Here is a 57,671-nt window from a genome sequence, read left to right on the forward strand (position 1 = left end):
AAAGTGGCGTAAGTCCAAATGAAATCGCTGTTTTATACCGTATCAACGCATTGAGTCGTTCACTGGAAGAGGGGCTAAATAAAGAGAAAATTCCTTACAATATGGTCGGCGGTGTGAAGTTCTACGAACGTGCTGAGGTCAAAGATGTCATCAGTTACCTTCGTGTCATTGCCAATCCTCATGATGACTTTTCCATCAAACGCATTATTAACCGCCCAAAACGGGGGCTTGGCAAAGTGACGATTGAGCGTATTATTAAATCAGCATATGACAATCGCCAGTCCATTTATGAGTATATTACGTGTAATGAAAGTGCCATCGAAAAAGAAGCGACCAAAAAAGCTTCGTTGGCGCTTAAAGAGTTTGTTCAAAACATTGCGCATATGCAAAGCATTCAAGAAAATTCAACCTATGATATGATCGATGCAATCGAAGAGTCGTTTTCGATTAAAGAGTATTATAACAATCAACCCGATTCTCTGGATCGGCTCTCTAACATTGATGAGTTTTACGGACTTTTCCGTGACTATGTGAAACAAAACCCTCAAATGGGTGTGGATGATTTTTTAAATGAGCTGGCATTGCAGAGCGATCAAGATCAAATTGACAGCGAGAATATCTCGATTATGAGTATTCATGCGAGTAAAGGTTTGGAGTTTGAGTATCTGTTTGTTATTGGGTTGGAAGAGGGATTTTTCCCACTCATAGGAGACGGTAGCGACATCGAAGAGGAACGACGGCTTGGGTATGTTGCCATTACGCGTGCAAAAAAAGAGTTGACGCTCAGTTTCTCAGGAAGTCGTTTTTACAAAGGTCGCAGAACTGAGCTTACCAAAAGTCGTTTTCTTAAGGAAGCTGGCGTATGTGAAGGCAGTCTCATTTTGGAAAAAACAACGTCATTCAAAAAAGGTGATCTTGTCAAACATAAAATTTTTGGTATGGGGCGTGTTACAGAAGTGAGCAAAGTAGGGCGTGAGTTTAAATTGCAGATCAACTTTAGCGGAACACGAAGGGATATTTTAGCTTCATTTGTGGAGAAGATATAGTGGATAACCGCCTTTTTGTTGCCTACAAACCTGCCAGTATGGTTTCAAACCATTTTTTAAGTCGTATTAAGAGACGTTACAATGTTAAAAAAGCGGGCTTTTCCGGTACGCTTGACCCTTTCGCACAGGGCGTTTTAATTATCGCTTTTGGACAGTTTACAAAATTGTTTCGTTTTTTGAAAAAAGCACCCAAAACATATCGAGCAACGCTTTGGATGGGTGCATCAAGCCCTACATTGGACATCGAAAAAATTGAACATGTTGAGCAGATGATGCCGTTTCATCCTGATTCTGTCAACTTTGTATTGCAAAGTATGGTGGGTGAAAAGACCTATTTACCGCCAAAATATTCGGCTAAAAAGATCGAAGGACAACGTGCGTATGATCTTGCTCGTGCTGATCAAGCGTTTGAGCTTAAAGCTATCACCAGTACGATTTATGACTGCCATTTAGTTCACTATGCGCATCCTTTTTTAACCTTTGAAATTACCATTTCTGAGGGCGGCTATGTGCGAAGTATCGGGGCACTCATCGCTGAGCAATTGGGGTTTAGTGGGTGTTTGAGTGCTTTAGAACGCCTAAATGAAGGCGATTTTTTCTATGAGCATGAAAAAGCATTGAACCCACTTGAGTACCTTGACCTGCCGTGTAATCGTTATCTGAGTGAACCGCAAGATATACTTTTGGGTCGAAAGCTCAGTGCTCAAAATTTTGAAAATAAAGAAGAAGGCATTTATCAAATTCTCATTGATGAGATGCTTAGCGTTGTAGAAATCAGCGCAAATGGAGTAGAATACCTCCTAAATTCACTATCGCTAAAGGCGTAACATGTTAATTCTCACACGAAAAATCGGAGAAGGTGTTGTTTTAAATGAAAATATTACGGTTCGTGTCATTGAAATTTCAAAAGGCGTGGTCAAACTCGGTTTTGATGCTCCTAAAGATATGCTAATTCTTCGTGAAGAGTTAGAAAAAGCGATTAAAGAATCCAATATTGAAGCAAGTAAAAATACGAATCATAGTGCGCTTGCAAGCCTAAGTGCGAAGTTGAAATAATGGAGTATCGAGCATACGCAAAGGTTAATATTTTTCTTAAAATTATCGGTAAGCGTGGCAATTACCATGAATTGCTTTCACGTTTTATGCTTGTGCCTTCTTTATTTGATACGCTTGCCTTTGTGCCGAAAAAAAGTACGAAATCTTTTGAATTGATAGGTGATTTTAATTGTGAATTAGAACACAATACGCTTTATCGTACGTTTACGGTACTGAAACAAAACGGCTTTTCTAAAGAGATAGAGCAGGTAATGCGCGATTTTGCTTTAGATGTCAAAAAAGTGATTCCCACAGGTTCTGGTCTGGGTGGTGGAAGCAGTGATAGTGCCACGTTTTTAAAAATGCTCAATGAAATCGCTGGTTTGGGGTTGAGCCTGGATGATTTGATGCGTCTTGGAAGTGAAGTCGGTGCAGATGTCCCTTTTTTTGCTTCGCAGTATGCGAGTGCTAATGTCAGTGGCATAGGTGAGATCGTCGAAAAATTCGATGAAAAAGCACTCGGTATCGAGGTCTTTACCCCACCACTTGCATGTAATACAGCGCTGGTATATAAAACCTACAGGGAATATTTCTTGCAATCTATGGATCAAGCTTTGTCTTTGAAAATGATTGCACTAAAGAGCCCTGAATTGTTGAGTAGGTTTAGTAAAGAAGAGCTCAACGATCTTTTCCCTGCATGTTTAAAAGCATACCCTGAACTTGGCGCTTATGCCAAAGAAGGATGGTTTTTTAGTGGTAGCGGAAGCAGTTTTTTTAGACTCAAAGAGGTGTTTTAATGGGTGAAGCTGTCGCACGCAATAAAAAAGCGTTCCATGACTATGAAATTTTAGAAAAACTTGAAGCGGGTATTGTGCTTCAAGGTAGTGAAGTTAAGGCTATACGTCAAGGTCGAGTCAACTTAAAAGACTCATTTGTAAAGATTATCAAAGGGGAAGCATTTTTGCTCAATGCACATATTTCGCATTTATCAACGGCAAATTTGAACTATGCACCCAACGAGAGGGCTCCTCGAAAATTGCTTTTACATATGAAACAGTTACGCAAATGGGATATGAAAGTAGCCAAAGATGGGCTCACCATCGTGCCACTTGCGATCTATTTTAATGCCAAAAATCTTGCTAAAGTTGAGATAGCATTAGCACGTGGGAAGAACGAGCATGACAAACGTGAGAGCTTAAAAGAAAAAGATGCTCAAAGAGAAGCTAAAACAGCTATGAAAAATCATGCTTACAAAGAGTAGTTTACATATTATTTATTTTAACAAAGTAGAATAAACCAAAAGTTAGTATGAGGTAAACATGAAAAAATTAATCAGTTTAATCGCGGTTATGACAGCACTTCTGTTTTTGGGATGTGGTTCGGAAACATCAACGGTTTCTACAGCCAAAGAGACCTACAAAGAGGGCGATAAAGTTGAGCTTAAAAGTGTTTCGGGAGCAAAGTTAACACTGCTTCGTAAAAATGGTGGTTTTGTGATTGAAGATGATGAAAGTAAGATTGTCTTGATCGATATTTTTGGCACGTTTTGTGTCCCTTGCCAAGAAGAGGCTCCTTCTTTGATGGACTTTCAACTTCAAAACAGCGATGATGTTATGCTCATCGGTCTTAATTATTTTGAAGAAGTCAGCGATGAGTATGTGGTCGAGAATTTTGCAGCAAAATACAATGCGTACTATTTCATTACCAACTCACCCAAAAATAAAAAAATCGTTGAGACTATTGTTCAAGACATAGCGTATAAGGGAACATTGCAAGTACCGTTTAAAATTGTTCTTAAAGAGGGTAAGTATCAAAAATTAACCGATATTTACAACCCTTCAAATCTTGAAAATAAGTTTTATATTGGAAAAGTTGGTTTAGATATTATCCAACAAGATATTGACAAACTTACAGCAAAATAGAGGCAATAAATGCACCATTTAGAAGGGGACTTTCAAAACGAAACGATTGAAGCTATAGAGATCAAAGAGCCAAAAATGTACAAAGTTTTATTGCTCAATGACGATTATAGTAGCATGGAGTTTGTCATTAAAGTACTGATGCAGATTTTCCATCATAGTTTTGAAAAAGCAACCGAAATTACGCTCAGCGTGCATGAACAGGGTAAAGGGCTTTGTGGCGTTTATACCTACGAAATCGCTGAGACAAAAGTGGCACATGTCCGAAAGATGGCAAAAGAGGAACAATTTCCACTTCGTGCTATCATGGAAGAAGAGTAACTCTTTTTCTAAAGTTATAACGTAAAAAAGGAGAAGATTATGGTTAGTCAAGAACTCAATTTCGTTTTCAACGATGCCATTGCATTTGTAAGGAAGCATCGTTACGAATACATTACCGTTGATCACCTCTTTTTTGCTCTCTTAAGCAATGAACATGTGGCTGAGCTTCTCATTAATTGTGGGCTGAGCATTACTTTCTTACAGCGCTCTATGGAAAAATACTTTGTTGCCAATCCTCAGGTTGTTCCCAATGAAGAAAATTATGAGCCTTTAGAGACGGTTGCGCTTTCACGTGTGGTTGAGTCAATGATGTTGCATGTCAAGAGTGCGGGCAAGTCTGAAGCGAGCGTGTTTGATCTTTTAATTGCAATGATGGATGAGAGTAATGCCTTTTGTGTTTCGCTCTTATTCCAACAAGGCGTTGATAAACTTCTCATTGTTGAAGAAGTAACCGCAATCAGTGCTCCGCAAAATAAAGAGCAAAGCTTCACAGAACAAAAAGAGAGCGCTCTGGCAAAATATACCCTTGATTTAATTTCCCTCGCAAAACAAAAACAGATCGATCCTCTCATCGGGCGTGCTGATGAAGTGAAACGTGTCATGCAAGTGTTGTGTCGAAGAAAGAAAAATAATCCTCTGCTTGTGGGCGAACCGGGCGTGGGCAAAACAGCTATTGTTGAAGGCTTAGCGGAGAAAATCAGTGAGGGAGTTGTTCCTGAAATTTTAAAAGACACCCCTGTATATGCCCTAGATATGGGTGCTCTTCTTTCTGGAACGAAATACCGTGGTGATTTTGAGAAGCGTCTTAAAGAAATTTTAACCGAACTTGAAGCGAAAAAAGGTGCAATTTTATTTATCGATGAAATTCATACCATAGTCGGTGCAGGTGCCACGAGTGGTGGTTCAATGGATCTTTCCAACTTGCTCAAACCCGCTCTTGCTTCGGGAAAAATTCGTTGTATTGGTGCTACAACATACGGGGAATTTCGCAATTTTTTTGATAAAGACAAAGCTCTCAGCCGTCGTTTTGCCAAAATTGATGTTTTAGAGCCAAGCATTGAAGACTCGTTCTTAATTCTTAAAGGTCTTAAAGGTAGTTACGAAAAACATCATGGTGTCAAGTACCCTAATGAAGTCATAAGAGCCTCTGTGGAACTGGCTAAAAAATACATCAGCGATAAATTTTTACCCGATTCTGCGATTGATTTGATTGATGAAGTGGGTGCGTCGTTTCACCTTGCTAAAAAGCGCAAGAAAGTGGTTGAGATGAGTGACCTTGAAGTGGTTCTTGCAAAAATTGCCAATATCCCAAGTCGCAATGTAACCAAAGACGAGGGCGAAGTGATGCAACATTTAGAAGCACACCTCAAATCGAAGATTTTTGGACAAGATGCAGCTATTGATGCTTTGGTTAGAGCGATCAAACGTAGCCGTGCGGGGCTTGGAAATCCAACTTCACCGATTGGATCTTTCTTATTTGCAGGACCAACAGGTGTGGGTAAAACTGAAGTGGCAAAACAGCTCGCATTTGAGCTTGGTGTCCATTTTGAACGCTACGATATGAGCGAATATATGGAAAAACATACCGTCAGTCGTCTCATTGGAGCACCTCCTGGTTATGTGGGTTTTGATGAGGGTGGACAACTGAGCGAAGCAATTAAAAAACATCCTTATACCGTATTGCTTTTAGACGAGATTGAAAAAGCGCATCCTGATATGCTGAACATCTTGCTTCAAATTTTTGATAGTGCAACCTTGACCGACAACAATGGCACAAAGATTGATTTTCGCAATGTTATCATCATCATGACGTCCAATCTTGGTACAAAAGAAGCCCCAACCATGGGCTTTACAAAAAGTGAAAATAGCCGAACTGATCATGCCATTAAAGATTTCTTCTCTCCTGAGTTTAGAAACCGTTTGGATGAAGTGATCCATTTTGCTGCACTCAGTGAAGCTGTGATGATTAATGTTGTAGATAAACTTTTAGGTGAACTTACCGATCAGCTTAAAGATAAAAATGTCGAAATTGTTGCAAGCCTTGCTGCTAAAAAACAGCTTGCAGCAGAGGGATATAGCAAAGAGATGGGTGCACGTGTGATGCGTCGTGTCATTCAAGAAAAAATAAAAACACCACTCTCTGAAGAGGTTCTCTTTGGAAAACTCAAAAATGGTGGTGTATGTAAAATAGACTACAAATCTAAAAAAATGGTCTTTGAATACAGCGGTGCAAACTAAGATTCTTATTCCTCAGTTACATCCAAGGGATTTCACCTTTCCTGATCCTTTGGCGGCAAGTGACGAGGGGCTTTTAGCATGGGGAGGTGACTTGAAACCTGAGCGTTTACTTCGAGGCTACGTTCAAGGTATCTTCCCATGGTTTAATGAGGGTGATCCCATCCTTTGGTGGTCTCCCGATCCAAGGCTTGTTCTTTTTCCCTCAAACATCAAAATTTCCAAAAGTTTAGTCAAAAGCATGAAAAATTATGAGATACGCTATGACACTGCTTTTGAAAAAGTGATGCGTTTATGTTTACAGACACGAGTTGAAAAAGGGCAAAAAAGTTGGATTAGCGAAGAGTTGATTGCGGCTTTTTGTGCTTTGTATGAAAAAGGTTTTGCTCATTCTGTTGAATGTTATTTTGAGGAAAATTTGGTTGGAGGTTTGTATGGACTTTACCTAGGCGGTGTTTTTTGTGGAGAGTCGATGTTTTCAACAAAAAGAGATGCCTCTAAGGCTGCTTTAGTGGGATTGTGTGAAAAAGTAAAAACGTTAGGTGGCGATTTTATAGATTGCCAATTACCAACCGATCACCTCCAATCGTTAGGTGCGTGCGTCATTTCACGCGAGAAATTTTTAGGTATGTTAGAAAACGCTTTAGAAAATTGTACTACGAAACCGTGGTGATTTTGCGCCTTTTTTGCCTTTATATGTAAAAGAAGTTTATGATGATTGAACAAGTAGCTCCCGTTTTTATCTTTGTTGCCTTAGGGTATGTTTTTAAAAAAATCAAACATGACATTTCAGAGGCTTTGACCGAGTTTGTGATCTATTTTTCACTTCCTGCTTTAGCCCTTTCCAAAATACGCCATATGACGTTTAGCCATGAGGTTTTTTTAATTATTTTGATTGCTTACATTACGATGGCACTCTCTTTAGCTCTGGGTTATTTGGCAGGGCGTTATTTGAAAATGGATAGAAATAACCTCGTGACTATGATGGTTATTGTAGGTTTTGGAAATACAGGCTTTGTCGGGTTTTCGTACATCGAATCATTTTATTCATTGCATGCAGTAAGCTATGCTCTTGTTTACGATCAAATTGGTACGTTTATTGCCTTGATGACGTTTGGAATACCACTTATTGCATGGGGTGGGGGAAAGGAGCAGCGTGTACGAGACGTGGCAAAACAGGTGGTTTTTTCACCGCCACTTTTAGCTATTGTTATTGCGATTGGCTTTCAAGGTGCAGAATTCTCTCCACTTGTTGAAACAATACTCGACAAATTTCAAGCCACATTGATTCCTTTAGTAACAGCTATTGTAGGTATGAAGCTAGAGTTTCGCACCTTATCACTCTACTTTAAAGAGAATATGATTGCCCTGAGTCTTAAGATGGTTATTGCTCCACTTTTGATGCTCATTGGATTCTACTTTTTTGCCGATATTAGAGCTGATTGGGTCAAAGTAACTTTTTTAGAAACAGCGATGCCTCCGATGACAATGGCAGTGGTATTTGGTATAAGGGGAGGACTGAACCGAGAGCTTCTTATCAATGCTTTAGCTCTTGGAATCATGTTCTCTTTTGTAAGTATTGGATTATGGAATCTAATCATTTCATAATAATATCGGTATCAAAGAAATTTTTATATGAAAGAGAGTATTATACTCTTGTTACTAAGCGGTGGGCTCATAGGAGCTCTTATTCAAACTTTTAATTTTATTTTATGTTTCGTCTCTTCTTGAAACCATAAACGGAAAACAAAAGGATGGAAAACAATGCAGAGGTTTAGGCTTTTGCTGGAAAACAAAGAAATGGAAAACAAAAATGGAACACACAAAACACTACCTCTTCACTTCTGAAGTTGTAAGCCCAGGACATCCTGATAAATGTGCAGATATTATTGCTGATAGTATTGTTGATGCACTCATCATTGCCGATAAAAACTCACGCGTAGCCAGTGAAGTTTTTGTTGCAGGTAAACATGTTATCATCGGTGGAGAAGTGAATACTAAGAGTATTCTCTCTTTTGCAGATTACGAAAAAATCGTCAAAGATGCACTGATTAAAATCGGTTACGATGGAAAGTCCGCTTTTACCAAAGAGCAATGCCTTTTCCCTGATGAAGTGAAGGTGCAAGTACTTCTCAATCAGCAAAGTAGCGACATTAATCAAGGTGTTGACCAAGAAAGTGGCGAAATTGGTGCTGGAGATCAAGGCATTATGTTTGGATTTGCTTCATCTGAAACGGCTGATTTTATGCCAGCAGCAATTACGTATGCACGTATGTTATGTGATAAAGTGTATAACTATGCACTGAAACATAACCATAAGCTTGGCGTTGATATTAAAACACAAGTGACCGTTGATTACGGTACCAAACAAAATTTTGAAGAGTGCAAACCTCAAAAAATTCATACCATTGTTGTCTCCGCTCCATCTACTGAAACGATGCCAATTGAGGAAGTCAGGGCTTTGATTAAAGGTCTTATTGATGATACAGGTCTTCCAACAGAACTTTACGATCCAAATGACACGATTATTCATATTAACCCAACAGGTCGTTATGTTAACCACAGTTCACTTCACGATTCAGGATTAACAGGTCGTAAACTCATCGTTGATAGTTTTGGCGGTTATTCACCTATTGGTGGTGGTGCACAATCCAGTAAAGATTATACCAAAGTGGATCGTAGTGGTTTGTATGCAGCACGTTGGATTGCAAAACATATTGTCGCAGCAGGTCTTGCTAAAAAATGCTCTGTTCAACTCTCGTATGCGATTGGTGTAGCAAAACCAGTTTCTGTTGCTGTTGATACCTCTGGTACGTACACTAGCCTGAGCGATGATGAGCTCTCAAGCTTTGTGCTTGAAACATTTAGCTTAACACCACGTTGGATTACTGAGAAATTTGGTTTAGATAAACCAAGCAGTGAAACGTTCTTGTATGCAGACGTTGCAGCACGTGGACAAGTAGGTCAGAGTGACTATCCTTGGGAAAAATTAGATAGTCTAGAGCTCTTTAAAGCACTTAAAAAATAATTTATATCTAAAGCTTTTAAAGGCACTGAAAAGAGTGCCTTTAAGGCAATATTATGCCGCTTTTGCCACTATTGGCACTATGATAAATCACTGTTTGATATTTTTTAGCATACAATCGTAAAAGTAAATATTGCAGTGTTTGCTCAGATGATGGGCTAAACCAAGCGTTATTGCTGATGACAATCATCTGCTTAGGGCTTCCTTCAAATAACTTCTCATTCGTTCCTTCATAGCAAATAGCACTTCTAAAGGGGATGTTGTTAATGACAAAATCTTGCGGTACTTTGGCTTTTTGATAATCTTTTGCACCATCAAAGAAAAGCTTGTTGATGATTTCGACAAGAAATTCAGGAAAAGGAATCTCTTCACCAAAGGGGACAAGAACGATTTTATGGGCTATTTGCATTTCACCTTTTTCAAAGAGATATGAAGAATTGAAAAATCCTTGGTCTTCTTCGTAGGTTAAAGAACCTGTTACGATAGTAATTTTATGCGAATACTTTTTGAGTGCATCCACCAAAGCAGGCGCACGATTGAGATAGAGTGGAAAAGCACTCTCTGGAAAAATAATTAATTCTTTATTTTGCATGATGGCTTGTTCAATTAATGCAAAATTGAGATCAATGGCTTGCTTCTGATATGCCGCATCCCAACGTTGTGATTGTGGGATATGCATGGTAGGTATGGCAACATCGATTTGTGGTGGTAGAACATTCGGTGTCGTAAACGAGAGTGATGCAATAAGTGGAATAATCGCAAGACTTTTACGCCAGTTAGGAAGTGCTTTAAAAAGTGCAATGGCACTCAAAAAAAGTCCAAAAGAAAAAGGCGTTATTGAAAAATAGGTATCAATGAGTATCACTTCTAGTTTAAGCCAGTTAAACCCAAATGGATCAACAAAACTGACGCCAAAAAGTAACGGTAGTTGTATATAAATTGTTTTGCCCAATCGCCCAATAATCCAAAATAAAAGAGCGTAAACAATCGCTATACCAAATATGACAAAGGGAATAAGAAAGCTTAAGTCGTAATAAACAAAACTAAAGCTAATCCAGTAAAACCACAGAATACCAATAAAAAGCCCACTCCAAAACCAAACCACTCTATTTTCACCCAATAGAAGGTAGAAGCCTGCTATAGCTAAGAGTGAATTGAGGAGTCGAAAGGTAATTTCAAAATAACTGAGGTAAATAAACGCAGAAAGGAGTAGTGCGATAACAAAGGCTTTTATTATGTAAATGCGGGTAAAATAAATGTCTAAATTTTTTTTCACAAAGGATTTCCATGCAAGGTTCTGCAAGTTTACTCTCTTCTTTACTTCCACTCGTTGTTCTTTTCGCGATTTTTTATTTTTTAGTGATCAGACCACAACAAAAACAGGTAAAGAAACACAAAGAAATGATTGATGCTCTTCAAAAAGGCGACAAAGTCATTACAAGTGGTGGTTTAATCTGTGAGGTTGTAAAATCTGAAGAGGATTCTATCAAAGTTAAGCTTAATGATGAAGGTATCATGGTAAAGGTATCAAGAGATTATATTGCAAAGAAAATCGATGCCTAGTGGTAAATTCAATTATCGTTTAGTCATTTTTCTCATTGCAATTATATTTGGAGTGGGCATGTCAATGCCTACTTTTTTGCAAACTGAAAAAGGGTCTAAAGTTGCTTTAGGTCTTGATCTTCAAGGCGGTCTTCACATGCTCTTAGGTGTTCAAACCGAAGAAGCTATTAAATCTAAAGTAAAATCTATTGCTTCCAGTATCAAATATTTTGCACAAAGCGGTGACATCATTATTGATGACTTTCGTCTTGATGAAGAGGTGCTCTCTTTTACACTTCTTGACAAAGATGAAGAGAAAAAAATTGATGAGATGCTAAAAACGATTAGTGGTTTGCAAGTTTCAAAAGAAGCACTTCATTACACACTCTCTTTGAATGATAAAGAAAAAGAGCTTATTAAAGAATATGCGCTTTCTCAAGCAGTAGAAACAATCCGTAATCGTTTAGATCAATTTGGTTTATCAGAGCCAAATGTTGCAAAACAAGGTAACGATAAAATTCTTGTAGAACTTCCTGGCATTAAAACAGCAGAAGATGAACAACGTGCACGTGAGTTGATCGCAAAAGCGGCACACTTGCAACTTATGGCAGTGGATGAGAAAAAGCGTGATCGTGCCAACACCATGAGTCCTTCTGAAGCATCTCAATACGGTGATGTGATTTTAAGTGATGCACGTGGTGATAATATTCGTCATATTCTTAAAGAAATTCCTATCATTGATGGTAGTATGTTAACCGATGCAAAAGTAGCATTTAGCGATATGCATCAACCGGTCATTAACTTTACACTTAACTCTGAGGGTGCAAAAATCTTTGGTGATTTTACGACCAATAATATTGGCAACCGTTTAGCGATTGTTTTAGATAATAAAGTCTATTCTGATCCTGTTATTCGCGAACGTATTGGTGGGGGAAGTGGTCAAATCAGTGGTGGCTTTAGTGTTAAAGAGGCTCATGACGTAGCCATCGCACTTAGAAGTGGTGCACTTTTAGCGCCTGTTACATTGCTTGAAAAGCGAAGTATTGGACCTTCTTTGGGTGCTGATAGTATTCAAGCGAGTTTGATTGCCCTAATATCAGGCTTTGTGTTGGTTTCAGGATTTATGCTCTTTTATTACCGTTTAGCTGGCGTTGTTGCCAACATCGCATTGATTGTGAATCTTTTTTTATTGATCTCTATTATGGCTCTTTTTGGGGCGACGTTAACTCTTCCAGGTATGGCTGGTATCGTTTTAACCATTGGTATGGCGGTGGATGCAAACGTTATTATTAATGAGCGTATACGGGAACTGTTACGGCAAGGAGTTCCTATGGGACAGGCAATTGAACATGGTTATGAAAATGCGATGAGTGCTATTTTAGATAGTAACATTACGTCGATCATTACGTCAGTACTTTTGTATGTTTATGGAACAGGACCGATTAAAGGATTTGCAATTACGACAGCCGTTGGTATTAGTGTTTCTATGCTAACAGCTATTTTAGGAACACATGGCATTTATCAATTTTTGATGCCTCGTATTGAAAAAAGTAAAAACCTATCTTTGTGGTTTGGTATGAAGAGGAGTCATTAATGGAGTTTTTTTCACAAAATAGAACTTATGATTTTATGAAAGTTAGTCGTTTTTTTATTGTAACGACACTTTCCTTAGCACTTTTTTCAGCTATTTTATTTTTTACAAAAGGACTTGAATACGGTATTGATTTTTCAGGCGGTACCATTGTTCAACTCAAATATGAACAAAAAGCACCTATTGACAAAATCAGAGAAGATCTTTCCAAAGATAAGATTTTTGCAGGAGCACTCATTACAGAGTTTGGATCTCCTGAAGAGATTCAAATTCGTTTTGCCTCAACAACGGGTGGTGTAAGCGAAGATGTAGGTGACAAAGTTAGAGCAACTTTGAGTGACACTGGTAAATTTGATGTCCGTAAAGTGGATATCGTAGGACCAAAAGTTGGTGGAGAACTCAGACAAAAAGGCATTATGGCGGCAGTATTGAGTATGTTAGGCATTATGATCTATGTCGCGATTCGTTTTGAATGGACGTTTGCTGTTGCTTCAATTATTACGTTATTACACGATGTTGCCATTACCATTGGTGTTCTGATTCTTTTCCATGTTGAAATGAGTTTGGACGTTTTGGCGGCCATTTTAACGCTTATTGGTTATTCGATTAACGATACCATTATTATTTATGATCGTATTCGTGAAGAGCTAAAAAGTACCAAAGACATGGATTTAATGCATGTCATTAACACCTCTGTTTCTAAAACACTTTCACGAACGGTCTTAACAGTCTTAACCGTATTTTTTGTGGTTGTTATGCTTTATGTCTTTGGTGGAGAGATTATCCATGGATTTAGCTTCACGATGCTTATTGGCCTTATTATCGGAAGTTACAGCTCGATCTTTATTTCAGCTCCTTTCTTAAAGGTTCTTGGTTTTAGTGTTGAAGAATATAAAAACAGAATTGCACTCAAAGAAAAAAATAAGATCGAAAGAGTGAAAATGCGCTCACAGTATGAAAAAGGTACCGTTTAATTTGATGGAGAGACGATGCAATACAATCCTTTAGAACTTGAAACAAAATGGCAACAAACGTGGGATCAAACCAATGCGTTTGAACCTCTTGTTGATATGAGTAAAAAGAAAAAATATATTTTAAGTATGTTTCCGTATCCTAGTGGGCGTATCCACATGGGACATGTTCGTAACTACACTATTGGCGATGCAATTGCACGTCATTACCGTAAAAATGGGTTTAATGTTCTTCACCCAATCGGTTGGGATAGTTTTGGTATGCCCGCAGAAAATGCTGCGATTAAACATGGTGTTCATCCGAAGAAATGGACGTATGAAAATATTGACTATATGCGCAAAGAGCTTGCCTCTTTAGGTCTCTCTTTCTCTAAAAAAAGAGAGTTTGCCGCAAGCGATGTGCTTTATACCAAGCATGAGCAACGTATTTTTATTGAGATGTTTAATAAAGGATTGGTGTATCAAAAAAGTGCCACACTTAACTGGTGTAATACCTGTCAAACTGTTCTTGCAAATGAGCAGGTTGAAGAGGGCTGCTGTTGGAGATGTGACAATCCCGTAGAACAACGACTACTGCCAGGTTATTACCTTAAAATTACACAGTATGCACAAGAACTTCTTGATGATTGCGAAAAGCTAAGAGAGGGATGGCCAAGTCAAGTTTTGACAATGCAAGAAAACTGGATCGGTCGCAGTGAAGGTTTGGAATTTAACTTCACCCTTAGTGATGCTTCAAAAGCAAAACTTGGTAATCAATTTACAAGCTATAAAGTTTTTACCACTCGCCCTGATACTATTTATGGTGTAAGCTATTCAGCGCTTGCTCCTGAACATGCCATTGTTAAATATTTGATTGAGCATAAGCTATTGAGTGAAGATAAAATTGCTCAAATTAAAAAGATGCAAAGTGTGGGTGCTCGTGATCGTGCGCAAGCCCCAAAAGAGGGTGTAAGCTTAGAACTCGATGTCATTCATCCTTTAACAGGAAAAAATGTACCTGTATGGGTGGCTAACTTTGTCTTAGTCGAGTATGGTGGGGGTGCAGTTATGGCTGTTCCTGCACATGATGAGAGAGATTTTGAATTTGCGACAAAGTATGATTTAGCGATTACTCAAAGTATTGAAACGTCAACTTCTTTTGATGGAAGAGCTGCAACAACTGACTATGGTACACTTGTTAATTCAGGTGAATTTACAGGGCTTGACTCTAAAAGCGCACAAAAAGCAATTATCGCTCATTTTGAAGCTCAAAAAATTGGTACAAAAGTTATTAATTACAAACTTCGTGACTGGGGTATTAGCCGTCAACGCTACTGGGGTGCTCCAATCCCGATGATTCATTGTCCTAAATGTGGACTTGTTCCTGAAAAAATTGAAAATTTGCCTGTTGCGCTTCCTGATGACGTAGAAATCAAAGGTGAGGGTAATCCACTCGATAAACACCCAACATGGAAATTTACAAAATGCCCTTGTTGTGGTGAAGATGCAATCCGTGAAACCGATACTATGGATACATTCTTTCAATCCAGCTGGTATTTTTTACGTTATACCACAGATCCATCATTATGGAATGATGCACCGTTTGATAAAGAAAGTGCTAATTACTGGATGAATGTCGATCAGTATGTTGGTGGTATTGAACATGCCATTTTGCACCTTCTTTATTCACGTTTCTTCACAAAAGTATTGCGTGATCTAGGTTATGTAAGTTGTGACGAGCCATTTGCAAATCTTTTGACACAAGGTATGGTGCTTAAAGATGGCTCTAAGATGAGCAAATCTAAAGGCAATACGGTTGATCCGGATGCTATCATTAAAACGTATGGTGCCGATACTGCACGACTTTTTATTCTTTTTGCAGCACCTCCTCAAAAAGAGCTTGAATGGAATGACAGTGCTGTTGAAGGAGCTTTTAGATTTTTAAAACGTTTTGCACAAAAGAGTGAAAATGCTCTAAGCTGTAAAACGCTTCCTATTATTGATCATAATACACTCTCTAAAGAGTCTAAGTATGCACGTAAAAAAGTGTACGAAGCACTCAAAAAATCCAATGAGATTTATGAAGGCACATATACCTTTAATACGCTGATTGCCGCATCAATGGAAGCATTGAATGCACTCAGTGATCAAAATGATTCCGCTGTTTGGTCAGAAGGTTATTTTGTATTGCTTAATATCTTAGAGCCAATCGTTCCGCATATATGTTGGGAAATGAGTGAATCACTTTTTGGATGCGCTAATCTAGCTCCAATTGCAATGAAAGAAGAAGTTTTTGTAGAAGATAGTATGATACTAGCTGTTACTGTTAATGGTAAAAAGCGTGCTGAAATTGAAGTTGAAACATCTATTTCTAAAGAAGATGCTCTTGTCCTTGGTAAAGAGAGTGTCTCAAAATGGATAGAAGGAAGTGAACTCATTAAAGAGATTTATGTTCCTAATAAATTGATTAATTTGGTGGTAAAATAAGATGAAACAACTTTTTCTTGGACTCTTGATCGCAGTTTTAATTAGTGGATGCAGTTATAAACCATCATCCTATTATGCAAAAAAAGCATTGGGACAAAACATTTATGCAGAAGTTACGATCTCAAGGCAAGATCCAAGGAACAGTGTTTTAATTAAAGATGCTGTTAATGAAGCGGTTGTTAGCCGATTTGGTGCGAAATTGGTAAGCAAAGAAAAAGCGGATACTGTTTTAAAAATAAGCATAGGTTCAATCTCTTTTTCACCTATCGTTTATGATAAATACGGCTATGTTATTTCTTATAAAACAACGGTTGTTTTGGCAATGCAGTATGAAGATGAAAATAAAAAAGTTCAGAAATTGACAGCAACTGGAGAGTATGACTTCTCGATTGAATCTAACAGTGTTGTCTCTGATAATAACCGTTTTGATGCCATTCGTTACGCGGCATCAGATGCTTTAGATGAGTTTGTTTCCAAGATTTCTATCAAAGGACTCCGAAATGGCAACAACAATTAATGAAATCATAAGAGACTCTTTAGAACTCATCAAGGCTGAACATCTTAATTTAACACCTGATAATTATGCCAAAGTCTTTTGCAAAGTCGCAAAGCAAAAAGGTGTTATTGTTGAAGATTGTCAAAAGGTTGATAAATATACAAAAAAGCTTGATCCAAATATTGTAACGGATATGAAGCGTTTTAATATTAGCACGGTTGATGAACTTCTCTCTTTTTTAGTTGCAAAACTTAATCGAGCCAATGAAGGAGATGCCCTTAAAATGGTCAATACTTTGGCTATTTTAACCAAACGTATACTTCAAGCTATTACGCTTTTACATGACACTAAAGCGACCAACCTTGCAAATGCTTCGTTAGAACGACTTGATTTCCACCAAAATCTTCAATCTATTGATCTTGTTAAAGAGAAGTGGTTTGATTTTATTTCAAATTATGATGATAGCTATTTGAAAAAGTTAGATGCCTTTGGTCATGTGACTAAAGATGATCTCGAAGTGATGGTTCGAGATTTAATTAAGATTTTAAGTAAAGATAACAGCACTGAACTTTACAAAACATTGGTTCCCCTTATTATTGCATCACTATCGCCTTCTATCGCTTCTGGTATGAATGATGAATTAGCTTCAATTAGCAATGAATTACGCAATTCTCCTGATGCTTTAGGTACACCTGCCCTTCAGCAAGAGATCAAACATTTGATTGGAAAACGCATCGATCTTGATAAAGCAGAAGTACAAAAAAAAGTTGCAGCACTCGATAAAATTCTTGATGAGATTAATAAAAAGATTCTTGAACTTATTCAAAGCAGTAACTTTAGCCATGAACAGGTTAAAGTTATTAAAAAAGATTTGCAAAGTATAAACTTTCAACAAGACAGTTTTGAGACGGTACAAGTTAAGCTTCTCAATATCGCTTCTTCTTTAGAGAGTGAAACCAGATCTCTTAGTGAAAAAATGATCAGCAATCAAGAGACTATCACTAAGCTTCAAAACCGTATCTCTAAACTTGAATCAGCCCTTTTAGTTGCTAAGCAAGAGGTAAAAGAAGATTATCTGACTCATGTGGCAACCAAACGTGCACTTGCGAATGAAATGAGTCGTGTCGAAGATGCCTTTATGCGTTATAAAATTGACTATACACTCTGTTTTATTGATATTGATCACTTTAAAATGGTGAACGATACCTATGGCCATGAAGCAGGGGATGTTATTCTCTCAACAGTAGGAAAAATCTTACGTAAATACATTCGTCAAGTTGATTTTGTAGGACGTTATGGTGGCGAAGAGTTTTTAGTCATTCTTCCAAGTACGGATCTTCCTCAAGCGATTCACTTTGCAGACAAAATTAGAGCGATTGTTGAGCAGTTTAAATTTCTCTATAAAAATGAACGTATCAATGTGACGGTGAGTTGTGGTGTTTCGCAGCGCTCACAGCAAAAATCAAGCGATGAAACGCTTAGTGCAGCGGATGGCTTTTTATATAAAGCAAAAGAAGCTGGCCGTAATCAAGTGATGCCTGTGCTTTAATGCGACTGCAACCTTTTTTAGAGACTAAACCACTTTTTTATGATGAGATTGATTATGCTCGTATGCCAAAAGCTTACCAAAGTATAGCGTCTTATTTTAATCTTCCTAAAATTATTCATCTTGTAGGCACCAATGGCAAGGGGACTACGGGACGTTTTTTAGCCCAGATGCTTCTTTCAAATGGCCTACATGTAGGACATTACACCTCGCCTCATATTCTTAAGTTTAATGAGCGCATTTGGTTTGATGGTTCGGATGTCGAAGATGCAGTATTGGAAAAAGTGCATGAAAAACTACTCACTTTACTGGATCCTTCTTTTGCACAAGCACTTTCTTATTTTGAGTATACCACGCTTTTAGCAATGCTTTTTTTCTCTGAAACATGCGATTATGTGGTTCTTGAAGCAGGACTTGGTGGGGAATACGATGCGACCAATGTTTTTCCTAAATGCCTCTCTGTTATTACCCCTATTGGGCTAGATCATCAAGCTTTTTTAGGGGAAAGTCTTGAGGAGATTGCTCAAACAAAAATTAACAGTGCAACAACCGATATGATTATAGCCAAGCAGTATGATTTAAAGGTCTATCCTATTGCACTTCTCAAATCACAAGAATTACGAAGTGAAATTTATTGTGTTGAACTATTTTTTAATGAAGCAAAAAATAAAGCGTTAAATGCCTATGCTAGCAAACATCATTTACCACTTTATTTACAAGAAAATTTTCAAACCGCACTTTGTGCATTAAATGTCATGGGTTATAATATTGATCTTGAAACCTTTTACCCTCAGGTTTTGCAAGGACGTTTTCAAAAATTGATGCCTAATGTTACGATTGATGTGGGGCATAATGTGATGGCGGCAGAGGCATTGGTTGCCAGTTTAGGCAAAAAAAAGGTTATGTTGGTCTATAATAGTTACAAAGATAAAGATTTTAAAACGATTTTATCGATTTTAAAACCAATTATCGAAGCGATTTTAGTGATAGAGATTGATAGCCCAAGAGCTGTAGAGAAGTCTGCATTGTATGACGTCGCTTACACGTTAGAGCTTCCTATCTCTTCTTTTATAGGCATTCAGAACGATAAAGAGTATTTGGTATTTGGCTCTTTTTCAGTGACGGAAGCATTTTTAAAGGCTGTATGTGAAAAATAAATTTACCGTTACGATCTCAGATGTGCATGGTTCACGACACTTTTTATTGCATCAGATCATTAAAAAGTTTTTGCTCTACTTTACGTTGTTTGTTGCTTTGGTGATTTTAGTAGGTAGTTTTGTGATTTTATTTTTAATGCATGAAGTTTCATCTCTTGAGGCAAAAAAAGAGAGTGCCTTCCAAGAACGTAATGTTTTGTTAGCCCAAAATGAGTCTCTGCAAGAAGAGATCTCCGAAAAATCAAAAGAGTATGAAGCGATTCGCGATAAAATCAGTAATGTTGAAGAGCTCATTGGTCTTAGAGTCAATGATGAAGATAACCTTGATACAAGACTTGAAGAGATTGACTTAGCGGCACTACAGCAAAAGACTTTTTTTGATAACATCCCAAGTGGTGATGTTATGGCGTACAGTGAGTTTTCATCGCGTTTTGGTTGGAGAGAAAACCCTATTTTAAAACGTAAAGAATTTCATGCGGGTACGGATTTGAGAGCCCCTATTGGAACACCTGTTTTAGCGCCAGCAGATGGTGTTGTCAAATTTGTTCAGTATAATCAAAACAGTGGTTATGGTAATGTTGTCTCTCTCAGCCATAATTATGGATTTGAAAGTTATTATGCACATTTACTCAATAAACCTATTGTTAAAGAGGGGCAGTTTGTTAAAAAAGGCGATGTGATTGCTTATTCTGGAAACAGTGGAATGTCTACAGGTCCGCATTTACATTATGAAATTAAGTTTATAGGACGTCTTTTAGACCCAGAATCTTTTTTAAGATGGAAGGGTGCTAACTTTAAAGAAATCTTTCAAAAGGAGAAGAGAGTCACATGGGAATCTTTAATAAAGTTGATCAGTTCACAACAACAGTACCCGCTTCCGAAACAACCATAGTAGCGAGTGGAGCTAAAATTGAGGGTATCTTTAACTGTCAGACACGTTTACATGTAGACGGTGAAATTATTGGTAAAGTTCTCTCTGATAGCATTGTTATCATCGGAAAACAAGGTAAAATCAGTGGTGAAATTAATGCCAGTCGTTTGATTATCAACGGTCTTTTTGAAGGTAATGCCAATTGCGACAATGTCGAAGTATTGGAAGGTGGCAAATTTCTAGGAAAAGTCATTGCTAAAGAACTTGTCATTGAAGCAAAAGCTATTTTTGAAGGTGAAAGTAAAATTAAAACGGAGAGTGCAGAAGCCCCTTCGTATGAAGAACAAAGGGATTGATTGTTACAAGCTGCGTTTTACGAATTTTTACAAACAAAAAATGACTTCCAACTTTTAGGTGTTAAAGGCGAAAAAGAGGCTTTTTTAGCCTCTGAGATCGCTCTTTTCCTTGGTAAAAAAAGCTATGTTTTACCCGATCTTAGAGCTAACAGTGGCGATGATCTACTCTCCTTTCATGAAGAAATGGTGGAACTTTTACGGGTTTTACATGCTTTTTATCAAGATCAATCTACGAAAAAGATTTTAATTTCTCCTCTACGTACGCTGTTAACTCCACTACCAAAAGCAGACCTTTTTGATACCTTTGTTTTAGAGTTTGGAATGCGTTTACATCTTGAACGTTTTCGTGAACAGATGTATTATTGGGGCTATCTTGCCGTCGATGTTGTCCAAGGAAAAGGCGAAATTTCTATCCGTGGCGACATCATCGACATCTTCCCACCCGATAGTGAAAAAGCCCTTCGTTTAAGCCTTTTTGATGATGAAGTAGAAAGCATTCGTCTTTTTGACTGTGAAAGTCAAAAAAGTACCAAAGAAGAATTGGAGAGCTATACACTTTTCCCTGCACTGTTTGCGCTGGATGAAGAACGCCATACTCTGATGCAAAAGCGTATAGATTCGCTTAAAAGTGACAGTTTTACTAAAGATATTCACTCCCTAGGTCTATGGGTTTTAGGCGAGAGTGGCGCGGTTTACACCGATACATTTAAAACCTATTTGAGTATGGACGCGGTAGAAGAGCTTGCAGAAATCGCTTTGTTTGATGAAGAGGGGGCTAAAAGCCTTCAAAATCTTCCTTGTATACCCGAAGCTAAAAGTTACCGAGAAATTGCACCATCAAATATTAAAACATTTATAGAACTCCACCAAAAAAAGAAGATTACGCTCTTAGCTAAAAACGAAGTGTTGCTCCGTATGGTTGATGTGGATTCTACGCATATCAAATGGGTTCAGAGTGAGCGCATTGTCAATATCATGAATGCCGAAGAGATTATTCTCTCCCTCAACAAACCTACCACTAAGCTCAAACGCAAACGTGCCAATATTGTTTTGGATGAGCTTAAAAATGGCGATTATGTAGTGCATGAAAATTACGGCATTGGTATTTTCAAAGGGCTTACACAAGCGACTGTTTTAGGGGCAACGAAAGATTTTGTTCTTATTGAGTATTTGGGTGATGATAAGCTTTTACTTCCAGTTGAAAACTTGCATGTCATAGACCGTTACATTGGCGAGAGTGGTGGATTGGTTAGTGTTGATCGTCTTGGCAAGGGAACATTCCAGAAACTCAAAGCGAAAACCAGAGAACGCCTTTTAGAGATAGCGAGTGAAATCGTCGCCATTGCCGCTAAGCGCGAAATGGTTGATGGACTCAGCATCAAAGTAGAAGAGGGCGAAATGGCACAGTTTGAGGCTGATGCAGGTTTTGCTTATACGGAAGATCAAAAACGTGTCATCACTGAGATCCTAACCGATTTTAGCGGCGGTAAAATGATGGACAGACTCTTAAGCGGTGATGTCGGCTTTGGTAAAACGGAAGTAGCTATGAATGCCATTTTTGCAACCGTTCACAAAGGTTTTCAAGCCCTTCTTATCGCTCCTACAACACTTTTATGTTCGCAACATTTTAAAAGCCTCTCATCTCGTTTTGCAAAATACAATATTAAAGTAGCACAATTAGATCGTTTTACGACAGCGGCTCAAAAGCAGGTAATTTTAAAAGAACTCAAAAGCGGCGCATTGCAAGTGTGTGTGGGAACGCATTCACTTTTTGAAGTGGAACTGTTCAATCCAGCTCTTGTGGTAGTTGATGAAGAGCATAAATTTGGTGTGAAGCAAAAAGAGAAGCTCAAAAATTTTAGAGAAAATGTGCATATTCTCTCCATGAGTGCAACCCCGATTCCTCGAAGTCTCAATATGGCACTGAGTTCCATTAAGCAGTATTCCCAACTTCTTACCCCTCCAAATGATAGAGAAGATGTGCGAACCTTTGTCAAAGAGTACGATGAAAAGGTCATCAAAGAGGCGATTATTCGTGAGATGCGACGAGGAGGGCAGGTCTTCTTTGTTCACAATCGCATCGCGACCATTGAAGCCAAACGCAAAGAGTTGCTCGGCATGATGCCCAATCTTCGCATCTTAACGCTTCACTCAGAAATTAGTGCGACGGTGACCGAAAAAGAGATGTTGCATTTTGAAGAGAAGTCATACGATGTGCTTTTAAGCACCTCCATCATCGAATCAGGCATCCACATTCCTAATGTGAATACGATCATCATTGATTCTGCCGATCACTTTGGTATGGCTGATCTTCACCAACTTCGTGGTCGTGTAGGACGAAGTAAGCGCCAAGGGTTTTGTTACTTTTTGGTGAAAGATAAAGAAGAACTCTCGGAATCTGCTAAAAAACGTCTTATTGCCCTTGAGTCAAATTCTTATCTTGGCAGTGGTTCAATTTTGGCGTACCATGACCTTGAGATCAGAGGTGGTGGTAACTTAGTCGGTGAAGCACAAAGTGGACATCTTAAAAACATTGGGTATTCACTTTATCTGCGAATGCTTGAAGACGCCATCAATGCACTTTTGGGTAAAACACCGATTGCTTCACGTGAAGTGGACATCAAGCTTTCTATCAGTGCGTTTATCAGCGATACCTATATTACCGAAGATCGCGTACGATTAGAGCTTTACCGACGTCTGAGCAAATGCAGAAGTATTCATGATGTTTTAGAGATTGAAGAAGAGATGCTAGATCGCTTTGGAAAGCTTGATATCCCAACCAAGCAGTTCTTGCAACTCATTGAGATCAAAATTTTAGCGACAGGGCAAAATATTACCCTTATTTCCAATTACGGACAGAATATCACCATCAAATACGAAGATGAGAAAAAAATTACACTGCAATCACGCAGTCGCGATAATGACGATGTCATTGCAACCGTGTTAACACATTTAAGGATTAAAGCGTGAGAGTAGGGTTTATTGGCGATATTGTAGGAAAACCTGGGCGAAGTATGCTTGAAGCTCACCTTCGTAAACTACGTAAAGAGTATGAGCTAGATTTCGTCATCGCCAATGGTGAAAATGCGAGCCATGGCTTTGGTTTAGGCTCCTTACATGCCAAAGAGCTTTTTTCGTATGGAGCCGATATTCTTACCGGTGGAAATCACTCGTGGGACAAAAAAGAGATCATTCCTTTATTAGATGTTATGCCCATTCTTAGGCCTCTTAATTATCCTGAAGGTGTCCCCGGACGAGGCGTGAGTGTTTTACAGGTCAAAGATGAGAAGATTGCTATCATCAATGTCATGGGGCATTATGGTATGCCGATGGTTGAAAATCCTTTCTTGCGTGCTCAAAAAGCGGTAGATGAACTTCGTGCCGAAGGGGTGCAGACAATTATCATCGACTTCCATGCCGAAGTCACTTCCGAAAAACGTGCCATGCACATGCTTTTAAAAGGAAAGGTGAGTGCCATTTTAGGTACCCACACGCACGTAGGAACAGACGACCTTCAAATCGTTGAGGGAACATGCTATGTAACCGATGTTGGGCTTAGCGGGGCACGTGATGGCGTTATAGGCATGGACAAAGATGCTCCTCTCAAACGTTTTCTCACGGGACTCCCCGCTTCGCTTGAAATTCCTAAGAAATGCAAGAAAATTTTGCAGATGGTCATTATGGATATACAAGATGGCAAATGTGTTGATGCTTTTAAACTGCGTGTTTTTGATGACCAAGAGCGTATTCTTGCAAAGGCTGTACTTGAATAGTTTTGATGTGTTGGTTGCGCTACAAAAACAAGGCTATATTAAAAGCACACGTGACCCTCTTTGGTGGCCAAGGTCTGGCACATTTTGGGTTGTTGTGGGTGCAATTTTAACGCAGCAAACCAAATGGGAAAAAGTTGAAAAGAGCATTGAAAATTTAGAACATGCGGGCATTGATAGCTTGGAAAAACTCGCCACATTTAATCTTGATCTTCTTGCATTGTCTATTCAACCTTCAGGTTTCTACAATACCAAAGCAAAAAATCTTCATCTATTAGCCAATGCTATCCTTGAAACATTTGGTTCCTATGCGTCTTTTTGCGAAAATGTCGATCGTGAGTGGCTCTTAGCTCAAAAAGGTATTGGAGAGGAGAGTGCAGATTCGATTTTATGTTATGCTTGTCTCAAAGAAGCGATGGTTGTTGATGCTTATACGACAAGACTTTTAGCCGCCTATGGATACGAGTTTGAAACGTATGCCGCATTGCAAGAATGGATCGTTGATGGACTTTTGAGTAATCTTTCAAATGTTAACAAGCTTTATGGTAAAGAAATAACGATTAATGCGCTTTTTGCAAGGTTTCATGGAAAGATTGTGGAGTTTTGTAAAGAGAATTCTCGTGGAAAAATAGTCAATGTGGAGAGTTTAGGGCTTTAAGCCCAATAAAGCCCTTACAAATTAGATTTGTAAGGGCTTAGCTTTTTAGAGGTTATGCTCTTTTTTGTATGCAACGATGAGTGCATACGCTTCATCTTTAAGTCTAAGTTTTTCTTTTTTCATTGTCTCAAGCTCTGCATCACTGATATGTGCTCTGCCTTCATCTGCATCTGTAATTTTTTGATCAAGTTCATTGTGTTTTTCAAAAATTTTTGCAAAGTGTGCATTATCAACTTTAAGTTTTGAGATAACTTCTCTGTATTCGTGTAGCATTGGTTCTCCTTTTGTATTTGTTCTTTATTTTATCAAAAAGTGCTTAATTTTACGACTATATAGAAATATTTATACATGTAAGAAACAAGAATAACATATCTTGGGAGCGTTAACAATAAAAATTCAATATATTATTTTTTCAAAATTGTATCAAGCATCATCAGATACTCAGATAAATATTTTTTTAAATCATAGTCATCTTTTATCATGGCATGAAAATACATACCGTCTGCTGTTGCAATGAGACTTCTGATCCACTGTTTCGAATCTTCCTTTAGATAACCACTTTGTATCATCTCTTCAAAAATATTTTCAATATATTCATAGGTCAGATTATAAAAATCAAGGTTCATTTGTTTAATATATTCATTTTCAACGTTAATATACATAAAAAACGTATCTCTCATAATTTTATCTAACTCAGAATAAGCAGGATCAGAGTTATCCATATAGCATGAGAAAAAAGCCATTAATTTTTCAAGAAATGTTTTTTTTGCTTGAATGTCATCTGTAACATGTTCAAGCATTTCATTACCTTTACGTTTAATGACTTCATAGATGAGTGCTTCTTTTGTTTTAAAGTAATAATAAAATTGTCCTTTTGACATATTCACAGATTCGATAAATTTATTGAGGGAAAAATTGTGAACTCCATTTTTAACAAACTCGTCGTAAGCCTGTTCGCAAATAAAATGGGATTTATCTTCTAATTTAACTTTTTGAGCCATAATAATCCTTTTAACTACACCTATAATTTTAACATGAATTGAATTTTTTAACGATGGGTATAGAGTTTTCTAAGTTTATCATCTAATGGTGCAAGCATTTTATAAAAAGCTGGAACAACAAAAAGACTTAAAATTGTAGAAATCAGTAATCCAAAGATAACACTCACACCCATTGGTGCTTTGATGCCAGAGCCTTCACCTACAGAAATAGCCAAAGGTAACATTCCAAAACACATAGCAACGGTTGTCATTAAGATAGGACGTAAGCGTGATACTCCCGCATGAATAATAGCTTCATCTAAGCTCATGGCATCCATTCTATTTTTATTGGCTGCATCCACAACCAAGGTAGAGTTTTTGCCAACAAGCCCTAGTAATAGAAAAAGTCCCATCATACTAAAAAGACTCATAGGCATATTGGCAAGATAGAGGCCTAAAAATGCACCTGTAAAGCTTAATGGCATTGCACTCATAATAATGATGGGTTGCAATGGTGATTCATATAAAGATGCGAGAATAAGATAGATCATAATAACAGCAGCTCCAATCGCTACTCCAAATGCTTCATTTGTTTCAGCCATACTTTTTGCATCTCCATCTAATTGGTAACTAACACCATCAACGAGCCATTTGTCTTTATTGGCTGTTACCGTGTCAATTAATACGTCCAATGTAAGACCATTGCTCATATCTGCTCCCACTAAAACATATTTTTGACGATCCCATCGTTTAATAGTTGTTGGTGCTTCATTTTCACTCATACGAACTAAACTGGAAACCAAAATCATTTGTCCTTTATCATTCTTGATAAGTAAATTACCAATAGCTTCGGGGCTCATGCGTTTATCATCCGAGAGTCGCATGACAATGTCATACTCTTTTCCATTCTCACGGTAATAACTCACTGCCATTTCTCCTGAGTAGGCTAAGGCAATGACATTGGCAATATCACTACTTTTAACACCGTATTTAGCGGCATTTTCACTGATAATTTTTAAAGAGAGTTGAGGCGTGTTTTGTTGCATATTGCTTTGAATACTGGCAGTGCCTTGAATCGTTTGTAGATAGTCCATTAATTTTACGGCAGATTCATTGACCAATGCCTCATTTTGAGCTCGTAAAATCATCTGAAAAGGTGTAATCATCTCACTGTATCCTGCATCATCTGCTTCATTGATGTTAATCTTCATCTCTTTAAAATCAGCAGCTTTTTCACGTACACTATTCATAATCTCTTGTTGACTTCGATGGCGCTTATCCATAGGAACCAATTTCACAAAGATAGCGCCTTGATGGATAGAACTATTAAGTCCAACACTCAATGAAGAGTATTCTACCTCTGGTAGTGACAACAATGTTTTTTGAATTTCAAGTGATCTGTTTTTCATCTCATTCATCGAAATACCTGCATGTGCGGTAAGAGAGATTTTGAACTGACTTTTATCTTCTTTTGGCATAAAGACCATTCCTAAATTTCCTGATAACATCATAGAAATAATAAAAATACCTAAAGCGCTTAAAAGGGTGGTTTTTTTATAGTGTAATGCTGTTGTTAAAAGTTTTTTATAGAATTGCTCAATTGAGATAAAAATATGTTCTGTTTTGAGATAAAAAGCTGAATGAATCGGTTTAGCAACCAAAGAACTAATCATCGGTATGAGCGTAATGGCAATAATATACGAAATACAAACAGCTGCAACAATCGTAATACCGAAGCTTGTAAAAAATCGTCCTATAAGACCATCCATACTGGCAATTGGGATAAATACTGCTAAAAGCATCGCTGAAATGGCAAGAATAGAAAATGAGATCTCACTAACGCCTTCGCGCGCCGCTTGTAATTTTGGCAATCCTTCTTCTAGTTTTTTATAGATATTTTCAATGACAACAATAGCATCATCAATGATAATACCAATAGCAAGCGTAAGTGCTGTGAGGGTTAAAAGATTGATCGTTTGTCCACTCCATCCCATCAATGCCCATACTCCAAAAACAGATACAGGTAACGCAATAGCTGCAACAAGGGTGAGTGTCACATTGCGTAAAAAAATCAAAACAACTAATGAGGCTAAAATACATCCTAAAAAAAGATCAAATTGAACGCTTTCCAAAGTTGACTTAATAAAGGTTGTTGAGTCCAATAAAATATCAATCTTAAATTCATTGGAAAGTTTTTGCAATGTGGGAAGTTGCGCTTTAACCCCATCGGCAATTTCAATTTCATTTGCACCAGAGACTTTTTTTACCTCTATCAAAACGCCATTATTGGCATTAAAATTGGCATAGGTTCGCTCATCAGAAATATCACTGATTACATCTGCAACATCGGATAATCTAACACCATCTTTGATTTTAATATTTTTTAAATCCTCAACATTCAAAGCATCAGCATCAATAGAAATACTCCACTCTTTTTCGTTCTGAACAACACGTCCACCATCGCGCTTGATGTTCTCTTCATTAATTTTTGTAGCAAGATCATTAAGGTCAATTCCATATTCACCAAGTTTGGAAATATTAGGCGTAATTTTTAAAAGTTTATTACGCATTCCTACAACACGTACTTCACCTACGCCTCGTAAATTTTGAAGTTTTGGCTTAATTTTTTCATTTGCAAATGTCATGAGATTTTCAACATGGTCCGATGTAGTTGATACAAAGAGCATTATAATGGGGGATGCATTCATAGAGTATTTTTCAACAATAGGCTTGTCAACGCCACTTGGAAAATCTACGGAAGAGACTTTATCTCTCACATCATTGGTTGCCTCTTCAATGGATTTATTGAGTTTAAACTGCGCAACAACGGTAGAAATACCCCGAGAGGTATTGGAGCTAATGCTGTCTAGCCCTGATAAACTACTAATGGCTTCTTCAATTTTATCGGTAATCTTACTTTCAATGATTTCAGAGGATCCATTTTTATACGTTGTGGTAATGGTAACAACTGGAACATCAACATTGGGTAAGAATGTTTCAGGCATCTTTTGTCTTTGGGTATATCCAAAAAATAGAATTCCTAATACAAACATAATGGTGGTGATAGGTTTGGCAATAGCGAATTTATGCATTTTTAGCCTCTACTTTGTTTTGATAGTGCCATCGCCAAAAGTGCCGATTTTTAAATCAACACCATCCGCTTCTGCATAAAGTTTTTTAGTCTCAGTATTGATGACAGGATAGACTTTAGATATTTTTGTACACACACTTTGACTCTCTGTCGCATCTTTTTTAAAACAAAAGTCGTTGCCTACATTAATCTGATTTGCAAATTGTGAATCAAATGCCAATAAGAGCTTTTTTTCATGAGAAACCAATTTAAAAAGAGGTTTGGTGCTAGAGCCTGTCATATCGCCTAATTCAATGTTTTTCTCAGCAATAATGCCAGCAAATGGGGCAACTAGCTTCATCTTTGCCACTTTCTCTTCACTTAAGAGCATTGAACTTTTAGCTTTGTCCAATTCTGCTCGTAACTTGTCCAGTGTATTTTTATCAAATACTTCTGAGCTATTTTCATAACGTTTATACTGGGCAACTAAAAATTGATATTCACTTTTTGCCATCTCTAATGCTGCTTTTTCTTCTTTATCATTCAGCACTAAAAGAACCGTACCTTTTTCTACTTTCGTGCCGACATTGGCATTGATTGTTGCAACAATGCCTTGTGACACAACATTGAGTGATGCTTCTTTTTGTGCTTTAATTTCATAGGTTGCATAGACATCTGCAAACAATGCTGTGTAAAATACCATACTTATCAATAAAAACTTTTTCATTATAATGCTCCTACTAGTGTCATTAAATCTGTACCTACGGTAAAGGCATATTCAGCTTTTTTGAGCTCAATCTCATTTTTTGCTGCAATACAACGATAAGAGGCTTCCTCTTTCTTTGTTAACTCACTTAAATATTCAGTATGACTAATTAGATTGGTAGAAAAGCGTTTCTTAGCATATTCGTAGGCCATACTGGTTGCTTCGAAAGCAGCATTAGCAGCATTTAATTTTGTACGAGCGGCCTCAAGTGAACGCTCAGAAATCTCTTTTTCTGTTTTAACGGTTTTTTCTTTATAGGCTATCTCTTGGGAGAGCGCTAAGACACCCAGACGTGCTGCTTCTTGATCTTTAGATATTTTTCCAAAATCAAATAATGGAAAGCTAAATTGTAAACTCAGATCATTACTATGTTTTGAGAGTGTTTGACTTCCAGCCATATCATCATAAGATGAATAAGCATTATTTTTAAGATCGTATTGAAGTGAAATCGTAGGCATATAGGTATATTGTGATACTGAATATTCCAAACTTTTTACGGTATGTTTATCAGCTTCTATGTCTGCTCTTGCAATACTTTTCTCTTTTGAAGCTTCATTTAAATACTCCTGATCTTGATCCATCGAAATAGCAAGACCCGTTAACTGTAAAAGCTTCAAACGTGAACTTTCTAACTGTAACTTCATGGATTCCAGATCATATTCCGCCTCTTTTTGAGACGCAACAATCGCTTGAAGTTTGTCTTTGGTGGTAAGATCATTAGTGACTAAAACAGTAATGTTTTTAATATTTTCATTAAGCTCTTTGATCTTATAATTTAAAACAGATATACCTGACTTTGCACTTTGCAATGTGTAATATTCACGAATGACATCTAACATTAATTGCTGTTTTGTAAATTCACTTTTATAAGTTTGCGCATCGTAAGCACTCTTTTGTGATGAGATTTTTCCCTCTCGTTTAAACCCGTCAAACAGAATATAAGAGGTTCTCAAGCCTACATAATCACTGTTTTTAGGCTCATAGGAGGCTCGCTCAAATTTACTATCTCGCCCTGCTATCATATCAACCGTTGGCAAATACGTTTTTTGTGAGGATTCATGTTCTTTTTTGGCTTTATCTTGATAGGTTAATTGTGATTGATACGATTCATTGGTTCCGATAGCTGATAAAAGCTCCTTCAGTCCGACATCAGCATATACTTGTTGCAATGATAAAACAATCAATGCAAGAAAAAATTTCATTTTCATTTTTTACCTTTTATGGGAGCTTTTTAACGTGATTAAAGTAAAACTTCAATCACAGATGATCCATCTTTTTTTGCAAATCCACGGCTTTCTGCTAACGTAAATAATTTGAGCATTTCCTCTAAAACTTCTGTTGGCATTCCAACAGATCTTGCTGTCTTAATAGCTATGGTAAAACCCGCTGTATAACTATCAAGTGCTGCAAATATATTCTCGTGATTATGTGTTACCATATTAGCGAGTTGGTATTCCGCACCGGGAACAAGCATAGAGACCAATGGCTCGTAAATTTCTTGTTTGACATTAAGTTTTTGAGCAATAGCCGTTGAGTATGCAAGGGTTACCATATTCATTACTGCACCAAAAACAGATGCAGCTTCTGCTTTGGTGGCATCCCCTATATCACCTACACGAATCACTTCTTTTCCAAAGCTTAGAAGAAGGTCAGTCCAAAACTTTTCATCTGCATCCTTACAACCAATGGCAAAAGAGGCTTCTCCTGATCGTAACATTGTATTGTCTGCATTGATTGTCATTTCGGCTAAGACACCACCATGTTTGGTAATTTGATCAGCCACGTCCATGATTTCATCAAGCATTGTTGTTGAAGCATTGATGAACTTTTTACCTTTAAAGGCTAATGTGAGTGCGTCATCTAATAAGAGCTCTTTGACACCTTTGCCATCTAATAGCACGATGATTGTTGCATCTGCTTCTAAAATTGCTTCTGCTGGGCTTAGAACAGCTTTGGCACCTAGTTCAACCAGTGGTGCTGTTTTAGCAGCTGTTCGATTGTAAACAATCACTTCATGTCCCGCTTTCATCACTGCCTCAGCCATGGCTGTACCCATCAGCCCTGTTCCTAATATTGCTACTTTCATCTTTATATCTCCCATCATTAATTCTAAAATTTTATAAATTTCTAGCATTGCTTGATTAACTATGCTAGGTAAGTTATAAAATAAACCAGTGGTCTAATTATAAAGCAACTATGCTTTGAATAAAATTAAACCACAAGTCTAAAATTTATTTATTTGAATATTTGACTTGAAGTTATATAAAAATGCTATTAAGATACCATCTGTTTGGTTGAGAGTAAATCTACTTTTAGAAGCGTTTATTTTGCCTAATATGTTCATTATTGTTGGTATAGATATGTCAACTCTGTGCTTGTATTTCATCATTTCAGGAATAATGAGTTACGAGAAGTATCTATTGGGTTTTATATTTTTGAAAATAGCTTTGTAGTCGTTGGGGTGTTCTTTGATGTTAATGTCGGTAAATATGACACATTCAAAAGATTAATGAGAAAATTTTGAGAAAACTTGGAGGATTGATGAATGGTTTTCTGCCAATTTCTAATCCTCCAGTAATATTTATTCTTGTTGCGTAACTTTTGTTCTTGTAAATGACACCTAAGTCCGATAGTCGGCATTGATTTCAACATATTTATGTCCTAAATCACAGCCATATGCTGTAAACCCAGCTTCTCCAATTCCCAGTTCACAATGAATACGAAAGGAATCTTTCTTCATAACTGCTGCAGCTTTTTTTTCTGCTTCTGCATCTAGCGAGCGTTGTTCGTTACTGTAAATTAAGACATCATCATAGTGAATGACAAGACTCTCTTCATTACACGTAATACCACTTGCCCCAATTGTAGAAGCGATACGTCCCCAATTTGGGTCTTCTCCAAAAAGCGCTGTTTTTACCAGTAATGAATTACTGAGTGCTTTAGCTGCACGTTCTGCTTCTGCAACACTTTTTGCACCGCTCACTTCAAATGCTACAACTTTCGTAGAACCTTCACCATCGCGTACCAGCATTAAACTAAGCTCTTTTGTAATGAGACGAAGCGCTTCATTGAAGGCTTCTTTATGGTATGCACTGCTTTGTTTTGAGCTAAGAAGTAGCACAGTATCATTGGTTGAAGTATCGCCATCAACGCTTACGGCATTAAATGAATGTTGGGTCGCAGGCAATAAAAGTTCATCCATATCTGCTTTTGGAATGTTGGCATCAGTGAGAATAAAGCAAAGCATGGTTGCCATGGCCGGGTTAATCATACCTGCACCTTTACAAATAGCCGCGATATGGAAGAAACTACCATCTTCTAGGATGACTTTAAAACAGAGCTCTTTTTTAAAGCTGTCAGTTGTCATAATGGCTGATGCTGTTGCATGTGAATCTTTGGCATTAAAGTCAAATATATCAAAAGCAGTTGAGAGCTTTTCAACATTGAGACGGTATCCAATGACACCGGTTGAGCTCATAATGGGGTTGTGTAAGCTTGGAAATTTTGTTTTCAGTTTGCTAAAGAGGGTATCAATATCTTCAATACCTTTTTCACCCGTCATTGCATTAGCATTTTTTGCATTCATCAAAATGAAATTGGTTTGAAATCCTTTTGGATAGCGCAAAAAATGTTTAATAGGTGCAGCCTGAAAGACATTGGATGTAAACACTGCTGAAATATCGCATGGTTCGTTGGTACGAATAAAAGCGACATCGTTATTGCCATTAGGTTTAAAGCCAGCGTGAACGCCTTGGCAGAAAAAACCAGCTACATTATCAAGTCCGTTTTTAAGTGGAAGAATGGTAAACATGGGTAAACCCTTTAGGATTTTAGTGTGAAAGTATGAGGTATGAGTAAAAACAATTAAACAACAAAAATTTCCCCGTAAAAGGAGAAATTTTAGCCGTTTTTCTTCATTGTACGAAGTGTCGAAGCAGCAATTCTAATTTTCTTAGTCGTTCCATCTTCAAGTGTCACACGGACAGTTCTAAGGTTTGGAAGGAATCTTCTTTTAGTTTTGTTGTTCGCATGGCTTACGTTGTTACCAACCATAGGGCCTTTTCCAGTAAGAGCACATTTTCTTGCCATATCGATATCCTTAAAATTTTTCGTGAATTGTACATGAAATAAGCAAAAGAAACGCTTAATTCAACGCAGCCTGAGATTATAGCGAAAAGAATATAAATTTTGATACAATTTGGTTAAAAATTTTAAAAAGGTACGTAATGTTAGTGGCTCCAAGTATTCTTTCTGCTGATTTTGGAATGTTAAAAGAAGAAATAGTATCAATTTGTGAGGCAGGATGTGATCTTGTACATGTGGATGTCATGGATGGGCATTTTGTACCCAATCTGACCATTGGACCCGTTGTCGTTAGTGCTGTAGCAAAAGCTGCCACAAAGCCTCTTGATATTCATTTGATGGTTGAAAACAATACATTTTTTGTTGATCTTTTTGCTCCCTTAAAACCTAAATATATCTCTTTTCATATTGAAGAGGAAAAACACCCGCATCGTTTAATTCAAAAAATTAGGCATTTGGGTATTTCTCCAGCGATTGTACTCAACCCTCATACACCACCTTCCCATATTGAGTATCTCCTAGAAGATTTGGATATGGTGCTTTTAATGAGCGTTAATCCTGGTTTTGGTGGACAAAAATTTATTCCCAGTGTTTTAGAAAAAGCACCACTTTTAAAAGAGATGATTTTAAGACGAAATGCTAAAACACTGATTGAAGTGGATGGGGGCGTCAATAATCAAAACATTCACGCTTTAGCCAATGCAGGTGTAGATATCGTCGTTGCAGGTAATTATGTTTTTGGCTCAAACGACTATAAACATGCTATTGATTCTTTAAAAGTATAATGAATGTGGGTTAAAATCTGTGGGATTACGAATCTTGAAGATGCTCTGTGTGCTATAGACTCTGGAGCTGACGCGCTTGGTTTTGTCTTTTACCCAAGGTCTCCTCGTTACATTTCTCCTCAGAATGCTAAAGCTATTGCTGAGCAATTACCTTTACATATCAAAAAAATAGGGCTTTTTGTAGATGTTACGCCTGAAGAGATTAGTCTGATATGTAAAGAAGCTCAGATGGATATGGCACAGATTCACTTTGAGGTGGATAAAGCCTTTTGGAATGCTTTGAAAGTGCCTTATTTACGTGTTGTTCGTGCGCGTGAAGCCTCTGAAATTCAACACTTTCACGGGTTAATTAGACTGGTGGATGCTTATGTTGAAGGATTTGGTGGAGCAGGGCAGAAAATCGATACAACGTGGTTTGAAAACATGGATTGTGAAAATATCATTTTAGCAGGTGGTTTAACGCCTGAAAATATTGAACAGATAAAACCTTTAGGCTTTTACGGTGTGGATGTGAGCAGTGGGGTTGAAAAAGCTAAAGGCATCAAAGATCATGCTAAAGTGAGAGCATTTATACAGAGAGCAAAAGCGTGAGACCTTTGGATAATTTCATCACAAAGATAACGCAAAAGCCTATTTTTCATAAAGAATTTTTTGCCAAAATGCAGACGTTTAAAGAGCTTGAGCATGTTGATGTTGAAGACCTTTCTATGCTCAAACTTTTGGGACTTCCTATCACAAAATACAATAATTATGCTTTTACACTTGAAACCATTACCACAAAGATTGGACAGGGAAAGTTTTGTATTGTCGATATTGAAGCGAATGGAAGTAAACCAGCATTGCACCAGATTATTGAAATTGGGGCTGTGATGATTGAAAATGGCAAAGAAGTTGCACAGTTTTCATCTTTGGCTAAGACAGATATTTTGCCTGATAGCATCGAACAACTTACAGGTATTACACTCGCAGAATTGCAACTGGCTCCTTCACTAAACTCTGTGTTGGAAGCGTTCAGGCTTTTTCTAAAAGATGCTGTTTTTGTGGCACATAATGTTAATTTTGACTACTATTTTATCTCTTATGCACTGGAACAAGCTGGTTTTGGACCACTGCTTAACCGCAAACTCGACACGATTGATTTGGCACGAAAATGCATCGAAGCCCCAAAATACGGGCTAGGGGCTTTAACTGATTATTTGGGAATAGGGTTTGAAAATCACCATCGCGCACTGTGTGATGCCAAAGCAACGGCTCAAGTATTTTTTAAAGCGTTGGAAAAGTTACCTGAAGAGGTACAAACGGTAGAAGATTTGATTGCTTTTACTAAGCCACAAAATCAAAAAAAGAAGAAAAAAGAGAAACCCATCAAAGTTACTACGACTACGCTTGGTACATCGCTTTAAACTTAACGTAGTTGTCTGCGGAATGGTAGAGCGATGCCACTTCCTCTTCGCTTAATTCTCGTACGACTTTTGCCGGATTTCCTATAATCAGTGAGCGTGGGGGAAAGACTTTGTTCTTAGTTACAAGTGAGTTAGCCCCTACAATCGACTCTTTGCCGATGATAGCACCATCCAAAATCGTCGCACTCATGCCAATTAAACAAGCGTCTTCTATGGTACAGCCATGTAGCATTACACGATGTGCTATCGTCACATCATCACCAATATGAGTAGCATGCCCATCACTGCGATCTTCTTTTTTGAAGTGCGTTACATGGATCATGCTGAGGTCTTGAATAGAGGTTCGTTTGCCAATTTTGATGGAGTTTACATCACCTCTGATAACGCACCCAAACCAGATAGAACTTTGTTCATCGATGCAAACATCACCGATAATATCTGCACTCGGGGCAACAAAAACATCAGAAGCGATGGAAGGTTTTAACCCTTGAAACTCCATAATCATCTTAACTCTCTTTAAACAAACGTCGTGCTAGTTTTTCAGCTTTGTGCGAACTGGTATCTTTCTTTTGCGCTTTGTAGATTTTATTCATATAATCTTCCAAAACTGTATGATTGTTGATGGCTCGTTCATCGGTTGGTTCAATTTCAGTGTAGTCGCCATCATTTTCAAGTGTCCAGCTTAAGACATTGTCATTGAGCTGAAGCTGTAAAATCTCAAAAAGTTTTTGCTGTAATGCTTTATCAAAAATAGGCGTCATAAGTTCCAATCTTCGTTCAAGATTTCGAGGCATCCAATCAGCACTTGAAATGAAGGTTGTCGTTGGATCACCATTCTTGAAGTAGAAGATACGTGCATGTTCCAAGTACTTACCAATGATAGATTTAACACGAATATTTTCACTAATGCCCTCAACGCCTGGGCGAAGACAACAGATACCCCGTGCGATAATGTCTATTTGAACGCCTTGTATAGATGCGTTATAAAGTGCTTGAATGACATCAGAATCGACTAAAGAGTTCATCTTAACGATAATGCGCCCCTCTGATCCATGTTTTGCTTCATTATTGATAAGACTAATGACTTTAGGCTTAATTTGTGTCGGCGACATAGAGAGAATGTCAAGTTTTTTATGTTTTGAAAAGCCTGAAAGAATGTGGAAAAACATCGTGCCATCTTTCGCAAAATCCTCTTTACATGTAAAGAAACTGGTGTCGGTGTAAACCTTCGCCGTAGCGCCGTTGTAGTTACCGGTGCTAAAATGCATGTAAAATTTAAGCTTTCCATCTTCTTCTTGGCGAATGACTTGAGCGATTTTTGCATGGACTTTAAAGCCGGTGATACCATAAACCACATGTGCACCTGCTTGTTCTAACGCTTTTGCCCAATGTAGGTTATTCTCTTCATCAAAACGCGCCTTCAGTTCAACAACTGCGGTAACTTGCTTGCCTTCGTTGGCTGCATCAATTAACGCTTGAACGATTTGTGAATTTTTCTCCACACGGTAAAGCGTCATACGAATAGAGACAACTTTAGGGTCTTTAGATGCTTCACGGATGAGTCTAAGAACAGGGTCAAAACTTTCATACGGATGAAAAAGGAGTACATCTCCTTTGTCAATAACTTTAAAGACAGACTCATTGGTATCAAAAGGTGGCAAAATTTTTGGATTGTACGGTGGGAGTGCAAGATGTGAAAAGTCTTTATTGCCCACAATCTGCCAGAGTGCTCCAAGATTGAGTGGAATTTTATACATATAGATATCTTTAAAGAAAATCTGCATATGTGAGTTCAGAAAATTGAGTAAATCAGGATCGGTGTCATCTTGGATGTTTAGGCGTACAAATGCACCTTTCCTTCGAAGTTTTAACCCTTGTTCCATAATCATCATAAAATCATCGGCTTCTTCTTCTTCGATGACCATATCAGCATTTCTCGTAACTCTAAACGCAGCAGAAGCAATCAATTTATAGCCAGGAAAAATTTCTTCGGTATGCTTTTTAACAATCGTTTCAATAGGAACATAGGTGTTGTCTCCTGCTTGAAAAAAGCGTGGAAGAACGCGTGGTATGCGGATCATTCCGTATTTGTAGTTGCTCTCTTCTTCGCTTTCACTGTCTTGGAGTTTAACTGCCAATGAAAAACTGAGGTTATTTAAATGTGGAAAAGGATGCGTTGCATTTACCGCAATAGGAACGATGACTGGCAAAACATTTGAGAAAAAATACTCATCTGAAAGCTTTGCTAATGCAGGTGTAAGATCATCATACGCGGTGATAAATAGGTTCTCTTTTTCGAGATCTTTAACAATCTCTTCGTAACTGCTTTGAATAACTTCTTTTTCACTTGCTAAGTACGTTCTAATCTCTCTGAGTTGATCCAGTGGTGTTTTTTGATCCGCTCCCGTTTCGATAACGCCCGCGCTAAAAAGTTGTTTAAGTCCTGCAACACGGATCATGTAAAATTCATCAAGGTTGGTTGCATAAATGGCTAAAAATTTGAGTCGCTCAAAGAGTGGAAGCTCTTTTTTCATGGATTGAGTAAGGACTCTGGTGTTAAATTTGAGCCAAGAAAGCTCACGGTTAAGGTATAAACTAGAGTCAGTTAAATCAAGCACATTTCATCCTTTTTTAAAAGTACCAATTATTTTATCAAAAAAAAGTTATAAAAAAGTAACGGAGCGTGATTAATTAAGCATAATTGGAAAAAAGTGAGGTTGTCGTGTCATTATTGGCAGATGCATAGCTCTCTTTTTGTTTGGCGAGAAGTTCGGCTTGTTGAAGACGTGAAACTTCAAGTCGAGCCATCATTTGGAGCATCGAAGCCGTAGCGGCAACTTGATAGTCTGTAGCACTAGGATCAGAAGGAGCAAGTGCCGCGACACGTACAGTTTGCATTTTTGCAACGGTATTTTCAGGCGTATTACCTTCGGATGTGTCGATGCCAACTTCTCCACCAACGGCATAGAGTTTTTTATTGGGTGCTTCGATATACGTAAAAACTGCACCACTGCGTATGACCCCGCCACCTGCTGCTATATGGGCATTTTCATGTGCATGGACTTTGGTATCTATTGCTTGAAGTTCTGCTATTAAGGCTTGTTGTGAAGCCGTGAGTTCGGAAGAATTAACAGCTTTTTTTTCGGATGATGAGGACGTACTTTTAGTATCGGTTGTAAGGGAAGTGTTGTTAATGTGTAAATAAGAGGCGTTTAGAGTGCTATCTATTTGCATAGTATTCTCCTAAAACAAATCTATTTTACTCCAAAATTCCTTTATTATGTAAAGATTTTTACATCTTTTTCAATTTTTCGATTTGATCGCGTAATTTTGCTGCTTTTTCAAATTCCAAAATCTTCGCCGCCTCGTGCATAGACTTGGTAAGCTCTGCGATAATTTTCTTTTTCTCACTTGGCGGGATTTTATCTTTTTTATCAAACGTATTGTAAATATCGGCGTGTTCTTCAAGTTTGAGGTTTTCATCCATTTTTCGTGTGGTACTGGTAGGGGTAATGCCATGTTCTTTATTGTGTGCTTCCTGAATGGCACGCCTGCGCATAGTAGTTTCGATCGCTTTTTGCATTGAGTCTGTGATTTTTTCTGCAAACATAATGACCCGACCATTGAGGTTACGAGCCGCACGTCCCATGGTTTGGATGAGACTTGTTTCCGAGCGTAAAAACCCCTCTTTATCGGCATCTAAGATAGCTACGAGTGAAACTTCAGGAAGATCAAGCCCTTCACGAAGCAAGTTAATGCCCACAAGCACATCAAACTCACCTACACGCAAAGAGCGAATAATCTGATTGCGTTCAATCGCGTCAATGTCGGAGTGCATGTATTTGATCTTGATGCCAAGATCGGCATAGTAGCGTGTAAGCTCTTCTGCCATTTTTTTGGTAAGCACCGTCACAAGGACTTTTTCATCTTTGGCGGTCACCTCTTTGATTTTATCAAAAAGGGTTTCGACTTGGTTTTTACTGCTTAGTATTTCAACCTCAGGGTCAAGTAAGCCCGTTGGACGGATGATCTGCTCTGCCGTATGTTCGCCACTAAGTCCTAGCTCCAACTCTTTAGGTGTGGCACTAACAAACAAATAGCGTGGTGCTTTGTTGATGAACTCATCAAACATTAAAGGGCGGTTATCAAGCGCACTGGGAAGACGAAAACCGTACTCTACAAGCACCTCTTTACGACTGCGATCTCCCGCAAACATACCTCGAAACTGCGGAAGGCTGACGTGGGATTCATCGACGATGACAAGGTACTCTTTATTCATCGCTTCAAAGTAGTCAAACAGCGAGTAGGGCGTAGCCCCTGGTTCAATGCCAGTGAGGTAACGGGCATAGTTTTCAACCCCTTTACACGCACCTGTGGAGCCGAGCATCTCAAGGTCAAACTCAACACGTTGTTTGAGGCGTTGGTACTCGACCAGTTTGTCCTCTTGTTTCAAGTATTCAAGCCGTTCACCAAGCTCTTGCTCGATGGATTTGATAGCCTTTTGAAGCCTCTCGTGCCCAACGATGAACTGATTGGCGGCGTAGATGACGACTTTGTTGAGGTTTTGCAGTTTTTTATTAAGAAAGACTTCAAAGTAGTTGATACTCTCCACTTCATCGCCAAAAAACTCGACACGAACTGCCTCTTCTTCACTGTACGCGGGGTAAATATCAATGACATCGCCACTCACACGAAAACATCCTCTATCAAAAAAAGTATCATTACGTTTATAACCCATATCAACAAGGCGCAAAAGAAGCTTTTTCTGGTTGATACTTTCACCTTTTTCGATGACCTGCACCATCTCTTTGTATTCGCTTGGATCACCCAATCCATAGTTGGCAGAGACCGAAGCGACACAGATGACATCATCAAAGGAAAGTAGTGAAGCGGTGGCACTAAGGCGCAAACGCTCTAACTCTTCGTTGATAGAGCTGTCTTTTTCGATAAATAAATCACTTCTAGGAATGTACGCCTCAGGCTGGTAGTAGTCGTAATAGCTGATAAAATACTCCACATGATTTTTAGGGAAAAAGCCCTTAAATTCGCTATAAAGTTGCGCCGCAAGCGTTTTGTTGTGTGTCATAATAAGAGTGGGCATTTTGAGTTTCTGAATAATCTGCGCCATGGTGTATGTCTTGCCACTGCCTGTTACGCCAATAAGCGTTTGGTAACGACTACCTGTTTTAATGGAAGCGACAAGTTTTTCGATAGCTTGTGGCTGGTCGCCAGAAGGTTGATAGGGACTTTCTAAATAAAATTCACTCATTGTTGATACTTTTCCCATTATTTTGTTACAATTATACCAAACAGTCCACAACGGAGTCATAAATGTTTGAAGAAGAGAGAAACATTAGCACATTAAGCCAAAAAATAACGGAACTTTTGGAAAAATACAAAGACCTTCTGGCTCAAAATGAAGCCCTACGTCAAGAAGTAGTAAAAGCAAAAGCATTGGCAGAAGCTAAAAATGTTCAGATTTCAAAACTAGAGCAAGATCTTATTAACAAAGATGTTAATTCAGATGATCTTCTCAGTAAAATTGAAGCAGTGCTAGGCAGATGAGTAAAATAACCATCAGCCTTGGTGGCAAAGACTTTGACATCAAGTTAGAAGGTGCATTTGCCGAGCAATTTGAAGCTGATTTTAACGAGAAGTTTAAAGGCAAAAACACCATTGACCCAAAAGAGCTTCTGTTTGCTTATGTGGGGAAGTGTTACGATAACTTTATGTTAGAGCAAGAGATCTCAACGCTTATAAAAAAAATAGACGAAATTTAAGTCCTGCTTTACAAGGATTGTTATAAAATCGCTTTTAGGTGGTCAATAAGTGTATTGATCAACATACATTAAGGAGTTTAGATGAAAAAAGGTTTCACGATGATCGAATTGATCTTCGTTATTGTTATTTTAGGTATTTTGGCAGCAGTAGCGATCCCTAAGCTTGCTGCAACACGAGATGATGCAAGAGCTGTAACCATTAAAACAGATGTTGGAACAGCTATGAATGCTATTCCTGCATGGTATCAAGGTCAAAAAGATGTTCGTATTGGACAAGCAATGTCTGTTGATACAAGTATTTGGGTAAAAAACAGTGATGTTAATTATACTTGGAATGATGATAACAATGTGACATGTGTTAATCTTGCTATTTTTGATTTTAATACTAGTGATACCAATACATCCAATGGTAATCTTGCTAAGACTAGTGATTATAATAGTTCAACAGGTGCATGGATTAGTTCTAATTCACCTGTATTAAGAATTATAAAAGGATCTAGCACTAGTTCTGTTTGTAAAATGTTATGGAATGATATGAAATTAAGCGAGCAAAATATTTCTATGGCAGGTCAAAAAGTTAAATGGTAATGAGTCCGAACGCTCACTACATTAAGCGGGACGATATTCGTCCTGCTTTTACGATGGTTGAGCTTGTATTTGTTATTGTTATTCTTGGTATTTTAGCAGCGGTTGCTATTCCAAGGCTTGGGGTGAGTCGTGACGATGCGGTTCTAGTTAAAGGAAAGTCCCAAGTATCCGCTATTCGCAGTGGTATTTCTCTTTTAAAGTCAAAACGATTGTTAGAAGGCAACACAACAGCTATCACAACACTGGATGGTATTACAACATATAATACAGAAGGCGTAAATTTATTTTATGGTGATGTATCAGGAAATATTTTAGAATATCCCATTATCTCAAAAAATGGTGATGGTTCTTGGATGAAAACGGCCAATACAACTTATACGTTCCAACTCAGTGGGCAAGCAATTCCTTTTACCTATAGTACTACTACAGGTTTTGATTGTAATGCTACTGCTGTTGCTACAGGTACAAATTGTAAATTACTCACCCAATAAACGTGTGTTTTATTATCATATCGCTCTTTTAAAATCTCCTCTTTCTCCTTTAACCTACCAGTCTGAGCAAATGCTCAAAGTTGGAAGTGTTGTTGAAGTCTCTCTTTCCAAGCGTACTACACAAGGTGTTGTTATTGCCGAAGTTGAAAAACCTTCTTTTGACTGTGAATCTATAACGATTACATGTAAAGCATTTTACCTTCCCAAAACGCTTGAACTCGCTCGTTTTATTGCAGAGTATTATGTCTGCTCTCTTGGTGAAGCGTTGAGTCTTTTTGTGCCTTATATCCAAAATGCTTTACATATAAACGAAACGATTGCGACAGATATAGCGCTTTCTACTGAGCAACAAAAAGCGTATGAATTTATACAAACACATCCTACATCACTTCTTTTTGGCGATACGGGAAGTGGTAAAACAGAGATTTATATGAAGCTCTTTGAGCAAACCATCAATGAAGGTAAACAAGCTATCTTCTTGCTCCCAGAGATTGGCCTGACACCTCAGATGAAAAACCGTTTAAAGCATCATTTTGGAACAAATGTTGCTATCTGGCATTCGAAGATTAGCGCGAAGAAGAAAGAGCAGATTTTGAATGACCTTCAAGAGGGGAAAGTTTCCATTATCGCAGGGACTCGTTCCGCGCTTTTTTTACCGATGGCTCATCTTGGTTTGATTGTAGTCGATGAAGAGCACGATGAGAGTTATAAGTCGGGCAATAGACCGCGTTACAACGCGAAAGATCTAGCACTTCTTTTTGGACAAAAAATCGGTTGTAAAGTACTTTTAGGCAGTGCAACGCCTACACTTAGTAGTTTTCACAAAGTTTCTACTTTTAGGCTCAAAGGCACTTTTTTTGACTCTCAAAGCTACATCATGTACGATGATGGCGAACATGGGCTAAGTTTCAAGATGACCCAAGCGATCCAAAAAGCGTTGAATGCCAAAAAACAAGTCATCGTCTTTTTGCCGACACGCGCGAACTTTAAGTACATTACATGTAAAAGCTGCGGAGCGAATGTGGAGTGTCCATTTTGCAGTGTGGGGATGAGTATTCACCACAACATGAACGCGCTTAAGTGTCACTATTGTAATTACACCGAAGTGATTCCCAAAGTGTGCCCCAAATGCGGGTGTGAAGAGATCGTGGCAACGCGTATGGGAACGGCGGAAGTGAGTCAAAAACTGACAGAGCATTTCAAAGAACATGTTGTGCAACAGTTTGACCGCGATGAGGTACGAACTGAAAAACAGCTCTCTTCTATTTTGAGTGATTTTAATGAGCATAAGATCGACATTATGGTCGGTACTCAGATGCTTTCCAAAGGGCATGACTACCACGGAGTAGGGCTTGCCGTGATTCTTGGCGTGGATGCACTTTTAGGTATGAGCGATTTTAGATCGCGCGAGAAAACCTTAGCGTTGGTGCAACAAATCGCAGGACGTGCAGGGCGAAAAGGGTATGGCGAAGTGCTCATTCAGAGTAAAAACAGCGACTTTTTCAAGCAGTATTTGAGTGATTTTGAACAGTTTTTAAACGATGAGTTGGTGTTTCGAAAAGGGCTTTACCCGCCGTTTAAAAAGATGTTGAGGCTTATGACTTCACACGTTAAAGATGAAAAAGCCAAAGATTTGATCGAAAAAGTGGCTTTAATAGCGCAAAGTTTCCCGCAGGTTGAAGTGGTAGGACACGGAAAAGCCAACATCTCTAAAATCGCCAACAAATACCGCTATGAACTCCTAGCACGCAGTGACTCAAGTAAAGCGTTACTGGAACTTGCCCATGCTGTAAAACTTTTACATGTAGAAGCAGATATAGACCCGTTATCATTTTCTTAATATCAAAAAAGATATAATCACCTTATATTAAAAGACGTAGTGCAAACGTCTCATAGTTTCAACACTTTTGGATAAACAATGATAAAACGATACCCAACCAAACAAATTTTTGTCGGCAATGTTCCCGTGGGAGGCAATGCCAAAATACCTGTTCAATCGATGACATTTTCAAAAACACACGATGTGGAAGCTACGGTAGAACAAATTCGCCGTTTGCATTTTGCTGGAGCTGACATTGTGCGTGTGGCTGTGCCTGATTATGACGATGCACATGCACTTAAAGCCATTAAAGAGCAATCAAGCTTGCCGATTGTTGCGGACATTCACTTTAACTACCGTTTGGCGCTTATTGCGGCTGAAGTGGTGGATTGTATTCGTATCAATCCTGGTAACATTGGCAATAAAGATCGCGTTAAAGAAGTGGTTAAAGCGTGCAATGAACGAAGTATTCCGATTCGCATTGGGGTAAACAGTGGAAGCTTGGAAAAAGAGTTTGATGAGAAGTATGGACCAACCGCAAAAGGGATGGTCGAATCGGCTCTGTATAACATCAAATACCTTGAAGACCTTGGTTTTACAAACATGAAAGTCTCACTCAAAGCCAGCGATGTGGAGCGTACTGTTGAAGCGTACCGAATGCTACGCCCTTTGGTGGAGTACCCGTTTCATTTAGGCGTTACGGAAGCGGGAACACTGTTTCACTCGACGATCAAATCCTCCATTGCTTTGGGGACTCTTTTGTTGGATGGTATTGGTGACACGATGCGTGTATCCATCACAGGAGAGCTTGAAGAAGAGATCAAAGTAGGGCGTGCCATTTTAAAAGATAGCGGTGTGGAAGCAGCGGGTTTAAATATCATCTCATGCCCAACTTGCGGGCGTTTGGAAGCCAACCTTGTTAAAGCGGTTGCTGAAGTAGAACGTCGTACCAAGCACATTACAGCACCTCTGAACATTTCGGTGATGGGATGCGTGGTTAATGCCATTGGCGAAGCTAAACATGCCGATGTTGCCATTGCATTTGGAAAAGGACAAGGGCTTGTGATGGTTAAAGGTGAAGTGGTGGCAAAACTGAAAGAAGAAGACCTTGTCGATAAATTTTTAGAAGCCGTAGAACTTGCAGCCAAGGAGTACAAAGCATGAGCAATCTGCACAATGTCAACATAGAGCGCTCTGTCCTTAGCTCCATTTTATTTAATCCTGCGACATTTGAAGATATCGCAGCGGTCATTTCAGCGAAAGATTTTTACTTGCCAAGCCATCGTTATATTTACGAAGCAATGGAGGCGTGCGAGAGAGAAGATCTTCCGATTGATGAAGAGTTCATCAAGAAAAAGCTCAACCAGCAAGGGCGTTTTGATGAAGATGCGATGCTTGAAATTCTCTCAACCAATCCTTTACCTGCCACAAGAGCATATGTTGAAGAGATTCGTGAAAAAGCAATTAAGAGAGAACTAGTACAATTAACCAGTGACATTAAAGAGATCGCGGTTGAGAAAGATTTACCATCGAATGAAGTAGTTGATCTGGTGCAACAAAAACTTTATCAAATCACGCAAGAAAGCGGTAGTAAAGAGTTCCGTGAGTCTCCTGAAATGACCCATGCGACCATCGCGCACATACATGAGATGAAAAAGCGTGGAAACTCTGGCGTTGTAGGTGTCGATACAGGCTTTGTTGAGCTGAATCGTCTCACGACTGGTTTTGGAGAAGGCGATCTTATTATCGTAGCAGCACGTCCAGCGATGGGTAAAACAGCTTTTTGTCTCAATTTAGCGCAAAGTGCTCTAGATAGAGGCAAAGGCGTTGCGATCTTTTCTCTTGAAATGCCAGCAGAACAGTTGATGCTCAGGATGCTCAGTGCTAAAACATCCATACCACTTCAGAAGCTCAAAGTGGGCGATATGGGCGATGAACAGTGGGGTAGACTAACGAGTGCTGCTGATGAGATGAGTAAACGTAAATTTTTTGTTGACGATAATGGCTCTGTGGATATTCATAAAGTACGAGCAAAACTTCGCAAACTCAAATCCCAGCACCCTGAGATTTCACTTGCTATCATTGACTACTTGCAGTTGATGAGTTCTGCTGGAACACGCGATAGACATATTGAAGTCAGTGATATCAGCCGTGGGCTTAAACTTTTAGCAAGAGAGCTTAACATTCCTATCATCGCACTTTCCCAGCTCAACCGTGGCTTGGAAGCCAGAAGTGATAAACGCCCGATGCTAAGCGATCTTAGAGAGTCAGGTGCGATTGAACAAGATGCCGATATGATCTTGTTTGTTTACCGTGACGACGTTTACCGTGTACGTGAAGAAAAAGAGAAAGAGCAAAAAGCTAGAACCGAGGGGAAAGAGTACAAAAGTGACTTTTTCGAGAAACCTGAAGAGTTAGCCGAAGTCATTGTTGGTAAAAATAGAAATGGACCTGTTGGCGTTGCCAATCTTATTTTTCAAAAAGCATGTACCCGTTTTGTGGATGGCGGTAAAAACTCCATTCCTATCGAAGTTGTTCAATATAATGCCTCAATTACGCAAGAGGCTAAGATCAGTTTACCACCGCTTTAATGCTAAATACACCGCTCTTTGTCAGTAAAAAGGAATTTTTTCTGACACTGGGTGTAGTGTTGTTCATTGCCTGCATTTCTCTGCTTATTGAGTTTTCCCACTTTAAAGAACTGACCCGCACTCCTTTACATGTAAGCAATGCTACGGTGCTGAATCATTACACTAAAACAAATGAAAAAGGGAGAACGTATGATGTTTTCAAGCTGAAGCTTGATGGAAGCGATGCTGAGGTGTACACAACATCATTTCGTGTTACGTCCATACCTATAAAAAGCCGTATTAAGGTTAAGCTTAAAGTCGATAAAGTGACCTTTTATGACTACCTCAAAGGTTTTTTTGCTCCTTCTTTATCTTTATATGAAATCTACGAAGATGACCCGCCCCTTGATGTTAAGCCACTGTATCGCTGGATAGATAATCAACATGACAATGAAAAGATAGCTGAATTGTACAGAACGCTTATTTTTGCTACACCCATTTCAAAAGAGCTTCGCGAAGAAGTCCAAAAATGGGGCATTTCGCATCTCATTGCTATTAGTGGCTACAATGTTGGTGTTATCTCATTTTTACTTTTCTTTTTTCTAAAACCGCTTTACCAATTTTTTCAAAGTCGTTATTTCCCGTATCGTAATGGCACAGCAGATTTGACGATGGTCGTACTGGTTGTTTTATTTGCGTATATGGTTGTGATTGATTTTGTCCCTTCCTTTTTAAGGGCATTTGCGATGAGTGTTTTAGGGTTTTTCTTTTATTCAAGAGGTATTAAAGTGCTTTCTTATGAAATGTTAGGGCTTACAACATTGGGACTTTTGGCACTATTTCCCACACTTCTTTTCTCACTTTCCTTTTGGTTTTCCGTTGCAGGTGTTTTTTACCTTTTTCTGTTTTTACACCATTTTGAAAATCTCAATCGTTGGGTCTTACTTACTATCATTGATTTGGGTGTTTTTCTCTTAATGGTTCCTATCGTGCATACGTTTTTCCCTGTCTTTACCTTTTTACAACTCACTTCACCACTTTCAAGTTTAGTGTTCATCGTCTTTTATCCACTTGGAGTACTTTTACATGTTATTCAACTGGGTGGAATTTTAGATGTATATCTGCTGTATTTTTTAGACGTAAAGACGCAACATTATTTACTTAGTTTTCCGTGGTGGATTTTGGTGGGGTATGTGGGCGTTTCACTGATCTCAATACGCTATAAAGTGGCACTTTATACCTGTTTAGGCTTTGCTTTTCTCAGTCTCTTTTTCGTTCAGTAAAAAGCAAAATTTTAAACCGTAAAGATAGATGAACCATGAAAAATAGATCCATAAGAAGAAGAAAAGAAGAATACTAAAAGAGCCGTAGATGCTCAGATACGTTTTGTTGTAAGTGACATAATAGACAAAAAGAATTTTAGAGACATACCAAACAAGTGAAGCGACAAAGGAAGAGAAAAGGGCACTTTTGAGATGAACTTTTGTTTTAGCCGAGATGGAATACATAATAAGATACAAAAGCCAAACAATCAAATAGGGTGAAAAACGTACTAAGTTAATCGAACTTGTAACATCACTTTTATCTAGAAACTCTTGCACAACAGAGGAGCTGTAAAAAAAGATGATGAGACCCAGAGGCATCAGTGTTACCATTGTCCAGTAAGTTGCAAGGGCTTCCCAAAAGCTGCGAGAGGGAATCTCAAAAATTTTACTCACAATTTTTTCATAATCCAAAAAGAACATGATGGAGATGTAGAGCACAAAGATGATGCCCACAACGCCCATGTTTCCGGTATTTGCCATGAAGTCACGCAGATAGTGGATGATTACATCTTGTTGGGTGGGAATCAGTGCGCTAAAAATAAACGTTTGCAGTTTTTCATAGTAAACCTCAAAAAGAGGCATTTTGGTAAAAATACTGAAGGTAATGAGTAGAATGGGGATTAGCGCTAAAATCGTGTGAAAACTCAAAGAAGAGGCGTAGTGCGCAAGCTCTACGTCTCTTAACTTTTTAAAAAATTGGGCACAATTTTGAGTGCTTATCAATTAAAGTCCCATTTTTGAAGGGTTTAAAATATTGTTAGGATCGAACGCTTTTTTAACCGAACGGAAAAGTTCCATCTCTCCATCACTAAAGGCTAAGTGCATAAACGGTGCTTTACTCAGACCTATACCATGCTCTCCACTCAAAGTTCCACCAAGGGCTACGGCTGCTTTGAAAATCTCTTCAATCGCATGGTGACCGATCTCAAGTTGCTTAGGATCGCTTCCATCGACCATCACATTGGTGTGAACATTGCCATCACCTGTGTGCCCAAAACATGGGACTGTAACGTTGTATTTTTGAGCAATTTGGCTAATCTCTTTAAGCAGAAGTGGAAGTTTACTACGAGGTACCGTAATGTCTTCATTGAGTTTTTTACTGCCATAGATAGTGATACATTGGCTTGCATTACGACGTGCGAACCAAAGGTTTTTAGACTCTTCAGGTGTGGTGGCTCTTTTTAATCCACTAGAGCCATTTGCTAAAAACGCTTGTTCGATGATGTCAAGTTGTTCTGTAAGCTCTTTTTGTGAATTACCATCAACATCCGTGATGAGAATAGCCCCTGCATCTTTTGGAAGCCCTTTATTGTATTTTTGCTCAACAGCATTGATGGAGAGATTATCTAAAAACTCCATAGCTACGGGCGTTACGCCTGCTGCCATTGTTTTATAAACGGCGTTCATAGCATCATCAACGGTTGGGAAAATACCCATAGCAGTTTGTGACATTTTAGGTTTGGCAATGAGTTTCAGTGTAATTTCCGTAATGCACGCAAGGGTTCCCTCACTGGCAATAATAATACCCGCAATGTTATAGCCTGCAACGTCTTTGATAGTACGTTTTCCCGCACGGATAATCTCACCATTGGGAATGACAGCACGCAATGCCATGACATAATCTTTGGTAATACCATACTTTGCCGCACGCATTCCGCCAGCGTTTTCACTGACATTTCCACCAATGGTTGAGTACTCTTCACTTGCAGGATCTGGTGGATAAAAAAGACCTTGTGCTTCAACTGCTTTTTGCAAGTGCATGTTGATGACACCAGGTTGAACAACAGCAACCATGTTTTCCATGTCGATTTCAAGGATTTTATTCATATGTTTTTCAAACGCTAAAATAATACCACCATTGGCTGGTAATGAACCACCCGTAAAGCCACTTCCAGCTCCACGAGGCGTGATAACAATGCGATGTTCATTGCAGTATTTTAAAATGTTGCTGACATCATTTTCATCTCTTGGAAAAAGCACAGCATCAGGCTCATAGCGTGTACGTGTTGCATCGTAACAGTAAGCAATTAAATGCGCTTTATCATCATAAACGTTGTCCGAACCTAAGAGGTCCTTAAAATAGTTAATATGTTTTATTTCCATTGGGTATCTTTTCTCTCTACAACATCAAATGGTAATTTCATAATAATACCATCAATTCCACTGCCTTTTAGCTCTTGTGTTTGCCCTAAAATATAAGCATAGTAGTTGTTATAATCAGATATCTTTGAACTGTCCCAGCTAAACCATGTTGAATCAATATTTTTAACACGTGAATAAAACGGAAGTTGAATTTCGCCATTGTCAGAAATAGAAACAGTTTGAAGCGTATTAAAATTATGGCAATCAACAAAATAACCCGTATTTTTAATACCAAAGAAGATGATAGATGCGGCATTTTGATAACACGCTTGTTGGAAGATTTTTTTATCTGGATTCGGACGGTAGAGTTTTGTTAAATACGCTGCGACGATGTCAGGATGAATCCATGTAATGGTATTGAACTTTTTAGTCACTTCGTTAAAAGCATTTTGATTTGGAACTACGATGAGCGCGCGGTCATAAAGATAATTGATCGTTACTTCATCGCCTACGGTTGGTTTGATGCCTGTGTCAGGAAATGCACCTTGCGAAAGCATGTCAAATTTTTCAAGACGTAAGACAGCTTTTGATCCATCTTTGCTGATAACATCAACACGTGCAATAATACTTGTACTCTTTGCATCAAATTTATGGCTGACGATACCACTTGCACCGACGATAAATTCTGAAGAGTCAGCGATAACGATTTGTTTTTCATTTGCCTCTAAAACGTTTGTTTTATACTCTTTAAAAAACGATTGAGCTTGTGCATAAGCGCCAAGTAAGAATAGACACACAACCAAAAATAGCTTGTTCAACGGGAACTCCTTGAAGGGTACATGTCACCCCTTTTATTTTTATGAGAGAGATTATACTATAACTGTTTTAAAAAAACTTCTTTTTCCCAGAAGAGAGTCTTTTAGGCATTTTGTAAGATTTGTTCAGATAAAATCGAAAAAAACTAGGGGGTGCAAATGGCAAAAATCATCACGTTATTATTTCTTTTTTTATCGTTTTCGTCCGCTGCTTATGTCGAAGAATTAAAGTGGCCAAAGGGCGAAACATTTCTTACATTTTTAGAAAAAAATCATTTGCCATCATCAATTTACTATACATTAGACAAAGAAGAACAAGAACTTGCAGCAGAGATTGTTGCGGGTGTCAAATACCATGTATTAAAAAGTGAAGAGAACCAATTAGAACAAGTTTTAATCCCCATTGGTGAAGAGCTTCAAATGCATCTTAAGAAAAAAGATGATAAATTTATTATGGAAATTACGCCTATTATGCTTCAAAATGAAAAGCATACCCTTGCCATAGAAATTAATAGTTCTCCTTACGTTGATATTCTTAATACGACCAATAATTATGGTTTAGCCAATGAATTTGCTCAATCGTTTAAAGGAGAAGTCAATCTTCGCAACCTTCAAAAAGGCGATAAATTGGTACTTGTGTACCAACAAAAACGTCGTTTGGGTCGTGCGTTTGGCTCGATGAAAATAGATGTTTCGATGATCGAGACTGCAAAAAAGAAAAATTATATTTTTTATTATAAAGAGAATTATTACGACATAAAAGGTCAAGAACTTACCAGTTTTTTATTGTCAAATCCTGTTAATTATACGCGTATTTCATCACCTTTTACGCAAAGCAGGTGGCATCCAATTTTGCAAAAGTATCGTGCGCATTTAGGGATTGACTATTCGGCAAGTATTGGTACTCCTGTAAAAGCTGCAGGCAATGGCAAAGTACTTTTTGTGGGTGAAAAAAGTGGCTATGGTAATACCATTGAGGTAAATCATGACAGTAGTTATAAAACATTATACGCACATCTCAATGGCTTTGCAAAGGGACTTCGTAGTGGTCAAGGTGTTAAGCAAGGTCAAGTAATTGGCTACGTAGGTAACACAGGAATGAGCACAGGACCACATCTGCATTTTGGTTTGTACCGAAGTAATGTTGCAATCAATCCAGCCAGTGTTGTGAAAATTGCTAAGAGTGCATTGGGCGGGAATGAACTTAAAGCCTTTATAGATTATACTACGGGACTTAGAAAAAAAGTTGAAAATGCACTAGAAAGTGATACACCACCTTTTAGAGAAGAAAATTTCAATCTTTCTTGCCCTTTTGAAAAAAAAGAGGGTTAATTTTTACGTGTAAACAAAATGAAACTGTTTTGCGATAAAATGAAATTCTTGAAATCGCAAGAACTTTATCTGCCTCGAAAGAGGCAAGCGTCATAAATGATCAAAAAAGAGTCCACATGATACGATGTTTTTTTAAGAACAGTAATAAACTTGAAGTCGTTACCGATTTTAGTGAATTTGGTTATGATGAAGACAAAAAGAGCAAAGTTGTTTGGCTTGATATGCTTTTGCCTACGACGGAAGAAATTGCTTTTGTTGAAAAGACATTTGGTATAGATTTCCCAACGAAACAAGAAAGTGAAGAGATTGAGATCAGTTCACGTTATTGGGAAGAAGATAAAAAGATCGAGATTAACAGTTTCTTCTTGATTACCGATGAAGAAAATGCCCACAATGAGACTGTTTCTTTCATTTTGCAAGATAACTTGTTGATTTCTATTCGTTATAAAGAGCTCAAAACTTTTGAAGAATTTAGTAAGCGTTTTTACTATGCTCCTCGTGAATTTAAAAACGGTTACTACATCTTCTCACAACTTTTAGACATCAGAATCGATGCGGATGCCGACGTTATTGAAAAACTTTCAAAAGATATTACGCGTCTTCGTAAACACGTATTTACGGACTATACTAATGATGATGCTGAGATGTTGGAAAAAATCTCTTCATTTGAAGATCTCAATATGAATATTCGTGAAAACCTCATGGATAAACAGCGTATCTTGACCTCATTTATCAAGTCAAATAAATTTGATGCTTCCCTGCGAAGTGATATTGTTATCATGCTTAAAGATATTAAGTCGTTGATTGATTACAGTGAGTTCAATTTTGAAAGACTGGATTACTTGCAAAATATTTTCTTGGGTGTTTTGAACATTGAGCAAAATAAAGTCATTAAAATCTTTACAATTATGAATGTTATTTTCTTGCCACCAACGCTCATTGCAAGCATATACGGTATGAACTTTGACATCTTGCCAGAGCTTAGATGGGACTATGGGTACGCTTTTTCACTTCTCTTGATGGTACTCTCTGCTGTTTCTCCGATTTTGTATTTCAAGAAAAAAGGGTGGATTTAGGGCATGAAACATACGATTGAGGTGCTTAAAATCGAAGAGTGCGTCCACTCAGAGTATATAAAACCTAAAAGTATGTACTACTTGCACAACAGCGTTGAAAAGCGCTGGGATATCGTTGATACACATAACAGTGTCGCGATTTTACTCTACCATAAAGATCTTGATAGTTTCGTTTTTGTTAAGCAGTTTCGCCCTTCCATTTACGTTAAAAATCAAGATGGCTTTACGTATGAACTGTGCGCTGGTATTGTCGATAAAGACAAAAGCCTCATCGAAATCGCCAAAGAAGAGGTTTTGGAAGAGACAGGGTACGATGTTCCCCTTGAAAAGCTAGAGAAAATCTCCTCATTTTACACCGCTGTGGGCTTTGCGGGTGGCAGACAAACCCTTTACTACGCCGTATTAGATGATAGTATGAAAGTAGATGAGGGTGGTGGTATCGACAACGAAAACATTGAAGTTATCTACCTCAAACGCGAAGAGACACTTGAATTTATGTTTGATGAAAGCATCGCAACCACATCAGGGCTGATGTTTGCACTGATGTGGTACTTTAGAAAGAACGAGTAATAATTTTAGTTAACGCCTACCAAAATACTTGAAGCTTTGATGATAGCATAAACGGTGTCACCTTTTGAAAGTGAAAGCTCTTTTTTTGCATCTTCTGTCACGATAGCTGTTACCGTTAAGCCAGCAGACGTAGCGATAACGATTTCACAATTTACCGCTCCATCTTTGATCTCAGCAATAGTCCCTTTAATTTTATTGCGTGCGCTAACCGCTAAAGCAATTTCAGCTTTTGCAAGAAGAACACTTTGCGCTTTAAAAATACAAATAGCTTCAGAGCCAACTTTTAAACCAAGTGTTTCAACGGCATTATGTGTAATGACAGAAACGATTTTATCGCCACTTGCGGTAGCAACAACAATTTCACTGTTAACAGGACCATTTTTAATCTCTGACACTTTTCCAACGATTTGATTTCTTGCACTTATCTTCATACGAAACTTCCTTAGAGTTGATTTATCAAGGTTAAGCCTTGTTAGTTAATAAAATTATGTCATGTAGTGTTATGTAATGTCAATTACTAACGCTATTATTTTTTGATGATGTCTTTTTTTGTTCAATTTGCGCAATTCTATCAAATGAAATATACGATGAAAAGCATTTATATGTTAGATAATAAACAGTACTTAGGATCGTAATGATACTGGTTGTAACGATAAAGCTCGAAAAAACAGCTGATAAAAATATAGAATAAACTTCACTCATACAAAACTCCTCATGAATTTGTCATATATGTAACTTAACATACAAGGCTAAAATATTTTAAAACTTCACATTTTGAAAAGAGTACGACACCTTTTTCTGCTTTATGCTCAGAAACAATGCGGTTATTTTCCATGATGTCATTCAAAATAGCGTCTATTTTTTGTTCATTTGGAAATATTTTGCGATATAGCAGTTGCTTGTAGGCATACTCTTTTGCTTCATCGTATGAAAAAGTGTGCTTCCATGTCGTTGTAAAATAGTGAACATTGTAGGGTATGGAATGTTTCTCTAAAGCATGTAGAAAGTCTTTGACTTCTATGCTTTGATTGGACCTATATTCAGGTGCATTATGTGCTATAAGTAAAAGATCAAGCAATGTATTGTTCTGGTATTTTCTCCACCCCACAAAAATACCAAGCGATTTAGTTGCATTAATCATCATTTCAATATCGTTTTGAGAGCTAATAGCAGGGGTCATTGATGCTAGAACAATGTCATAGCTTTGAGTAGGTACAAAAGTATTCCACTCTGAATGTTGCAATGTTATAGGGAATTTTAAAGCGAGCTCTTGACATTTGTTATGAACGATTCTCAGCATGTCGTAAGAGATGTCAAGCGCTGTGACATGAGCTTTTTTCTGCGCTAGTGGAATTGCAAAAGCACCTGTCCCACATCCAATGTCTAAAAGTGAATAGTTTTCAAAGGTAATACCATGACTTTCGATCCATTGAATGATGTAGCTTGCATCATCGTTTATGGATGTATCGTCTTTATGAGGGTATTGTTTTGAAAAGCAGTTCCACAGGGCTATATCTGAACCCATAAAAAATCCTTAAAACATTATATATTTAAAAATATAACGAAAGTTTGTTTAATGATAAGCCATGTATGAAAAGTTGTTTGATTTGCATCGTTAAAAGTGCTGGCAAAACTAAATAATCTCTAATTGCTCCAAGATGTCTTTGGTGAGTTTGGAAAGAGGGCGTTTGCCTAGGTCTTCATCGCTGCTGTAGCCACCAAAAATCAGACGCAGTAAATCTTCTTCATTTTTAAAGAGCGTTCCCTCGTAGTTTTAGCATAATGAAACAAAATAAACTTTCGCTATAATATTTTTCTAGTATAAAGTTATAGAAAACATTATATATGGGTAACTATGGGAAATTGAAAAAATCTATATGCATGATGCTGAATTTTCGAAAATATCTGTAGATGTTAAAATACAAGTTGACTTAAAAAACGAAGTGCAATATATCCAAAGAGAAGATTAATGCTCTATTCCGCACTCGATAACTTATTGTTAAACGAAAAATTGGCTTATTGTTTTTAGTTAATATTGCACTTTAGTACGTGTGAGTCTAAATAAATTTATATTTTAGGGATAATTAATTTGTATAGAGTTTATGAAGAATATACGTTAGATGAATTGACAATTATGTTAAAGGCTAAAGAAGAAAAATATGAAGAATTAATACAATACCTTGAAAGCCAATCTACAGATGATTTTAATGAATTATTACTTGAACAAAAAGAACATCTTGAAAGCGAAATATCTGATATTGAGTTACTAACAGATTATTATCCTATAGGATTAGATATACTTGAAGATGAAATAGAAAAAATAGAAAGCGAAATAAGAGAGAAAAAGAAGGAAGAGAATATTATGGCAATTGAGCAAAAAATAAAAGAATTAGCAAAAAAATATGCTGATAATTTAAAAACTCAAATCGATATAAGAACTGAAGAAATGAAAGGTGACGATAAATCTCATTATTTAATTTATCAAGTGTTAGGAATAACAGATGAAGAAGGTGATTTAATTGATTTATATCAAAACAAAGGGCGATTTTTATACAAATATGCTGGTTCATTTTTAGAAGAAGCAACAAAACTATGTTTCTTGTATAGCTTTTCTGATTCTGCTACGACAAAAATAGTCAATACTTTAGGACAAAAACCAAAAACTTTTGAAATTGATTGTTTAGAGGGTAATAATGCAATAGAAATTAAATGGAAAGATGCAACAACTGACGGTGATCACATAACAAAAGAACATACAAGAATTAAAGTGATTCATGCAGCAGGTTATAATCCTATTAGGGTTATGTTTTATTATCCAAATCGTGAACAAGCTATGAGAATTCAAAGTACTTTAGAAACCCTATACAAAGGAATTGGTGGGGAATATTACCATGGCAATAGAGCATGGGAGTATGTAAAAAATAGAACAGGTATTGATTTAAAAAAGATTTTAGAAAAAATTGCTGAAGAGAACACTGGAGTATAAAAAATATGGAAAGAGTTTTGCAAGGTGATTGTTTAAAGCTTCTCAAAGAGATTGATGAGAATAGTATAGATTTGATCTATTTAGACCCCCCTTTCTTTACAAATACAATACAGAAATTAAAAACAAGAGATGGCGATAAAGAGTT

57 protein-coding genes (2 of these 57 cut by a window edge) are annotated in these 57,671 nt (G+C 37.9%); 39 read left to right on the plus strand and 18 right to left on the minus strand.

Annotated elements, in window-relative coordinates; all coding sequences use genetic code 11:
- From V7Q04_RS10945 to metK, 11 genes are all read left to right on the plus strand, one after another.
- Window positions 1-1,046 carry the 3' portion of an ATP-dependent helicase gene (locus tag V7Q04_RS10945; RefSeq protein WP_333805135.1) on the plus strand. It extends 1,000 nt beyond the left edge of the window, so the window shows 1,046 of its 2,046 coding nt (coding positions 1,001-2,046); its start codon lies beyond the left edge, outside the window; its stop codon occupies window positions 1,044-1,046.
- Complete coding sequence (truB, locus tag V7Q04_RS10950) at window positions 1,046-1,873, plus strand: tRNA pseudouridine(55) synthase TruB (RefSeq protein WP_333805136.1); 828 nt, start codon at window positions 1,046-1,048, stop codon at window positions 1,871-1,873. The genes V7Q04_RS10945 and truB overlap by 1 nt, the downstream gene beginning before the upstream one ends.
- 1 nt (window position 1,874) lies before the next feature.
- A complete protein-coding gene (csrA, locus tag V7Q04_RS10955) occupies window positions 1,875-2,102 on the plus strand; it encodes a carbon storage regulator CsrA (RefSeq protein ID WP_333805137.1) in 228 nt (75 codons plus the stop codon).
- The gene (locus tag V7Q04_RS10960; RefSeq protein ID WP_333805138.1) at window positions 2,102-2,878 is read left to right on the plus strand and encodes a 4-(cytidine 5'-diphospho)-2-C-methyl-D-erythritol kinase; all 777 of its coding nucleotides are present in this window, start codon (window positions 2,102-2,104) and stop codon (window positions 2,876-2,878) included. The genes csrA and V7Q04_RS10960 overlap by 1 nt, the downstream gene beginning before the upstream one ends.
- A complete protein-coding gene (gene smpB / locus V7Q04_RS10965; RefSeq protein WP_333805139.1) occupies window positions 2,878-3,342 on the plus strand; it encodes an SsrA-binding protein SmpB in 465 nt (154 codons plus the stop codon). Before V7Q04_RS10960 ends, smpB begins: the two co-directional genes overlap by 1 nt.
- A 58-nt stretch (window positions 3,343-3,400) precedes the next feature.
- Window positions 3,401-4,003: a TlpA disulfide reductase family protein gene (locus tag V7Q04_RS10970; RefSeq protein WP_333805140.1), complete on the plus strand. Its 603-nt coding sequence runs from the start codon at window positions 3,401-3,403 to the stop codon at window positions 4,001-4,003.
- A gap of 9 nt (window positions 4,004-4,012) precedes the next feature.
- A complete protein-coding gene (clpS, locus tag V7Q04_RS10975) occupies window positions 4,013-4,321 on the plus strand; it encodes an ATP-dependent Clp protease adapter ClpS (RefSeq protein WP_333805141.1) in 309 nt (102 codons plus the stop codon).
- A gap of 39 nt (window positions 4,322-4,360) precedes the next feature.
- Window positions 4,361-6,559 (plus strand): ATP-dependent Clp protease ATP-binding subunit ClpA, encoded by a 2,199-nt coding sequence (gene clpA, locus V7Q04_RS10980; protein WP_333805142.1) that lies wholly within the window; start codon window positions 4,361-4,363, stop codon window positions 6,557-6,559.
- Window positions 6,549-7,229, plus strand: a complete 681-nt coding sequence (aat, locus tag V7Q04_RS10985; protein ID WP_333805143.1) for a leucyl/phenylalanyl-tRNA--protein transferase — start codon at window positions 6,549-6,551, stop codon at window positions 7,227-7,229. The genes clpA and aat overlap by 11 nt, the downstream gene beginning before the upstream one ends.
- Window positions 7,230-7,267: 38 nt before the next feature.
- Complete coding sequence (locus V7Q04_RS10990; protein WP_333805144.1) at window positions 7,268-8,164, plus strand: AEC family transporter; 897 nt, start codon at window positions 7,268-7,270, stop codon at window positions 8,162-8,164.
- A gap of 205 nt (window positions 8,165-8,369) precedes the next feature.
- On the plus strand, window positions 8,370-9,584 hold the full coding sequence (metK, locus tag V7Q04_RS10995; RefSeq protein WP_333805145.1) for a methionine adenosyltransferase: 1,215 nt from the start codon (window positions 8,370-8,372) through the stop codon (window positions 9,582-9,584).
- A 40-nt stretch (window positions 9,585-9,624) separates the two neighbouring features.
- Here metK and V7Q04_RS11000 read toward each other — a convergent pair whose 3' ends face one another.
- Complete coding sequence (locus V7Q04_RS11000; protein WP_333805146.1) at window positions 9,625-10,857, minus strand: apolipoprotein N-acyltransferase; 1,233 nt, start codon at window positions 10,855-10,857, stop codon at window positions 9,625-9,627.
- Between the two features lie 11 nt (window positions 10,858-10,868).
- Here V7Q04_RS11000 and yajC point away from each other — a divergent pair, with 11 nt between their 5' ends.
- The 12 genes from yajC to V7Q04_RS11060 are packed head-to-tail and all read left to right on the plus strand — an operon-like array spanning window position 10,869 to window position 25,005.
- A complete protein-coding gene (yajC, locus tag V7Q04_RS11005) occupies window positions 10,869-11,144 on the plus strand; it encodes a preprotein translocase subunit YajC (RefSeq protein WP_333805147.1) in 276 nt (91 codons plus the stop codon).
- A complete protein-coding gene (gene secD / locus V7Q04_RS11010) occupies window positions 11,137-12,717 on the plus strand; it encodes a protein translocase subunit SecD (RefSeq protein WP_333805148.1) in 1,581 nt (526 codons plus the stop codon). The genes yajC and secD overlap by 8 nt, the downstream gene beginning before the upstream one ends.
- Window positions 12,717-13,688, plus strand: coding sequence for a protein translocase subunit SecF (gene secF, locus V7Q04_RS11015; RefSeq protein WP_333805149.1), 972 nt, complete (start codon window positions 12,717-12,719; stop codon window positions 13,686-13,688). The genes secD and secF overlap by 1 nt, the downstream gene beginning before the upstream one ends.
- A gap of 15 nt (window positions 13,689-13,703) precedes the next feature.
- Entirely contained in the window at window positions 13,704-16,151 is a 2,448-nt protein-coding gene (leuS, locus tag V7Q04_RS11020; protein ID WP_333805150.1) for a leucine--tRNA ligase, read from the plus strand.
- Window position 16,152: 1 nt separating this feature from the next.
- Window positions 16,153-16,668: an LPS assembly lipoprotein LptE gene (lptE, locus tag V7Q04_RS11025; protein ID WP_333805151.1), complete on the plus strand. Its 516-nt coding sequence runs from the start codon at window positions 16,153-16,155 to the stop codon at window positions 16,666-16,668.
- Window positions 16,652-18,196: a diguanylate cyclase gene (locus V7Q04_RS11030; RefSeq protein ID WP_333805152.1), complete on the plus strand. Its 1,545-nt coding sequence runs from the start codon at window positions 16,652-16,654 to the stop codon at window positions 18,194-18,196. The genes lptE and V7Q04_RS11030 overlap by 17 nt, the downstream gene beginning before the upstream one ends.
- A complete protein-coding gene (locus V7Q04_RS11035; protein ID WP_333805153.1) occupies window positions 18,196-19,350 on the plus strand; it encodes a bifunctional folylpolyglutamate synthase/dihydrofolate synthase in 1,155 nt (384 codons plus the stop codon). The genes V7Q04_RS11030 and V7Q04_RS11035 overlap by 1 nt, the downstream gene beginning before the upstream one ends.
- Complete coding sequence (locus V7Q04_RS11040; RefSeq protein WP_333805154.1) at window positions 19,340-20,242, plus strand: peptidoglycan DD-metalloendopeptidase family protein; 903 nt, start codon at window positions 19,340-19,342, stop codon at window positions 20,240-20,242. Before V7Q04_RS11035 ends, V7Q04_RS11040 begins: the two co-directional genes overlap by 11 nt.
- Window positions 20,179-20,577: a bactofilin family protein gene (locus tag V7Q04_RS11045; RefSeq protein WP_333805155.1), complete on the plus strand. Its 399-nt coding sequence runs from the start codon at window positions 20,179-20,181 to the stop codon at window positions 20,575-20,577. Before V7Q04_RS11040 ends, V7Q04_RS11045 begins: the two co-directional genes overlap by 64 nt.
- Window positions 20,578-23,547: a transcription-repair coupling factor gene (gene mfd / locus V7Q04_RS11050; protein WP_333805156.1), complete on the plus strand. Its 2,970-nt coding sequence runs from the start codon at window positions 20,578-20,580 to the stop codon at window positions 23,545-23,547.
- Window positions 23,544-24,350, plus strand: a complete 807-nt coding sequence (locus tag V7Q04_RS11055; RefSeq protein WP_333805157.1) for a TIGR00282 family metallophosphoesterase — start codon at window positions 23,544-23,546, stop codon at window positions 24,348-24,350. Before mfd ends, V7Q04_RS11055 begins: the two co-directional genes overlap by 4 nt.
- Window positions 24,343-25,005 (plus strand): 3-methyladenine DNA glycosylase, encoded by a 663-nt coding sequence (locus V7Q04_RS11060; protein WP_333805158.1) that lies wholly within the window; start codon window positions 24,343-24,345, stop codon window positions 25,003-25,005. Before V7Q04_RS11055 ends, V7Q04_RS11060 begins: the two co-directional genes overlap by 8 nt.
- Window positions 25,006-25,050: 45 nt before the next feature.
- On the opposite strand, the gene V7Q04_RS11065 is transcribed toward V7Q04_RS11060, so the two are convergent.
- From V7Q04_RS11065 to rpmB, 8 genes are all read right to left on the minus strand, one after another.
- Window positions 25,051-25,278, minus strand: a complete 228-nt coding sequence (locus V7Q04_RS11065) for a YdcH family protein (protein ID WP_333805159.1) — start codon at window positions 25,276-25,278, stop codon at window positions 25,051-25,053.
- Window positions 25,279-25,409: 131 nt separating this feature from the next.
- A complete protein-coding gene (locus tag V7Q04_RS11070) occupies window positions 25,410-26,006 on the minus strand; it encodes a TetR/AcrR family transcriptional regulator (protein WP_333805160.1) in 597 nt (198 codons plus the stop codon).
- Window positions 26,007-26,053: 47 nt separating this feature from the next.
- Complete coding sequence (locus V7Q04_RS11075; protein ID WP_333805161.1) at window positions 26,054-29,077, minus strand: efflux RND transporter permease subunit; 3,024 nt, start codon at window positions 29,075-29,077, stop codon at window positions 26,054-26,056.
- Between the two features lie 9 nt (window positions 29,078-29,086).
- Window positions 29,087-29,782: an efflux RND transporter periplasmic adaptor subunit gene (locus V7Q04_RS11080; RefSeq protein ID WP_333805162.1), complete on the minus strand. Its 696-nt coding sequence runs from the start codon at window positions 29,780-29,782 to the stop codon at window positions 29,087-29,089.
- Window positions 29,782-31,023 (minus strand): TolC family protein, encoded by a 1,242-nt coding sequence (locus tag V7Q04_RS11085; protein ID WP_333805163.1) that lies wholly within the window; start codon window positions 31,021-31,023, stop codon window positions 29,782-29,784. The genes V7Q04_RS11080 and V7Q04_RS11085 overlap by 1 nt, the downstream gene beginning before the upstream one ends.
- A gap of 38 nt (window positions 31,024-31,061) precedes the next feature.
- Window positions 31,062-31,907, minus strand: coding sequence for an NAD(P)-dependent oxidoreductase (locus tag V7Q04_RS11090; RefSeq protein ID WP_333805164.1), 846 nt, complete (start codon window positions 31,905-31,907; stop codon window positions 31,062-31,064).
- A 534-nt stretch (window positions 31,908-32,441) separates the two neighbouring features.
- The gene (gene argJ / locus V7Q04_RS11095; protein ID WP_333805165.1) at window positions 32,442-33,632 is read right to left on the minus strand and encodes a bifunctional glutamate N-acetyltransferase/amino-acid acetyltransferase ArgJ; all 1,191 of its coding nucleotides are present in this window, start codon (window positions 33,630-33,632) and stop codon (window positions 32,442-32,444) included.
- An 89-nt stretch (window positions 33,633-33,721) separates the two neighbouring features.
- Window positions 33,722-33,910 (minus strand): 50S ribosomal protein L28, encoded by a 189-nt coding sequence (gene rpmB, locus V7Q04_RS11100; protein WP_012857374.1) that lies wholly within the window; start codon window positions 33,908-33,910, stop codon window positions 33,722-33,724.
- A 137-nt stretch (window positions 33,911-34,047) separates the two neighbouring features.
- On the opposite strand from rpmB, the gene rpe reads away from it, so the two are divergent.
- The 3 genes from rpe to V7Q04_RS11115 are packed head-to-tail and all read left to right on the plus strand — an operon-like array spanning window position 34,048 to window position 36,092.
- Window positions 34,048-34,689, plus strand: coding sequence for a ribulose-phosphate 3-epimerase (gene rpe / locus V7Q04_RS11105; RefSeq protein WP_333805166.1), 642 nt, complete (start codon window positions 34,048-34,050; stop codon window positions 34,687-34,689).
- A gap of 3 nt (window positions 34,690-34,692) precedes the next feature.
- Entirely contained in the window at window positions 34,693-35,280 is a 588-nt protein-coding gene (locus tag V7Q04_RS11110; RefSeq protein ID WP_333805167.1) for a phosphoribosylanthranilate isomerase, read from the plus strand.
- Complete coding sequence (locus tag V7Q04_RS11115; RefSeq protein WP_333805168.1) at window positions 35,277-36,092, plus strand: 3'-5' exonuclease; 816 nt, start codon at window positions 35,277-35,279, stop codon at window positions 36,090-36,092. Before V7Q04_RS11110 ends, V7Q04_RS11115 begins: the two co-directional genes overlap by 4 nt.
- Here V7Q04_RS11115 and V7Q04_RS11120 read toward each other — a convergent pair.
- The 4 genes from V7Q04_RS11120 to uvrB all read right to left on the minus strand — a co-directional run bounded on the left by V7Q04_RS11120 (window position 36,070) and on the right by uvrB (window position 41,361).
- The gene (locus tag V7Q04_RS11120) at window positions 36,070-36,597 is read right to left on the minus strand and encodes a gamma carbonic anhydrase family protein (protein ID WP_333805169.1); all 528 of its coding nucleotides are present in this window, start codon (window positions 36,595-36,597) and stop codon (window positions 36,070-36,072) included. The two genes, V7Q04_RS11115 and V7Q04_RS11120, sit on opposite strands and share 23 nt — an antisense overlap.
- Window position 36,598: 1 nt before the next feature.
- On the minus strand, window positions 36,599-38,710 hold the full coding sequence (locus V7Q04_RS11125; RefSeq protein WP_333805170.1) for an RNA degradosome polyphosphate kinase: 2,112 nt from the start codon (window positions 38,708-38,710) through the stop codon (window positions 36,599-36,601).
- Between the two features lie 73 nt (window positions 38,711-38,783).
- Window positions 38,784-39,326 (minus strand): putative metalloprotease CJM1_0395 family protein, encoded by a 543-nt coding sequence (locus V7Q04_RS11130; protein WP_333805171.1) that lies wholly within the window; start codon window positions 39,324-39,326, stop codon window positions 38,784-38,786.
- Between the two features lie 58 nt (window positions 39,327-39,384).
- Window positions 39,385-41,361 (minus strand): excinuclease ABC subunit UvrB, encoded by a 1,977-nt coding sequence (uvrB, locus tag V7Q04_RS11135; protein WP_333805172.1) that lies wholly within the window; start codon window positions 41,359-41,361, stop codon window positions 39,385-39,387.
- Window positions 41,362-41,423: 62 nt separating this feature from the next.
- Here uvrB and V7Q04_RS11140 point away from each other — a divergent pair, with 62 nt between their 5' ends.
- From V7Q04_RS11140 to V7Q04_RS11175, 8 genes are all read left to right on the plus strand, one after another.
- Window positions 41,424-41,657, plus strand: coding sequence for a hypothetical protein (locus V7Q04_RS11140; RefSeq protein WP_333805173.1), 234 nt, complete (start codon window positions 41,424-41,426; stop codon window positions 41,655-41,657).
- The gene (locus V7Q04_RS11145) at window positions 41,654-41,872 is read left to right on the plus strand and encodes a hypothetical protein (protein ID WP_333805174.1); all 219 of its coding nucleotides are present in this window, start codon (window positions 41,654-41,656) and stop codon (window positions 41,870-41,872) included. Before V7Q04_RS11140 ends, V7Q04_RS11145 begins: the two co-directional genes overlap by 4 nt.
- An 81-nt stretch (window positions 41,873-41,953) precedes the next feature.
- A complete protein-coding gene (locus V7Q04_RS11150; RefSeq protein WP_333805176.1) occupies window positions 41,954-42,460 on the plus strand; it encodes a prepilin-type N-terminal cleavage/methylation domain-containing protein in 507 nt (168 codons plus the stop codon).
- The gene (locus tag V7Q04_RS11155) at window positions 42,460-42,951 is read left to right on the plus strand and encodes a type II secretion system protein (protein ID WP_333805177.1); all 492 of its coding nucleotides are present in this window, start codon (window positions 42,460-42,462) and stop codon (window positions 42,949-42,951) included. The genes V7Q04_RS11150 and V7Q04_RS11155 overlap by 1 nt, the downstream gene beginning before the upstream one ends.
- Complete coding sequence (locus V7Q04_RS11160) at window positions 42,902-44,791, plus strand: primosomal protein N' (RefSeq protein ID WP_333805178.1); 1,890 nt, start codon at window positions 42,902-42,904, stop codon at window positions 44,789-44,791. Before V7Q04_RS11155 ends, V7Q04_RS11160 begins: the two co-directional genes overlap by 50 nt.
- A gap of 78 nt (window positions 44,792-44,869) precedes the next feature.
- Window positions 44,870-45,934: a flavodoxin-dependent (E)-4-hydroxy-3-methylbut-2-enyl-diphosphate synthase gene (gene ispG, locus V7Q04_RS11165; RefSeq protein WP_333805179.1), complete on the plus strand. Its 1,065-nt coding sequence runs from the start codon at window positions 44,870-44,872 to the stop codon at window positions 45,932-45,934.
- Window positions 45,931-47,361: a replicative DNA helicase gene (locus tag V7Q04_RS11170; protein ID WP_333805180.1), complete on the plus strand. Its 1,431-nt coding sequence runs from the start codon at window positions 45,931-45,933 to the stop codon at window positions 47,359-47,361. Before ispG ends, V7Q04_RS11170 begins: the two co-directional genes overlap by 4 nt.
- The gene (locus tag V7Q04_RS11175) at window positions 47,361-48,623 is read left to right on the plus strand and encodes a ComEC/Rec2 family competence protein (protein WP_333805181.1); all 1,263 of its coding nucleotides are present in this window, start codon (window positions 47,361-47,363) and stop codon (window positions 48,621-48,623) included. The genes V7Q04_RS11170 and V7Q04_RS11175 overlap by 1 nt, the downstream gene beginning before the upstream one ends.
- Here V7Q04_RS11175 and V7Q04_RS11180 read toward each other — a convergent pair.
- Genes V7Q04_RS11180 through V7Q04_RS11190 form a run of 3 tightly spaced genes read right to left on the minus strand, consistent with a single transcriptional unit; the run spans window position 48,585 to window position 51,565 of the window.
- The gene (locus tag V7Q04_RS11180) at window positions 48,585-49,388 is read right to left on the minus strand and encodes a YihY family inner membrane protein (protein WP_333805182.1); all 804 of its coding nucleotides are present in this window, start codon (window positions 49,386-49,388) and stop codon (window positions 48,585-48,587) included. The genes V7Q04_RS11175 and V7Q04_RS11180 overlap by 39 nt on opposite strands.
- A complete protein-coding gene (locus tag V7Q04_RS11185) occupies window positions 49,389-50,768 on the minus strand; it encodes an FAD-linked oxidase C-terminal domain-containing protein (protein ID WP_333805183.1) in 1,380 nt (459 codons plus the stop codon).
- Entirely contained in the window at window positions 50,759-51,565 is an 807-nt protein-coding gene (locus V7Q04_RS11190) for a plasminogen-binding N-terminal domain-containing protein (RefSeq protein ID WP_333805185.1), read from the minus strand. Before V7Q04_RS11190 ends, V7Q04_RS11185 begins: the two co-directional genes overlap by 10 nt.
- 156 nt (window positions 51,566-51,721) lie before the next feature.
- On the opposite strand from V7Q04_RS11190, the gene V7Q04_RS11195 reads away from it, so the two are divergent.
- The 3 genes from V7Q04_RS11195 (at window position 51,722) to V7Q04_RS11205 (ending at window position 54,540) form a co-directional block, all read left to right on the plus strand.
- Window positions 51,722-52,894: a peptidoglycan DD-metalloendopeptidase family protein gene (locus V7Q04_RS11195; RefSeq protein ID WP_333805187.1), complete on the plus strand. Its 1,173-nt coding sequence runs from the start codon at window positions 51,722-51,724 to the stop codon at window positions 52,892-52,894.
- Window positions 52,895-53,010: 116 nt separating this feature from the next.
- Window positions 53,011-53,970 carry a magnesium/cobalt transporter CorA gene (gene corA, locus V7Q04_RS11200; RefSeq protein ID WP_333805189.1) on the plus strand — a complete coding sequence of 320 codons (960 nt, stop codon included), beginning with the start codon at window positions 53,011-53,013 and terminating at the stop codon, window positions 53,968-53,970.
- Between the two features lie 3 nt (window positions 53,971-53,973).
- On the plus strand, window positions 53,974-54,540 hold the full coding sequence (locus V7Q04_RS11205) for an NUDIX domain-containing protein (RefSeq protein ID WP_333805190.1): 567 nt from the start codon (window positions 53,974-53,976) through the stop codon (window positions 54,538-54,540).
- A gap of 5 nt (window positions 54,541-54,545) precedes the next feature.
- Here the strand turns inward: V7Q04_RS11205 and V7Q04_RS11210 are convergent, their stop codons facing one another.
- Together V7Q04_RS11210 and V7Q04_RS11215 are read right to left on the minus strand one after the other, a co-directional pair.
- Window positions 54,546-54,971, minus strand: coding sequence for a TOBE domain-containing protein (locus tag V7Q04_RS11210; protein WP_333805191.1), 426 nt, complete (start codon window positions 54,969-54,971; stop codon window positions 54,546-54,548).
- 305 nt (window positions 54,972-55,276) lie between these two features.
- Window positions 55,277-56,065, minus strand: coding sequence for a class I SAM-dependent methyltransferase (locus V7Q04_RS11215; protein WP_333805193.1), 789 nt, complete (start codon window positions 56,063-56,065; stop codon window positions 55,277-55,279).
- 564 nt (window positions 56,066-56,629) lie between these two features.
- Here V7Q04_RS11215 and V7Q04_RS11220 point away from each other — a divergent pair.
- Together V7Q04_RS11220 and V7Q04_RS11225 are read left to right on the plus strand one after the other, a co-directional pair.
- Entirely contained in the window at window positions 56,630-57,526 is an 897-nt protein-coding gene (locus tag V7Q04_RS11220; protein WP_333805195.1) for an ApaLI family restriction endonuclease, read from the plus strand.
- Between the two features lie 5 nt (window positions 57,527-57,531).
- Window positions 57,532-57,671: the start of a DNA methyltransferase gene (locus V7Q04_RS11225; RefSeq protein WP_333805196.1), read on the plus strand. The gene runs 1,063 nt beyond the window's last position; the window shows 140 of its 1,203 coding nt (coding positions 1-140); the start codon lies at window positions 57,532-57,534; its stop codon lies off the right edge, out of view.

Source organism: Sulfurospirillum sp. (assembly GCF_036802865.1).
Classification (GTDB): Bacteria; Campylobacterota; Campylobacteria; order Campylobacterales; family Sulfurospirillaceae; genus Sulfurospirillum.

Coding starts and splice junctions, on each gene's coding strand:
- csrA (WP_333805137.1), top strand. CDS start 1,875: ATGTTAATTCTCACACGAAAAATCGGAGAAGGTGTTGTTTTAAATGAA.
- V7Q04_RS10960 (WP_333805138.1), top strand. CDS start 2,102: ATGGAGTATCGAGCATACGCAAAGGTTAATATTTTTCTTAAAATTATC.
- smpB (WP_333805139.1), top strand. CDS start 2,878: ATGGGTGAAGCTGTCGCACGCAATAAAAAAGCGTTCCATGACTATGAA.
- V7Q04_RS10970 (WP_333805140.1), top strand. CDS start 3,401: ATGAAAAAATTAATCAGTTTAATCGCGGTTATGACAGCACTTCTGTTT.
- clpS (WP_333805141.1), top strand. CDS start 4,013: ATGCACCATTTAGAAGGGGACTTTCAAAACGAAACGATTGAAGCTATA.
- clpA (WP_333805142.1), top strand. CDS start 4,361: ATGGTTAGTCAAGAACTCAATTTCGTTTTCAACGATGCCATTGCATTT.
- V7Q04_RS10990 (WP_333805144.1), top strand. CDS start 7,268: ATGATGATTGAACAAGTAGCTCCCGTTTTTATCTTTGTTGCCTTAGGG.
- metK (WP_333805145.1), top strand. CDS start 8,370: ATGGAACACACAAAACACTACCTCTTCACTTCTGAAGTTGTAAGCCCA.
- yajC (WP_333805147.1), top strand. CDS start 10,869: ATGCAAGGTTCTGCAAGTTTACTCTCTTCTTTACTTCCACTCGTTGTT.
- secD (WP_333805148.1), top strand. CDS start 11,137: ATGCCTAGTGGTAAATTCAATTATCGTTTAGTCATTTTTCTCATTGCA.
- secF (WP_333805149.1), top strand. CDS start 12,717: ATGGAGTTTTTTTCACAAAATAGAACTTATGATTTTATGAAAGTTAGT.
- leuS (WP_333805150.1), top strand. CDS start 13,704: ATGCAATACAATCCTTTAGAACTTGAAACAAAATGGCAACAAACGTGG.
- lptE (WP_333805151.1), top strand. CDS start 16,153: ATGAAACAACTTTTTCTTGGACTCTTGATCGCAGTTTTAATTAGTGGA.
- V7Q04_RS11030 (WP_333805152.1), top strand. CDS start 16,652: ATGGCAACAACAATTAATGAAATCATAAGAGACTCTTTAGAACTCATC.
- V7Q04_RS11035 (WP_333805153.1), top strand. CDS start 18,196: ATGCGACTGCAACCTTTTTTAGAGACTAAACCACTTTTTTATGATGAG.
- V7Q04_RS11045 (WP_333805155.1), top strand. CDS start 20,179: ATGGGAATCTTTAATAAAGTTGATCAGTTCACAACAACAGTACCCGCT.
- V7Q04_RS11065 (WP_333805159.1), bottom strand. CDS start 25,278: ATGCTACACGAATACAGAGAAGTTATCTCAAAACTTAAAGTTGATAAT.
- V7Q04_RS11070 (WP_333805160.1), bottom strand. CDS start 26,006: ATGGCTCAAAAAGTTAAATTAGAAGATAAATCCCATTTTATTTGCGAA.
- V7Q04_RS11075 (WP_333805161.1), bottom strand. CDS start 29,077: ATGCATAAATTCGCTATTGCCAAACCTATCACCACCATTATGTTTGTA.
- V7Q04_RS11080 (WP_333805162.1), bottom strand. CDS start 29,782: ATGAAAAAGTTTTTATTGATAAGTATGGTATTTTACACAGCATTGTTT.
- V7Q04_RS11085 (WP_333805163.1), bottom strand. CDS start 31,023: ATGAAATTTTTTCTTGCATTGATTGTTTTATCATTGCAACAAGTATAT.
- V7Q04_RS11090 (WP_333805164.1), bottom strand. CDS start 31,907: ATGAAAGTAGCAATATTAGGAACAGGGCTGATGGGTACAGCCATGGCT.
- argJ (WP_333805165.1), bottom strand. CDS start 33,632: ATGTTTACCATTCTTCCACTTAAAAACGGACTTGATAATGTAGCTGGT.
- rpmB (WP_012857374.1), bottom strand. CDS start 33,910: ATGGCAAGAAAATGTGCTCTTACTGGAAAAGGCCCTATGGTTGGTAAC.
- rpe (WP_333805166.1), top strand. CDS start 34,048: ATGTTAGTGGCTCCAAGTATTCTTTCTGCTGATTTTGGAATGTTAAAA.
- V7Q04_RS11110 (WP_333805167.1), top strand. CDS start 34,693: ATGTGGGTTAAAATCTGTGGGATTACGAATCTTGAAGATGCTCTGTGT.
- V7Q04_RS11120 (WP_333805169.1), bottom strand. CDS start 36,597: ATGATTATGGAGTTTCAAGGGTTAAAACCTTCCATCGCTTCTGATGTT.
- V7Q04_RS11130 (WP_333805171.1), bottom strand. CDS start 39,326: ATGCAAATAGATAGCACTCTAAACGCCTCTTATTTACACATTAACAAC.
- uvrB (WP_333805172.1), bottom strand. CDS start 41,361: ATGAGTGAATTTTATTTAGAAAGTCCCTATCAACCTTCTGGCGACCAG.
- V7Q04_RS11140 (WP_333805173.1), top strand. CDS start 41,424: ATGTTTGAAGAAGAGAGAAACATTAGCACATTAAGCCAAAAAATAACG.
- V7Q04_RS11145 (WP_333805174.1), top strand. CDS start 41,654: ATGAGTAAAATAACCATCAGCCTTGGTGGCAAAGACTTTGACATCAAG.
- V7Q04_RS11150 (WP_333805176.1), top strand. CDS start 41,954: ATGAAAAAAGGTTTCACGATGATCGAATTGATCTTCGTTATTGTTATT.
- V7Q04_RS11155 (WP_333805177.1), top strand. CDS start 42,460: ATGAGTCCGAACGCTCACTACATTAAGCGGGACGATATTCGTCCTGCT.
- V7Q04_RS11160 (WP_333805178.1), top strand. CDS start 42,902: ATGCTACTGCTGTTGCTACAGGTACAAATTGTAAATTACTCACCCAAT.
- ispG (WP_333805179.1), top strand. CDS start 44,870: ATGATAAAACGATACCCAACCAAACAAATTTTTGTCGGCAATGTTCCC.
- V7Q04_RS11170 (WP_333805180.1), top strand. CDS start 45,931: ATGAGCAATCTGCACAATGTCAACATAGAGCGCTCTGTCCTTAGCTCC.
- V7Q04_RS11175 (WP_333805181.1), top strand. CDS start 47,361: ATGCTAAATACACCGCTCTTTGTCAGTAAAAAGGAATTTTTTCTGACA.
- V7Q04_RS11185 (WP_333805183.1), bottom strand. CDS start 50,768: ATGGAAATAAAACATATTAACTATTTTAAGGACCTCTTAGGTTCGGAC.
- V7Q04_RS11195 (WP_333805187.1), top strand. CDS start 51,722: ATGGCAAAAATCATCACGTTATTATTTCTTTTTTTATCGTTTTCGTCC.
- corA (WP_333805189.1), top strand. CDS start 53,011: ATGATACGATGTTTTTTTAAGAACAGTAATAAACTTGAAGTCGTTACC.
- V7Q04_RS11205 (WP_333805190.1), top strand. CDS start 53,974: ATGAAACATACGATTGAGGTGCTTAAAATCGAAGAGTGCGTCCACTCA.
- V7Q04_RS11210 (WP_333805191.1), bottom strand. CDS start 54,971: ATGAAGATAAGTGCAAGAAATCAAATCGTTGGAAAAGTGTCAGAGATT.
- V7Q04_RS11215 (WP_333805193.1), bottom strand. CDS start 56,065: ATGGGTTCAGATATAGCCCTGTGGAACTGCTTTTCAAAACAATACCCT.